The organism is Pseudomonas sp. 14P5.3.2, from assembly GCF_057799175.1.
Genome location: NZ_JBYOKU010000043.1, coordinates 1 through 48944, shown reverse-complemented (window position 1 = coordinate 48944; position 48944 = coordinate 1). Strand labels below are relative to the sequence as shown.

Here is a 48944-nt window from a genome sequence, read left to right as displayed (position 1 = left end):
GTCGAGTTCGCTCTTATTGATGATGGGACGCCCGTCGACCTCACGGCCATCGAGCAGCAGCTTGACGGTGTCGCCGATAGCCTTTTGGGCCCAGACGGGGATCAAGACAAGCAGGCCGAGGTCGATAAAAGTGAACAGCGCCGCCCGGTTGATCCCCCACTGGCCGGAAGGCAGGAGGCGCCCGGGGACCCACGGGTCCAGCAGTGAATGGGGGGCAGAGATTTTTTTCTTGGGCTGAACGAGCATGGTCGGCACTCCGTGCGAACTGTCGGGGGACAAAAGGCGTGGAGTTATTCAGCGCTGAAGATGACGGCTCTGGCTACTGTCAGAAATTACAGGTAGGCGCTGTTTTCTGACGAGTGGTAAGGCACAGCCCGACGGATAAAAAGACGCTTCCCGGCATCCCTCGGCGCCTTCTGTGCGTGTCGCCGGCAGTGTCTGCAGGGCTTCAATGAGATGGTTGCCAGCCGTACCGGCCTCTTCGCGAGCAAGCCCGCTCCCACCCTTGAGATTTACTCTCCTGTGGGAGCGGGCTTGTTCGCAGCGGCAGTTCCTGCAGATCGGGCATCATCAAGCGGCGTGGGGTGAGCCGGGCAGGGTGGCGGTATGTTCAGGCGAATACATCCAGCGCATCAGTGAATGCCGGCCGCTGATCCCCAGTTTGATCGCGGCGCGTTTGAGGTAGCTTTCCACTGTGTTGACCTTCAGTTGCAACTGTTCGGCCAGCTCCGGCGCGGTACGCCCGGCGAGCAGGCCGATGCACACTTCGGTTTCGCGATTGGACAGGCTCAGGCCCAGTTGCTGCAGACGCTCGTTGAAGCGCAGCCGCAGGTTTTCCAGGCCCTGTTGTGCGCCGTCAGCGCCGGGCGACGGGTCTTCTGTGTTGGCCTGCTGGGGTTGCAGGGCGTGAATGTGTTTTTCCAGCATCGGCAACAGCACCGGAGAAATGTCCTGCAACAAACTCTGCTCCTGAGCCGAGAATCGCTGCGACTGGTCGTTGCGATACACCGAAATCACGTAGCGGTAGCCGTCCTTGCGCCGGGTCAGGTGCAGCTGCGAGGCATCGGCGCTGGCCGAGGCTGGCGAGTCCATCGGCTCGCTCGAGCGTGCGGCAATCTGTTCGCAGAATACCGTTTCAGCCTGCTGGGCCGAGTCTTTGCCGGTTTCCGGCGGGTTGCGATGGGCGGGGCGGCCCACCGGCTCGACGCGCATCTGGCGAATGTGAGTAGCGTCCACCGCCAATTGCGTCTGGATCAGGTCATGCAGCATCCGCGGAAAGTGCCGGCTGCCGGTGCTGGCGATGACTTTACCGATATGGGGAAACAGGTGTGAGTTCATAAACATCATCCATGAGTTGCAGGTGAAACAGTCCCATTCCTGACCTGCGCCGCGCATGTTCCCTGGTCGGCGCAATGTCAGGATGTGGATCCTATCCTAGTACAACGTTTGAAAGACGGTTTAATGAAGGTGTTATTAGCTCATAACTTCATCCACAGGGTTATGCGGTGAACCCAGGAATGTCGGCCTGCCGAGATCATTGTGGGAGCGGGCTTGCTCGCGAAAGCGGTGCGTCAGCCATTTGAGATGTTGCCTGGAATGACCCCTTCGCGAGCAAGCCCGCTCCCACAGGGTTATGCGGTGAACCAGGAATGTCGGCCTGTCGAGATCCAGTGTGGGAGCGGGCTTGCTCGCGAAAGCGGTGCGTCAGTCATTTGAGATGTTGCCTGGAATGACCCCTTCGCGGGCAAGCCCGCTCCCACAGAGTTATGCGGTGAACTCAGGGATGGCGGCCTGCCGAGATCCAGTGTGGGAGCGGGCTTGCTCGCGAAAGCGGTGCGTCAGTCATTTGAGATGTTGCCTGGAATGACCCCTTCGCGAGCAAGCCCGCTCCCACAGGGTTATGGGGCACCGCCTACCCGCAAGGCCTCAACTTGATTGGCGCAACGGTGGAGAAGGTCCTGAACCGGGCGCCGTACAGTTTGATGATCGCCAAACCAATGCCCGAGCCGGATTGAGTTGGAGGCTGGCAAGTCAGTGTTATGTCGCCAGGATTGTCCGTTATGAGTTGACAGTGAAACGCTTTTCAACCGATTTATCGGCCCCGGTCGTGTCAGTAATCTGTGCCCATGTTCAACGCCACCCCAACCACCACAACCAAGAAAAGGGATTCAAACATGAGCACTGCAACCTACAACCGCCTGAACAAAGACGACGCCGTAGTCCTGCTGGTCGACCACCAGACCGGTCTGATTTCTCTGGTTCAGGACTTCTCGCCGAACGAGTTCAAGAACAACGTCCTGGCCTTGGCCGACCTGGCGAAATTCTTCAACCTGCCGACCATCCTCACCACCAGTTTCGAACAAGGCCCCAACGGCCCGCTGGTTCCGGAACTGAAAGAAATGTTCCCCGACGCGCCGTACATTGCCCGCCCGGGCCAGATCAACGCCTGGGACAACGAAGACTTCGTCAAGGCGATCAAGGCCACCGGCCGCAAACAGATCATCATTGCCGGTGTCGTGACCGACGTCTGCGTAGCGTTCCCGACCCTGTCGGCACTGGCTGAAGGCTTCGACGTATTCGTCGTCACCGACGCCTCCGGCACCTTCAACACCACCGTCCAGCAAGCCGCCTGGAACCGCATGACCCAGGCCGGCGCACAAATGATGAACTGGTTCTCGGTCGCCTGTGAGCTGCACCGCGACTGGCGCAACGACATCGAAGGGCTGGGCAATCTGCTGTCGCAGCGGATTCCGAACTACCGGAACTTGATGAACAGTTACTCGGCGTTGACCGCGCAGCAGAAGTGACTGCAGCGTTGTGAACGTGAAAGCCTGCCCTGAAAAGCAGGCTTTTGTTTTTCGGTTTCAGTCTGCTGCAGGCGTGTGGCACAACTCAAACGTGATGAAGATCCTCAGGGAAGGGGGGGGCACAACTGACGCTTACTCAATTGGCTGCGCTCTATAAGTTTTATAGAGCCGCTGAACCTCAGGATCATCCAGGCTTTCGTAGGTGATGCCCTCTTTATCCAGACCATCGAGTCCTTTTATGCCGCCAATCATTTCAGGCCACTCTTCACGGCTGGAGATGTCGATGATGAAAGGTGTCAGGTAACGATCCAGATGGCCTTGGAAAGGATCTCGAATCTCGTCGCTGAGAGCCCGCAGATAGTCATCTTTATTGGTCATTGCCCAGTTGATGGCGAATTTGGTGCGAAAGCACAGTTCCATGTACACGAGCAGGATCGTACGCCCATTGCCGTCCAGAAAAGGGTGCGCAGAAGCCAGCTGACCCATGACTTCCCCAGGCCGAGCACGGAAGCGTTTTTTGTTTGCTGCGAGTTCGAGGGCGTATTCGACGGACCGTTTGATCAGGTCGGGACGCTCAAATATCGTGTGATGAGGATCATCTTTCGATCCCTTGAAAACTGCCAGGTGGGGGACTAGCTCATTTCTGTCTTTCCCGGCCCAAGGGTAAAAGCCCGAGAAAAGTATTTCGTGCGTTTTCAGGACTGCCTTGTAGTCAATGGGCTTTTTCTTGGCGAGATAGGCGAGAGCATCGTCGATACTGGCTTCAAATGAGAGGTGCTCGGACTCTTTGACTTCAGTGGGATCTTTGAGTTTGAGCGAGTTTTGAAGATAGCCTTCAGTCTCAAAATCGCCGAAGGGGTCGAAATTCATGCGCTGAGTTGGTTTTTGCAACGCCTTTTTTCCTGCAGGTAGCGGCCTTGCAGGGCCATGATTTCTGTCTTGCTCAGAACGCCTTTTCTTTTCAGGTTGACGAGCAGTTGCTCAACACCGTCCAGTTCCACGACATCACCGGCCAGGCGCGTGATGGTCACCGCCATGCAACTGAGGTTGTCACGGTCGGCGGTAACCTTGTGGGCTTTGGCGAGCAGGCGAACTTCAGTCGCGACGCTCTCAGTGGCTGATCTGGTCATTTGGAACCCCTCGTTTTCTCTCCCGGAGCATAGCACGGCGTCGTTTCGGTGAGCGTGCCAGCTAACGTGCAGCTAGCTGGGAAGATACGCAAAGTAAGCAGGCTTATTCGTTTGCGCCGTTGCATTGACGCACGCTGCCTCGCGCGGTGAACTGAGCGCTGGCGTCTGCGGTTTTTTGATCAGACTCAGCTGGGTATTCCCTGACGTTTACGGCTAATCTGCGCAATCGCTGACGACAACAAGACAAAAACAGGAGTCACTGATGCAACCGATCCGTCTCGGTCTGGTGGGCTACGGCAAGATTGCCCAGGATCAACATGTTCCGGCGATCAACGCCAATCCCGGATTTCACCTGGTGGCGGTCGCCACGCAAGGCAAACCCTGTGTCGGGGTGGAGAACTTTCACTCGTTGAGCGAGTTGCTGGAAAACGGCCCCGAGGTGGATGCGATTGCGTTTTGTACGCCGCCGCAAGGTCGGTTCGCACTGGTGCAGCAGGCGCTGGCCGCCGGCAAACATGTGTTGGTGGAAAAACCGCCGTGCGCCACTCTGGGCGAGGCGCTGGCCCTGGTCAGTCAGGCGCAGCAACAGGGTGTCAGTGCGTTGTTCGCTTGGCATTCGCGCTACGCCCCCGGCATTGAAGCCGCCCGCGACTGGCTCGCCAGCCGTACGTTGCAAAGCGTGCAGATCGACTGGAAGGAAGACGTGCGCAAGTGGCATCCCGGTCAGACGTGGATCTGGCAACCCGGCGGTCTGGGCGTTTTCGATCCGGGCATCAATGCCTTGTCGATTGTCACCCGTTTGCTGGCGCAGCCATTGTTTGTCGAAGCCGCCGAACTGCGCGTACCGGACAACTGCCAATCGCCGATTGCCGCGTCGATCAAGATGTCCGACGCGAACCGGCTCGACGTGCAGGCCGAATTCGATTTCGACCACGGTCACGACGAACTCTGGAGCATCGAGATGCGCTGCGCCGAAGGGCTGCTGCGCCTGGACAACGGCGGGGCGCTGCTGAGCATCGACGGCGTGCGCCAGGCGGTGTCGGAAGAGGGCGAGTACACGGCGGTGTATCGACACTTTCAGCAACTGATTGGCGATCGTGCCAGCGACGTCGATCTGCAGCCGCTGCGGCTGGTGGCTGACAGTTTCTTCGTCGGCAGCCGAGTGGCAGTCGAGCCGTTTTATGACCCGGCACGCTGATCAGTTCAAGCGGGAGAGCTGTTGCGCGATGACAGCGAACCTGAGCGTCAGGCCTAAGCTAATGCAAAAAGGGTATTTGTTCGTGGTTTTTAAGATCGTTTAGTTTTGTCTCACGACGAATCAAACGCATCAAACCGATAGACCCCCGATTGCCATGACGGCACACGCTGAATCGATCAAAGGCTCTTCAGGTTTGGTTCACACGGGAGTGAATCATGCCGCATACCCTCGATATCACTACGCTGCCGACGCTGGACCTCTCATTGTTCGAAGGCACCGCGCAACAGCGTTACGCATTTCTTGAAAACCTGCGGCACGCCGCGCGTGACGTCGGCTTTTTCTATCTCACCGGCCATGGCATCGACAGCCACCTGCTCAAGCAGGTGCAGGACCACGCCCGTCAGTTCTTTGCCTTGTCCGAGCAGGAAAAGGCCGCCGTCGGCATGATCAATTCGCCGCACTTTCGCGGATACAACCGTGCCGCTTCCGAGATCACCCGTGGTCAACCCGACTGGCGAGAGCAGTTCGATCTCGGCGCCGAGCGCGAAGCGTTGCCGCTGGACGCGGACAGCCCGTTGTGGGCGCGCTTGCAGGGGCCCAACCAATGGCCGCAGGCCTTGCCGCAACTCAAGCCGTTGCTGCTCGAATGGCAACAGGCGATGACGCGCATGGCGTTGCGTCTGCTGCGGGCGTTTGCCCAGGCGCTGTCGCTGCGGGCGGACGCGTTCGATCAGTTGTACGGCGACAAGCCCAACGAACACATCAAGTTGATGCGCTATCCAGGCCAGGCTGCCAACGCGAGCCAGCAAGGCGTCGGCGCGCACAAGGATTCCGGATTCCTGAGCTTTCTGCTGCAAGACCAGCAGGCCGGTCTGCAAGTGGAGGTCGAGGAAGGGCGCTGGATCGATGCGCTGCCCCGCGACAACACGCTGGTGGTGAACATCGGCGAACTGCTGGAGCTGGCCACCAACGGTTATCTTCGCGCCACAGTGCATCGGGTGGTGTCGCCGCCCGCAGGCAGCGAGCGCTTGTCCATCGCCTTCTTCCTCGGCGCGCAACTCGATGCCGTGGTGCCGCTGTATCCGTTGCCCACCGTGCTGTTGCGCGAAGCGCGTGGCCCGGCGAGTGATCCGCTCAATCCATTGTTTCGCGATGTCGGCTGGAACTACCTCAAGGGTCGTTTGCGCTCGCACCCGGACGTCGCCCGGCGCTTCTATGCCGACGCGCTGATGCCCGCCGCACCGGCTCGCAAGACCGCCAACGCCTGATTCATCACTCGCTCAAGGACTCCGCACATGTTGAAAAAAGCAGGTTTGACCCTGGCCGTGCTCGGCGCGCTGGTGACTTCGTTCGGCGCTCGGGCACTGGAGCCGTTGCGGGTGGCCGCCGACCCGGTGCCGCACGCGCAGATTCTCGCGTACATCCAGACAATCGATCCGCAACTCAACCTCAAGGTCATCGAGATTCCCAACGGCGTGAACTCCAACGAACTGCTGGTGCATGGCGATGTCGATGCCAATTACTTCCAGCATCTGCCGTATCTGAAATCCCAGGAGCAAGCGCTGGGGCAGAAACTCGCGGTGGCCACCACGGTGCATATCGAGCCGCTGGGCATCTATTCGCGCCGGCACAAAAGCTTCGCCGACGTGCCGGAAAAAGGCACCGTGGCGGTTCCCAACAACGTCACCAACCTGAGCCGTGCGCTGTACCTATTACAGGACAACGGGTTGATCAAACTCAAGCCCGGCTTCAAGGATCCGGCAGCCGATCAGGCCACGCCCAAGGACATCGCCGAGAACCCGAAACAGCTGAAGATCCTCGAAATCGAATCGCCGCAAATCCCTCGGGCCCTGGACGATGTCGACCTTGCGGTGATCAACGGCAACTACGCACTGGAAGCCGGACTGGTGCCGGCCCAGGATGCGCTGGGGCTGGAGAAGGCCGAGCACAATCCGTATGCCAACATTCTGGTGACCACGCCGAAACTGCAGAACGATCCGCGCATTGTGCAACTGGCCAAGGACCTGACCTCGCCGCAAGTGGCGAAATACATCACCGATAACTTCAAGGGTTCGGTGATCCCTGTGGTGGATGCCAAGCCATGATCGTCGTTGAGCAGGTCAGCAAGACCTACCCGTCAGCCGCCGCGCCGGCACTGGATCAGGTGTCGCTGAGCATTCCCGATGGTGCGATCTACGGCATCCTCGGGCGCAGCGGGGCAGGCAAGTCGACCCTGTTGCGCTGTCTCAATCTGCTTGAACGCCCGGACAGCGGGCGGATCCTGATCGACGGCGTGGACCTGTTGACGCTGTCTGCCAGCGACCTGCGCCGCCAGCGTCAGCGCATCGGCATGATCTTCCAGGGCTTCAATCTGCTGCACTCGCGCACCGTGTTCGACAACATCGCCGTGCCGCTGGAAATCGCCAACGTCGGCAAACCGTGGCGCCATGTGCGGGTGCGCGAACTGCTGGAACTGGTCGGTTTGACGGACAAGGCGCAAGCCTTTCCCTCGCAGTTGTCCGGTGGGCAAAAGCAGCGGGTGGGGATTGCCCGCGCACTGGCCGCCGAGCCGGCGTATCTGCTGTCGGACGAAGCCACCAGCGCGCTGGATCCGGAAACCACCGCGTCGATTCTTGACCTGCTGCGCGATATCAATCGGCAACTGGGCGTGACCATCGTGCTGATCACCCATGAGCTGGAGGTGGTCAAGTCGATCTGCGATCACGCGGCGTTGATGGCGGACGGGCGTCTGGTCGAGTCCGGCCCGGTGCCGCGCTTGCTCGCCGATCCGCAATCGAGTCTCGGCACTTCGTTGCGTCCGACCTGCGGCCTGCCGCTGGGCCACGACATTCCCGGTCTCAGCTTCCTCAAGCAATACGGCGTACGGGCGGCGCAGCCATGAACCGCAGCATCGACTGGAATGAAATCCTGCAACTGGTGTTCAACGCCACCGGCGAAACCCTGTACATGATCTTGCTCGCCGGGCTGTTCACGCTGCTGATCGGTTTGCCGCTCGGGGTGTTGCTGTTTGTCAGTCGGCGCAACGGACTGTGGCCGCTGCCACGCCTCAATGCCGCGCTGGGTTCGCTGGTCAATCTTGGGCGCTCGCTGCCCTTTGTGGTGATGTTGATTGCGCTGATTCCGCTGACGCGTCTGCTGGTCGGCACCACGCTCGGCAGCACCGCGGCGGTGGTGCCGATCACCATTGGCGCGTTTCCGTTTTTTGCGCGAATCGTCGAGAACGCCCTGGACGAAGTCGACAAGGGCCGCATCGAAGCGATCCTCGCCATGGGTGGCGATATCCGTCATGTGATTTTCAAAGTGCTGCTGCCCGAAGCGCTGCCCGCGTTACTGGCGGGGATCACTCTGACGCTGGTGATGCTGATCGGTTTTTCTTCCATGGCCGGGGTGATTGGCGGTGGCGGCCTCGGTGATCTGGCGATCCGTTACGGCTATCAGCGTTTCAACAATGAAGTGATGGTCGCCACCGTGGTGGTGCTGGTCATTCTGGTGCAGGGCGTGCAGAGCCTGGGCGACCGGCTGGTGCGTTCGCTGGCCCATCGACGTTAAGGAATTTTATGAGTGTCGTCGTGGCCCGCGCGCCGCTGATTCAGGTGCGCGAACTAAGCAAAACTTTTGGCTCGAACCGCGCACTGGATCGCGTCAGCCTGCAGATTCATCCCGCCGAAGTGGTGGCGTTACTCGGTGCCAACGGTGCCGGCAAATCGACGCTGGTGAAGATTCTCGCCGGCAGCCAGCGCGCCGATGGCGGCGAGATTTACATCGACGGGCAGCCCCGGCAATTCAGCTCGCCGCTGTCGGCACGTCGGGTCGGGATTGTCGCGGTGCATCAGCAGATCAACGAGGGCATTGCGCCCGGTTTGAGCGTGGCGGAAAACCTGTTGCTCGATGAGTTGTGCAAGCCTGACGCGGACTTCTGGCTCAATCGCAAACGCTTGCTGGAACGCGCCGCGAGCATCGCGGGCGGGCTGGGTCTGGTGTTGCCGCTGGAGCAGCCGATTGAACACTTGGGCCAGGCCGAGCGGCAGTTGGTGGTGCTGGCGCGGGCCTTTGCCTTGCAGCCGCGTCTGCTGATTCTCGATGAGCCGACTGCCGCGTTGTCGGACGCCGAGGCGCAACGGCTGTTTGGTCTGATCGACACCCTGCGCAGCCGTGGCGTGGCGATTGTTTACATCTCCCATCGCTTGTCCGACCTGCAACGGGTGGCGGATCGCGCCATTGTCCTGCGCGATGGGCGACTGGCCGGAGAATTCAGCGCACGGCAGTTGCCCGAGGCGGTGCAGGCGATGCTCGGGCAGGCGCTGGACGGGCATGTCTACACGCCCGGCAGCGTGGGCCGAAAAGTCCTTGTTGTGCGCGGTTTGCAGATTTTGCCGCGCTCCAGGCGTTTCGATTTCGACCTGCACCAAGGCGAAGTGGTGGTGCTGACCGGGCTGCTCGGCGCCGGAAAAAGCGAGATCGCCGAAGTGCTGTTCGGCTTGCGCAAAGCCGTGGCCGGCAGCTTGCAACTCGATGGCATGGACTGGCTGCCGGGTTCGCCAAGGGCGGCGATTCGCAGCGGTGTGTTTCTCGCAGCGGAGGATCGCGCGAGTCAATCGTTGGTGCCCGACTTTTCCCTGCGCCGCACCCTGACGCTGCCGTTTCTGGAGCGCTTCACCCGTGCCGGTTTCATTCGCAACCGCGCCGAAGCCGCAGCGGTCGAGGCGCAAGTCGCGGCGCTGGGGATCAAGACCGCCGGCATCGAGGTGCCGATGAGCGCGCTGTCCGGCGGCAATCAACAGAAGGTCGTGCTTGGCCGCTGGCTGCTCGGAGAAGGGCGGGTGTTGATCCTCGACGAGCCGTTTCAGGGCGTCGACGTGCGCGCCCGCCGCGAGATCGGCCAACTGCTGCGCGACAGTGCCGGCGGCCGCGCGACCCTGGTGATTTGCGCCGATGTCGACGAAGCCCTGGAAATCGCCGACTGCATTCTGTTGGTGCGCGATCACGCGGTGGTCGCCGAATACCCGCGCGCCGGCCTTGAACGCGCGACCCTGGTCGCCGCACTGGCGGGCAGCGACGCTAGCGAAAATCCCTTTCACGCCACGCCAAGGAGCAGAGCGAGTGCCTGATTCGAGTTCATTGTTGTCTGCCGCTACGGCACCCGCCGAGCGCCTGCTGCAAGCGCTGATCCGCTACGGCCTGTTGTGGCTGCTGGCGCTGATCGTGGTGTTTTTCAGTGTCGCGGAGCCGGCGTTTTTGCGCGTCGGCAATCTGTTCAGCATCTTGCAGTCGGTGTCGATCGTCGCGCTGCTGGCCCTTGGTGTGACGCTGACCATGGCCGTCGGCGGACTTGATCTGTCGATTGGGGCGGTGGCAGCGATGAGTCTGATGATCGCCAGTTACGTGATGGTGGTGCTCGGTTGGGGCGCGGTGCCGGCGGTGCTGATCAGTCTGGCCGGTGGCGCACTGGTCGGGCTGCTCAATGGCTGGCTGATCGTCAAGCTGCGGGTGCCGGACATTCTCGCAACGCTGGGCAGCATGTTTCTGGTGATCGGCGTGCAACTGATTCCCACGGGCGGGCGCTCGATTGCGGTGGGCATGACCTTGCCCAGTGGCGTGGAAACCGAAGGCAAGTTCAGTACCGCGTTTCTCGCCCTCGGCCGCGGTCGCTTGTGGGAGGTGGTGCCGGTGCCGGTGTTGATCACTGCGTTGGTGGCGCTGGCGGTGTGGCTGTTTCTTGAGCGCACGCGCATCGGCCGATTGTTTTATGCGATTGGCGGTAACGAGCAGGCGGCACGATTGGCGGGGGCGCCAGTGCAGCGCTTCAAGCTGCTCGCGTATGTGCTCTCGGCATTGCTCGCCTCGCTCGGCGGGTTGCTGTTGGCGGCGCGCCTGGGTCGGGGTGATGTGAGCTCCGGCAACGGTCTGGTGCTGGACGCCCTCGGCGCGGCGCTGATCGGTTTTGCCGTGCTCGGCGCGAAGAAGCCCAATGCCTTCGGCACGTTGGTCGGCGCACTGTTGGTGGCGTCGCTGCTCAATGGCCTGACCATGCTCAACGCGCCGTACTACGCGCAGGATTTCGTCAAGGGACTGGTGCTGGTGCTGGCCCTGATGTTCACCTTCGGCCTCGCGCATCGGGCGCGCTGAGCCGGTTCATTTGTCGCTGCAAGGAAGATGTATGCACGGTTCAATCAAGCAGTTCGCACGCCATTGCCTCGCCGGCGCGGTGCTCTCGGCATTGGTGTTGAGTGCTCAGGCCAAGGCATTGCCAGGTGCTCCGGCGCCGTTCGATAAAGGTCAGGTGCAGATCGCGCTGGTCGGCTATCTGTTTTCCGGGGACTTTCCCGAGGCCTATCTGCGTGGCGTGGAGAAACAGACCGAGGCGCTGGGCGCCAATCTGCGGGTGTTCGATGCGCGGCAGCAGGCGGCGAGTCAGGGCGAGATGATCGATCAGGCGATCGACCTCGGCGTGGAAGGGATCATCGTGCAACTGGGCCTGGCGGAAACCCTCAAGGGACCGATTGACCGGGCGATCGCCAAAGGCATCAAGGTGGTGGCGTTCGACGTCGATCTGAACAGCCCGCAAGTGACCCAGGTCGAGCAGGATCACCATGCACTGGCGCGACTGGCGCTGGATCAGGCGGTGAAGGACAACGGCACGCGGTTCGATGCCGGTTACGTGTACATCAGCGGCTTTACGCCGATGGAGCGTCGCGACGAGATCTGGAGTCAGTTGAAAAAGGCCAATCCGGGCATCATCGAGAAGGCGCGTTTCGGCACGCTCAACCCGCCGATTGCCAACTCGGTGGCGGATCAGGCCAGCGCGGTATTGCGGGCCAATCCGGATATCAGCGTGATCTTCGCGCCGTTCGACGAGTTCGCCAAAGGCGCGAAAATCGCCGTCGACGAGGCCGGGCTGGGGCGTAAGGTGAAGATCTACAGCGCCGACATTTCCACCGCCGACATTCAGATCATGAAAGAACCGGACAGTGCCTGGGCGGCGACCGCAGCGGTCAATCCGCAAGTGGCGGGGGCGATCAGCGTGCGCAGTCTGGCGATGTTGATTGCTGGCGAAAATCCTGGGCATCAAGTGCTGGTGCCACCGACCCTGATCACCCGTCAGCAGTTGCTCGATCTGGACGTGAAAAACGTCCGCGACCTGGCGCAGAAACTCCCGGCGTTCGGTGATAGCGCCAACGTGGCGCGGGCCGAGTGGATTCCTGTGGCGAACTGAATGCAACCGTTATCACCGGGTGATGCGCTGTATGCGCGGCAGGCATCCTGACGCGCTTGGGAGTGAATATGCACAACAAAGCCATGCGCTTGCGCAACAGCCGCGCACCCAAGGCTGATCCGGCGCTCGGTCAACGTTTGCCGCCGGGGCAGGTGTTGACGGAGCGGTTCCCGATCCTCCACGAAGGCACGGTGCCGGAGTATGAATTGGCAACATGGTCACTGCGCCTGTTCGGCAAGGTCGGGCGTGTCGTCGAGTTGAGTTTTGCTGACCTGCAAAGGTTGCCGCAGCGCGAGTTGCAATGTGACATTCATTGCGTGACGCGCTGGTCGAAGTTCGACACGCAGTGGAGCGGGGTACATCTGCAGGATCTGCTGAGCGAGCTCGATATCCAGCCCGCTGCGCGTTTCGTCATGGCCCACGCCGATCACGATTACCAGACCAACCTGTTGCTGGACGACCTGCTGCACCCGGACAGCCTACTCGCCACCCATTACGCCGGCCAACCCTTGACCGCCCAGCACGGCTGGCCGCTGCGGCTGGTGGTCGCCGGGCGCTACTTCTGGAAAAGCGCCAAATGGCTGCGCGGTCTGGAGTTTGTCGACGAAGAACAACCCGGGTTTTGGGAGCGCAACGGCTTTCACCTGCACGCCGACCCGTTTGCGGAACAACGCTTCAGTGCGCAGGCCCTGGACATCGCCGCAGATGCCTGGTTGGAAAAGGAATTCGACTAAAGGTTTGCGCATGTTTGCAGTCAACATCTCGGGGGACTGGACTGGCCCATTCGCGAGCAAGCCCGCTCCCACATTGGATCTGCGGTGGATGAAAGCTATGCGTTCACCCCGTTCAACCTGTAGGAGTGAGCCTGCTCGCGATGGGGCCCGAACATTCAACTGCTTCGGTGGCTGATACACCGCTATCGCGAGCAGGCTCACTCCTACATTGGATCTGTGGTGGATGAGAAGTCAGTGTTCACCCCGATCAACCTGTAGGAGTGAGCCTGCTCGCGATGGGGCCCGAACATTCAACTGCTTCGGTGGCTGATATACCGCTATCGCGAGCAGGCTCACTCCTACATTGGAACTGTGGTGGATGAGATGTCAGCGTTTACCCCGATCAACCTGTAGGAGTGAGCCTGCTCGCGATGAGGCACGAACATTCAACTACTTCGGTGGCTGATATACCGCTATCGCGAGCAGGCTCACTCCTACAATGGAACCGTGGTGGATGAGAAGTTAGTGTTCACCCAGTCAAACCTGTGGGAGCGGGCTTGCTCGCGAAGGGGCCAGCCCAGTCGATATTTTCGGCGACTGAACGATAGTTTTCGCGAGCAAGCCCGCTCCCACAAGGGGCAGCATTCATGCTTGAGTTAGTTGCTGCTTAGTTGAGCTACTGTTGTTCTGGCAACACTTGTGTTGGACTAAATACAGTTAATCAGCCCGATCTAACCTAAGTGTTATTGGTTCTTTTACGGCAAGCCTCAGCCCGTCTAGCATCGGTGTTCAAGGGGAAACAACTAACTTCGGGGATTCTGCGCTTAATCAACTCAATACGTTTAACCAGCCTTCACCGCCTTCCTGATTTCTAAAACTACAGCAGACATTGCCGTGCATTGATTGCCGAACCCTTATTGTCGGCAACGGCCGGGTATTAGCTGCGATAAAGGAGCTGTCACATGTATCACCGTTCCCGTTCATTACTGGCCATCGCGGTTGTCGGTGCGATCTGGCAAGTTCCGGCGCAAGCCGAAGACACTTCCACGCGCGTTGACGATGACACACGGTTGGGTACCGTGCTGGTCACCGGCACCCGTGGCACTGCTCGCACGGTGCTGGATTCTCCGGTGCCGGTTGACGTGTTGACCGCCGCCGACCTCAAGTCCACCGGCGCTGCCGACGGTGAGTTGGGCCAGGCGCTGCAAACGTTGCTGCCATCGTTCAGCATGCCGCGTCAGTCCAACTCCGGTGGTGCTGACCATGTGCGCGCCGCACAGTTGCGCGGCATGAGCCCGGATCAGGTGCTGGTGCTGGTCAACGGCAAGCGCCGTCACACCTCGGCGGTGGTCAACGACTCGTCGAAAATCGGTCGCGGCACGGCGCCGGTGGACTTCAACTCGATCCCCATCAGCGCGATCAAACGCATCGAAGTGCTGCGCGATGGCGCCGGCGCGCAGTACGGTTCCGACGCGATTGCCGGGGTGATCAACATCATCCTCGACGACGCCCCCGAGGGCGGCGAAGTGTCCACCAGCTACGGCGCGTTTCACACCCATCAGGACGCCATCGGCAGAACCACCACCGACGGCCAGAACAGCGTGACCACGGCCAAGATCGGCACGCGGCTGGGCGAAGAGGGTGGGTTCATTCGTGGCGGCACCGAGTACAAAAATCGCAACCCGACCAACCGCGCCGGTTTCGATGGCTTTGCCGATACCCCCGACCAGCGCAACTATGTGATGGGCGATGGCTTGGCGCGGGACGTCAATCTGTGGTTCAACAGCGAGCTGCCGCTGGCCGGCGGCAAAGCCTACAGCTTCGGCACTTACAACCAGCGCCACACCACTGGCGCCGAGTTCTATCGCTACCCCTACGAGCAGCCGCAGTTCTATCCCAACGGCTACCTGCCGCAGTCGCTGGGCGACAACAAGGACGTCTCTGCCACCGCCGGTTTCAAAGGCATGATCGGCGAAGACTGGGACTTCGACAGCAGCGTTACCCACGGCCGTAACCGCTTCGACGGATCCACCCGCCGCACCCTCAACGTCAGCCTCGGCGAGGACTCGCCGACCAAGTTCGACACCGGCGATTACGAGCTGCGCCAGACCACCACCAACCTCGATTTCAGCCGCGAGCTGCGCTTGGGCGGACGCTCGTTCGTGCTGGCGCTGGGCGGCGAATATCGCTACGAAAACTACCTGACCTACGCGGGTGACGAGGCCTCTTACATTGGCTCCGGCGCTGATGGTGCCAACGGTCTGCGCCCCAGCGAAGAGTCGGACCTGGACCGCAACGTGTTCGCGACTTACGCCGAGTTGTCGGGCGATCTCACCGACCGCTTCTTCGTCGACGCCGCCACGCGTTGGGAACATTACGACGATGCTGGCAGCAAACTCACCGGCAAGCTCAGCGGTCGCTACAAACTGACCGAGCAGTGGGCGCTGCGCGGTGCGGTGTCGAACAACTTCCGCGCGCCGTCGCTGGCGCAGAGCGGGTTCCAGAACACCACCAGCAACTTCGGCGAAGGCGGCACGCTCACCGATATTCGCGTGCTCTCGGTGAACGACCCGATCGCGCGTGCACTGGGTGCGCAAAAGCTCGATCCGGAAACCTCGAAGAACTTCAGCCTCGGCCTGACCTTCCAGCTCAACGAACGCTTCGATGCCTCGCTCGATGTGTTCCGCATCGACGTCAAGGACCGCATCACCCTGTCGCAGCGCATCGGCAGCGACGCCATGGAGCAATACATCAACGACAACTTTGGCGTGGCCGGAGTGCATGATGTGAACTTCTTCACCAACGCCGCCGACACCAGCACCCACGGCGCCGAACTGGTGCTCAACTATCACCAGCCACTGTATGAAGGAACGTTGGGCCTCACCACCGCCTACACCTACAACCACACCAAAGTCACCAGCACCAAAGGCACGCCATCGCAACTGACGGCGTTGGGTATCGGCAACGATGCACTGGTCGGCGTTGAAGAAACCAACACCCTGACCGATGCCGCACCCAAGGATCGTTTCGTGTTTTCCGCCAACTGGGCCAGCGAACACTGGGGGCTGCTCGGGCGTCTGACTCGTCAGGGCGAGACCACTCGGGTGTTCGATTTCGGCGACTCGCAACCGGAGCAGACCTACGGCGCGGTGTGGCAACTGGACGCCGAGGTGACCTACAAATTCACCCCGAAATTCAGCGTCGCCCTGGGCGGCAACAACCTCACCGACAACTACCCGGAACGCTCCGGCTCGGCGATCAACTACGGTGGCAACCTGCCGTATGACGTGCTGTCGCCGATCGGCACCAACGGCGCGTACTACTACGCCAGCGCCACCTACGGCTTCTGAGCCGATCCGCCACGGATGGCGGACTTTTTGCGGAACTCTCCATGAATCACTCCAACGGCCCCAAGCGCCATCTGCCGGTGCTGCAGGCGTTGCTGATCACACTGGGCATGGTGATCACCACCGACATCCTGAAAACCGCGCCGACCGTGGCGCTGAACGTCGGGCCGGAATATTTCTATTGGGTCTGGGTGCTCGGCGGTCTCGCGTCGATGAGCGGGGCCTTGTGCTTCGCCGAAATGGCCAGCGCATTTCCGCACCCGGGCGGCGACTATCACTTTCTGCGCACGGCCTATGGCGAGCGCATGGGTTTCCTGTTTGCCTGGTCGCGCTTCTCGGTGATGCATACCGGCTGGATCGCCTTGTCGGCGTTCATGTTTGCCGATTACGTCAATGCCGTGGTACCGCTCGGTCGATACGGCTCGGGGCTGTTTGCCGGCGGGGTGATCGCCGCGCTGGTGCTGCTCAATCTCACCGGCAAGCACATCGGTTTCATCACCCAGACCTTATTGGTGGGTTTGCTGGCGCTGGGCTTTCTGAGCATCGCCAGCGCCGGTGTGTGGCTGGCGTGGCAGGGGATTGAAGCTCCGCCCCCGAGCGTTTCGGTCACGCCGGAAAACACCGGTATGGCCGGATTTTCCGCAGCGATGATTTTCGTGTTTCTGGCGTTCGGCGGCTGGAGCGATGCGGCAACCTTGTCGGCGGAAGTGCGCGATGGACGACGCGGAATCTTCATCGCCATGCTCGGCGCGCTGACGGTGCTGATGGCGATTTATCTGGCGCTGAACTGGGCGTTCGTTCGAGGTCTGGGATTCGACGGACTGGCGGCGAGCAACGCACCGGCCGTGGAACTGTTGAACCGTGCATTCGGTGCGCCGGGGGTGCTGCTGATTCTGCTGATGGTCGGCATCGCGGCCATCGCCACCATCAACTCGACCTTGCTGGTCGGCGCCCGCACCACTTATGCCGCTGCTCGCGATGTACCGCAGTTGCGTCGTTTCGGCGAGTGGGACGAGCGCGACGGCGTGCCGCGCAAGGCCTTGCTGGCGGAGGGCGCGGTGGCATTGTTGCTGGTGCTGTTCGGCAGTTTCACCCAGAGCGGCTTCAACACCATGGTCGAGTACCTGACCCCGGTGTACTGGCTGTTTCTGAGCTTCAGCAGCCTGGCGTTGATCATCCTGCGCCGGCGCTTTCCCAAGGTGCCGCGGCCGGTCAGGGTGCCGTTGTATCCGCTGTTGCCGCTGCTGTTTTTCGGGCTGTGCCTGTACATGCTCTATTCGAGCGTGACGGTGGTGGGGTGGGGCGCGTTTTTGGGGATTGGTGTGTTGCTGGTCGGCGCGCTGCTGCTGGCGGGATCGAGCCGCCTGGCGTCGACGCCTCGGCAAGCTCTCGGACAGATGAACGATTAGAACGATACGTCGGCCGGTTGCGACAGGCGCAGCACCGACAGATCCCCGGTAATGCGTTTGTACGCCAGACGAATCGCCTCGATGTTGCCGGCGTTCTGCGGACTGTTCTCGTGCAGGATCACGATCACCTTGGTGCTCAGCCGCTCAGGCTCTTTCGCCCCATGATCACGCCATTGCCCATAGGCATCGAACACGGTGAAACCGTCGGGAAACCGCGACGTCACTTCCTTGTCGAGAAACTCGCGCCAGCGCGCCGGGCTGACCGCGCCTTCCTTGCCATCCACGGTGCCCACCGAGAAGTACAGCTCGGTGCGGATCCACTGTGCCTGCGCCGGACGCGTGGCATCACCTTGCAGGGTCGAACTGGCGGGATCTTTGGTATGCACCGAAACAGCAGGAGGACTGGCGCACCCGGCGACAGCGACAAACAGTGCAGCCAGTAACAGGCGTCTTTGCATGGAACATCCCTTTTTATGAGTTAAGTGCAGACGCGCAATTATAGGGGGCATGATTAATAGCGATAAAAGATTAAAAAGTGGTTTTCTGGTTGATTAATCGAATAAAAAACGAACGGCCCAGGATGCTGAATGTACCTACGCCTTCGCGGGCAAGCCCGCTCCCACAGGTTTTGTGGCGTGCACCAATCCCGTGATCGACACATCTCCCCTGTGGGAGCGGGCTTGCCCGCGAAAGCGCCGGTTCAGTCAATGAAGATGTTGGGTGTACCAACGCCATCGCTGGCAAGCCAGCTCCCACAGGTTTTTGCGGTGTGCACAGATCCGTTGATCGACACAATCCACTGTGGGAGCGGGCTTGCCCGCGAAAGCGCCGGTTCAGTCAACAAAGATGTTGGATCTACCAACGCCATCGCTGGCAGGCCAGCTCCCACAGGTTTTTGCGCTGTGCACAGATCCGTTGATCGACACCATCCACTGTGGGAGCGGGCTTGCCCGCGAAAGCGCCGGTTCAGTCAACGAAGATGTTGGATGTACCAACGCCATCGCTGGCAAGCCAGCTCCCACAGGTTTTTGCGGTGTGCACAAATCCGCTGATCGACACCATCCACTGTGGGAGCGGGCTTGCCCGCGAAAGCGCCGGTTCAGTCAACGAAGATGTTGGATATACCAACGCCATCGCGGGCAAGCCCGGCTCCCACAGGTTTTTGCGGTTACACAGATCCGCTGACCGACACCATCCACTGTGGGAGCGGGCTTGCCCGCGAAAGCGCCGGGTCAGTCAATGAAGATGTTGGATGTACCAACGTCATCGCTGGCAAGCCAGCTCCCACAGGTTTTTCGGTGTGCACTGATCCCTTGATCGACTCTGAAAAACGCGCCATCAAGGCATAAATAAATATGCCGCTCAGCGCCCTTCATGCTGCTTGCGATAAGCCCCCGGTTGCACCCCCACCGACTTGGCAAACGCTCGGGTAAACGCGGCGATCGACTGATAGCCCACCGCCGCGCACACCTGCTCCACCGTGTGATTGGCCCGCAGCAACTGGCAGGCATGCCGAATGCGCAACGCCAGCAGCACTTGCCCCGGCGACTGCCCGGCCAGCTCATTGAAGCGTTTGAAAAACGCCGAGCGTGACAGGCCGATACTCGCCGCCATGCTCTCCAGCGACCACGGCAATTGCGGTTGTTCGATCAACTGATCCAGCAACGGCGCGAACTGCGGATTGCGCGCCAATGCCACCAGGCCGCCGAGGCTCTGGTTGTCGGCCATCTGCTGGCGCAACACGTACAAAAACAGCAGGTGACTCAGGCGTTCGAGCAGCGCCGAGGAGGGCGCCGGCAGGCGTTCGCACTCTTGCAGGATCAACTCGAACAAGGCTCGCGCCGCGCTCGAAGAAGGATCGCCCGCGCGCAGGATGATCCAGTCCGGCAAGCCTTCGATGATCAGCGATGACAATCCCGACTTGAAATGAAAGAACCCGCAAACCAGCCCGACACCGTCCTGCGCCTGGCTGTCGAGCACGGTCATGGCTATGCGCGGCAGCGTCTGGGCGATCCTCGCCTCTTCGGCGCTGGAGAGGCGGTAATTCAGATCCCGCAGCAGGAACACTGCATCCCCGGTGTTCAGCGGAATTGGCTGCTCCTGCCCGTTGATGTGCAGCCAGCAACGCCCCTGCACGATCAAGTGGAAACTTGCGCGCGCCAGCCCTTGGGTGCTGGCGTGCCAACCACCGCAATAGCGGCCGACGTGAAATAGGCTCGCATCGAGCTCGAGGCTTTCTAATAACCAATCAACCAGTGGGCTGGACGAAATCATCTAATGGAAACACTCAGGAGCAAGTAATCGCTACTTTAGAATATGGATCGAAATTTTTATAACCAACAGACTGGCCGGACACTCAACAGTAGGAGTCCACTCCATGTCGCGTCTTACTCTACACACCGTGCAAAGCGCTCCCGAAGCCGCCAAACCATTTCTGGAAAATGCGCAGAAAAACTCCGGATTCATTCCGAACCTGCTGGCCGTGCTGGCCAATGCCCCGGCCGCGCTGGAAACCTACGTTACGGTATCGGCGCTCAATGGCAAGTCCGAACTCAGCCTCGCCGAGCGCGAAGTGGTGCAACTGATTGCGGCGACCAACCATGGTTGCGATTTCTGTGTCGCAGGTCATACCGCCGTCGCGCTGAATAAGGCCAAACTGCCGCCGGAAGTCGTCAGTGCGCTGCGTGAAAAAGCCACTGTCCCCGTGGAAAAACTGGAAACCCTGGCCGCGTTTGCCCGCGAAGTGATTGCCACACGGGGCAAGGTCAGCGATCAGACCTTCAACCAGTTCAAGGCCGCGGGCTACACGGAAGGCAATGCGCTGGAAGTGATTCTCGGCATCAGCCTGGCGACCCTGTGCAACTTTGCCAATGTGTTCGCCGACACGCCGCTCAACCCCGAACTGGCCCCGTATCGCGCGTGATCGGCCAGCGGTTCCGGCAGCGTCGTCTATGGTTGATGCGGCTGCGTAAAAAGGAGGAAAAACGACATGCTCAATCCGGCATTGATTCAATGGCTGGAACACAACGCCCAGGCACTGGATGCGGGCGACGGCGATCCGCAGCAGGTGCTGACGCAACTGGCGCAAGCCGAGGTGCTGCGCGTCGGCATCAACCCGGCGTTGGGCGGCAGCGGCGGTCACGTCAGTGATGCCGTGGAAACCCTGGCCGCTGTCGCCAGCCATTCACTGGCGGCAGCATTCGTGTTCTGGGGCCAACGGGCCTTTATCGAATACCTGCTGCACAGTCCCAACGCTGCGCTGAGGGAAAAACTGCTGCCGTCACTGCTCAGTGGAGAGCTGGCCGGAGCCACCGGTTTGTCCAACGCGATGAAGTACCTGTCCGGCATCGAGGCATTGCAAGTGCGCGCCGCCCACACCGCAGACGGCTGGACCTTGAACGGGCGCCTGCACTGGGTTACCAATCTGCGCAAAAGCGGTTTTGTGGTGGCGGCGGCGATCGAGCACGAGGAGGGCGGTTCGCCCTTCGTGCTGGCGATTGCGGATGACGCTGCCGGTGTGCAACGTTCCGCCGACCTGCAACTGATGGGACTGCAATCGAGTAACACGGCCGCCATCGATTTCGCCCAAGTGGCGGTCGCTCGCGAATGGTTGCTGCATGAAGATGCACGCAAGTTTCTGCCGGCAGTACGCCCGGCGTTTCTTGGTCTGCAATGCGGTATGGCGATCGGTCTGGCGCGACGGGCACTGGCCGAGGTCGAAGGACATTTGCAGGACGGGCGCTCGATCCTGCTGGAGCCGTTGCAGGAACAACGCGAGCAACTGGCGCAGACCGTCGACGCGCTCAAGCAGGGCCTGCACGACGGACGTTTCCTGAGCCAGCCGGGCGCGTTGTTCCAGATCCGCATCGCGCTGGCCGAATCCGCTGCCAATGCGGTGCAACTGGAATTGCAATCCAGCGGCGGCAAGGCCTATCTGACTGAGCACGGCAGTGGTTTCGCCCGGCGCTGGCGTGAGTCGGCGTTCGTGCCGATCGTCACCCCGAGCCTGGTGCAATTGCGCGCCGAATTGCAGCGGCAAAAACGGGAAGCGACGGCATGACGGCGCCGGTGCTGGAGGCGCAGGGCATCAGCCTCGGCTACCCGCGAGAGCAGGGCTGGCACACCGTGCTGGAGCACTTCGACCTGCAATTGCAGCCCGGTGAAGTGGTGACCATTCTCGGCCCCAGCGGTGTCGGCAAATCCAGTCTGCTGCGAGTGCTGGCGGGTTTGCAGGCGCCGCAACAGGGCCGGGTGAGCCTGCTTGGCGAGCCACTGACCGGTGCGCATCCACGGGTGGCGGTGGCGTTTCAGGACCCGAGCCTGTTGCCGTGGCTGACTCTGGAAAAGAACGTCGCCTTCGGCCTCGACTTCGCCCGCCAGCCGCACCTGACGGCCGAGCAGCGCAAGGCGCGGATCGACCACGCCATCGCTGCGGTCGGCCTAGAACATGCACGTCAGCAGCACCCGGCGCAGTTGTCCGGCGGCATGGCCCAGCGCACTGCTTTGGCGCGGTGTCTGGCACGCCAACCGCAGGTGCTGTTGCTCGATGAACCGTTCGGCGCGCTGGATGAAATCACCCGCGCCGACATGCAGCAGTTGCTCCTGCAATTGATCGCCGAGCACCACACCGCTGCCGTGTTGATCACCCACGACATCGACGAAGCCCTGCTGCTTTCCGAGCGGATTCTGCTACTGGGTAACAGCCCGGCGCACATCCTCGGCGAGTGGCGCATCGACCTGCCTCAGCCGCGTGCCGAGCTGGTCGAGGAACTGGGTGCGCTGCGCATCGACATCCTCAAAACCCTTCGGCGGGCGAGCCGCAACCCCCTCACTCAACCTGTGCCCGCTACGTCGGAGATTGACCATGTGCCTGGACGACTTCACTCACACACGTCGTGACTTCCTCAAACTCAGCGCGCTGCTGACTGCCGGCGGTGCGTTGCCGCTGCTCAACAGCCTCAGCGCGCGCGCCGCTGCCGAGCCGAACGCGCCAGTGCGCATCGGTTATCTGCCGATCACCGACGCCACGCCGTTGCTGGTCGCACACAACAATGGCCTGTTCGAGGCCGAAGGTATTCAGGCTGAACGCCCGGTGCTGCTGCGCAGTTGGGCGCAGGTGATCGAGGCGTTCATTTCCGGACAGGTCAACGTGATTCACCTGCTGTCGCCGATGACCGTGTGGGCGCGCTACGGCAGCAAGGTGCCGGCGAAAGTCGTGGCATGGAACCACGTCGGCGGCTCGGGTCTGACCGTGGCGCCGGGCATCACCGAGGTCAAGCAACTGGGCGGGCAATCGGTGGCGATTCCGTTCTGGTATTCGATTCATAACGTGGTGGTGCAGCAACTGTTCCGCGACCACGGACTGGTGCCGGTGAGCAAGTCGGCGAGCGCCGCGCTGGCGCCGAACGAAGTCAATCTGCTGGTGCTGCCGCCGTCGGATATGCCGCCGGCCCTGGCGAGCAAACGCATCGCCGGCTACATCGTCGCCGAGCCGTTCAACGCCCTGGCCGAGGAGCTCAAGGTCGGCCGGGTGCAGCGCTTTACCGGCGACGTCTGGCGCAATCACGCCTGCTGCGTGGTGTTCATGCATGAGCAGGATCTGAACAACCGTCCCGAGTGGTCGCAGAAAGTGGTCAACGCGATCGTCAAGGCGCAGGTCTGGACCCGCGACAACCGCGCCGAGGCGGCGAAACTACTGTCCAAGGACGGCGCCAATCGCTACACCCCGCACGCGCAACCGGTGCTCGACCGGGTGCTGTCGCCGGCCACCAGCGACCGCGAGCAATACCTGGCCAGCGGCGCGATCCAGCACAGCCAGTGGGACGAGCAGCGCATCGACTTTCAGCCGTACCCGTTCCCCAGCTACACCGAAGAGCTGGTCAAGCGTCTGAAGGACACCTTGATCGAGGGTGATAAAGGCTTTCTCGCCAGCCTCGATCCGCAGCAAACCGCTAAAGATCTGGTGGACGACCGCTTTGTGCGCAACGCCATTGCGGCGGTGGGTGGCATGCAGACCTTCGGCCTGCCGGAAAGCTTCGAACGCAGCGAGGAGTTCAGCCTCTGATGCATCAACGATCTTCATCGACCGTGCACGGTTTGTTGGGCGTAGCAGGGCTGTTGTGCCTGTTGCTGCTGTGGTGGCTGGGCGTGCATCTGCTTGGTGGCAACGACAGCCTGGCGTTGCGCTTTTCACCCGAGGCGACGCTGGCCAGCCTCGGCGAACTGCTGCTGCGCCCGGAGCTGTACGAGCATGTGCTGGTCAGCCTGAAACGGATTGTGGTCGGCCTGTTGCTGGCGCTGCTGATCGGCGTGCCGCTGGGCCTGATGATCGGCAGCTACCGGCATCTGGAAGCGGCGACCACGCCGGCGTTTCAGTTTCTGCGGATGATCTCACCGTTGTCGTGGATGCCGGTGGTGGTGATGCTGCTGGGCGTTGGCGATCAGCCGATCTACTTCCTGCTGACCTTCGCCGCCGTGTGGCCGATCCTGCTCAACACCGTGGCCGGCGTGCGCCAGCTCGACCCGCGCTGGCTGCAACTCAGTCGCAGCCTCAGTGCCACTCGTTGGGAAACCCTGCGCAAAGTGATCCTGCCCGGCGTACTCGGCCATGTGCTGACCGGGGTGCGGCTCTCGATCGGCATTCTGTGGATCGTGCTGGTGCCGTGCGAAATGCTCGGCGTCAGCGCCGGGCTGGGCTACTTCATTCTCGATACGCGAGATAGGCTGGCGTATTCGGAACTGATGGCGATGGTGCTGCTGATCGGTGTGCTGGGCTTTGCGCTGGATGCGTTTGCGCGGTGGCTACATCGGCGCTGGGCGCCGGCCTGAGGCGCTGAATGCAGCGAGCAAATAGTCACGCACGTAAAGCAGGCTCGGGCTTTTCATCACGCTTTTGCTCCACACCAGATAGAGCACATTGACCGGTGCCTCGCTGGGCGGTGTCGGTGAAATCAGCCGACCGTCAGCGATGGCGTCGGCGCACTGGTAGTCCGGCAGCACGCTCCAGCCGTGGCCGCCGAGCACCAGCTCCTTGATGATCCGCAGGTCGGGAATCGTCAGCGCCGCTTGCAGTTGCGGAGCGACCTGAAACATTGAAGTCCACAGTGGCCGAACCAGCGCCAGATCCTCATCGAAAGCGATCAGCGGGACTTGCTTGAGTTGTGCTTTATTCGGGTCTTTGCCGAGGCGATCCAGGAGGCTCGGTGCATACACCAGCAACAGGCGTTCGGTGAGCAAATGGGCGTAACCGTGGGATTGTTCGTTGGGCATGGAGGCCGTGATCGCGAAGTCGGTCTGCTTCGCTTCGAGCATCTCGTAAATGCGCTTTTTGGCACCGGTGTGAAAACGCAGGGTGAAGCCTTCGTCCATCAGCGGTGCCAGGCGAGCGGCGACTAGCGCATGGAGGAAGTCGGAGGGGCCGACCAGATGCACTGTGCCGCCCTTGATCAGGCCCGGACGCAGCGACGCGATCTTGTTTTCCAGCCCATCGAGAAACGGTGCCACCGAACGCGCCAGTTCATCCGCCGCTTCGGTGGGTTCCACCCCCCGAGGCAAGCGCTGAAACAGCGGTTTGCCGACCAGCGCCTCCAGCGCCTGCACATGCATCGACGCCGCCGGTTGGGTGATGCCCAAATGGTCCGCCGCCCTGGAGAACGACTTGGTGCGGTACGCTTCGAGGAATGTGCGCAGGTGGGTGAGGTGGCTCATGGTGCTTTGGCGCCCGTGAAAATGTAGGTTGGCTTACAGATTATCAGCCGTGCGATAGCGCGGCGTAGCGAACATTTGACTTAACACCAGCAGCAGCCCCAGCGCCGAGACTGCCGCACCTGTCAGCCCGACATGACTGAGGCCCACCTGGCTGATCGTCACGCCACCTAGCACCGAACCCAGCGCGATCCCCGAGTTGAACCCGGCAATGTTCAGCCCGGCCGCAACGCCATGTGCGTGCGGCGCATGTCGTTCGGCGATTCCCAGAAGCCGGGCCTGCAAGGCCGGCACTGCAGCAAAGCTGAACATCCCCAACAAGCCGACGAGCAAGCCCATCATCCACGGCGAACCGGAAAAGCCCCACATGCCCGCTGTCGCCCCTACGATCCCGGCAATCAACGCGGCGCTGGCGCGATCCACTCCCCAAGCATCGGTCAGTTTGCCGCCCAGTACATTGCCGATGGCTGCCATCGCGCCGTACAACAGCATGAACACGCCGACAGTGGCGGCCGTGGTATGAGTGACTTCAGTCAGCATTGGCGCGATGTAGGTGTAGGCGACGAACGAACCGGCGTAGCCGAGCACAGTGACCAAGGCGCCGGCCAGCAACTTGCCGTTGAGCAGCGCTTTAAGGCTGTGCAACGCCGAGCTGCCGTCGGAAGCAGTCGGTAGCGGATCGCGCATGCCGAACAGCAAGCCGAAGAAACCTATCGCTCCGAACACGGCAATCGCCGCCAGCACCAGGCGCCACGACATTACGCCACCCAGATAGGTGCTGACAGGCACGCCAATCGCCATCGCCAGGGTAAACCCGCCAAACACCACTGCCACTGCGCTCCCTGCGCGACCCGGCCCGGCCAGACGCGCCGCGGTGCTTGAAGCCACCGCCAGGAACAGGCCATGTCCCATGCCGGCGATGAATCGCGCTACCAGCATCAAGGTCAGCGAGGTTGCAAACGCCGCGGCGAGACTGCCGACGCTGAATACCAGAGCGGTCACCAGCATTACGTTCTTGCGCGACCAACTTGCGGTCAATGCACTGAAGACCGGTGCTGAGAAAGTGGCGCCCAAGGCATACGCAGTGATGGTTGCCCCGGTCGCCTCGACGTCGACGCCGAGACTGCGAGCCATGACGTCGGTGAGGCCGATCGGAACGAATTCCGCCAGACCCAAGGCAAAGGCGCTGAGGGTAAAGATGTAGATGACAAAGGGCATGGGAGCCTCGCTCAAGAAGGAATTTGGCGAGAGGCTAGGGATTGGTGACGCATAAGTGAAATTGGCGATTTCGCGTACTGGCATAAATAAATTCATACCTTGCCAGAATCCATACGCGGCACAAAAGCCTGCAGGCTCAGTCGATTGCAACGAGGCTGTGATCTTTTGATGTCTGGATTTCAAGATCGACAGATCGCAGCGTGCCGCAACTCTTGCAAGGAGAATTACGTCGCTGGCGGTTTGGCCAGCGCGATGCCCTCGGCGCTCAGCCGCTTGAGAATCTCGAACAGCAGATCACTCTTGGTCCCGCCGACAATCCGCGGGCTGCCGACGTAGCCGGTCACCGTCAAGGTGATGCCATCCGGCGAGAGTTTGCTGAAGCGTACGTACGACGCTGGTTTGTCGAGGATGTTTTCGTTTTCGCGGTAGGTGTTCAGCAGCAGTTCCTTGACCTGTTCGGGGTCGATGTCCAGCGGGAACATCAGCTCCAGGCTCGCCACCCCTTGGGCGCTGCCGCCGAGGGTGACGTTGCGCAGGTTCTGCGAGATCAGCTGTGAGTTGGGCACGATGACGATGGAGCGGTCGCTGAGCTGGATTTCCGTGGCGCGCACGTTGATTCGGCGGATATCGCCCTCGACGCCGCTGATGCTGATCAGGTCGCCGACCTTCACCGGGCGCTCGGTGAGCAGGATCAGCCCGGAGACGAAGTTCTTGACGATCTCCTGCAGGCCGAAGCCGATCCCCACCGACAGCGCACTGACGATCCACGCCAGATTGGTCCAGCGCACGCCCAGCGACGACAGCGTCAGGAGGATGACCGTGGCATAACCGATGTTGGAAAACAGCGTACTCAGCGACGCGCACATGCCCGGGTCCATGTCGGTCTTGGGCAGGAACTCGTTGTCGAGCCAGCGGCGCAGGGCGCGGATCAGGTAGATGCCGATCAGCAGTGCCAGCACGGCATTGATCAAATGCGCGGGGACGATGTTCAGCTTGCGCAACCCGGCGCCGCCAAGGATGCCGAGGACATTGCTGGTCAACTGCCCGAACGTGGTGCCGATGCCGCCGACGAAGAGGGTAATCACCGCCAGCAACAGCAGCCCGGCGCGGCTGGCACCGGACAGCACAATCGAAATCTGCTCCAGCCGCCGGTCACCCATGCCCAGGGTCTGTTTGATGGTCTTGCCGGCCGAGTAGCGCGGCGAGAACAGGTATTCGCAGGCGTCCTTGACCACCTGGATCAGCAGATAAAACCCGGACAACACGATATAGCCCCACACCAGTTCAAAGGTGATGAATCGGGCCAGCGACACGTAGCCGGTGAGCAAGGCCAGCGCCGACAAGCAAATGGACACTGCGGCAATGGTGTAGATCACCCCGGCAAACGTGTTGCCGGCGGTAGGGTCATTGGTGGTGAGCAACGCCTTGCGTACTTTGCCGATGCGCAAGAGCATTGGCACCAGAATCGCGATCACCATGATTGCGACCACCCCGCGCAGGGCTGTCACGATCTGGCTGGTCATGCCGGTGGCATTGCTGACCTGCACCAGCGTCACCAGCACCAGCAGGATGGTCGCGAGAATCCTTGGATAGGGTCTCAGGGCCAGCGCCACCGAGTCGGCAATCGCCGGCAGCCGCCATGAGGGATGTTTGGTCGACAGCAGTGCGCGGCTCAACGCGGTGATCAGGACGCAGGCGTAAACGGCTTTTTCGAATTCCTCGGAAAAAGTCTGTAACACCGGCGTCAGCGGTTCGTGGCGGGTGCAGGCGTAGAACAGCAGGTGCAGGGCGATGGCCGTGGTGCCAAGGGTCGCCAGCGCCGAGGCGAACGCCAGCGCGCTGCGGCGCAGGCGCCCCTCCGGCATGCGGTGGATGCAAACCCAGGTCAGGCCGCGCTCGGCGAGTCGCCGGCCGAGCGTCCAGAAAGCCAGCGCCAGCAGCACCAGCACACAGGTGAAAAACCGCTGGCCGGGCGCCCAGACCGTGGCCCAGGTGAGGTTCACCTGATTGATGAAAAAATTCAGGCGCTGGCGGTCATCCGGCTCTGGCGACACCAATGGCGACCAGAAGTCAGGGCTCAGGACGCTGTCGGTGCGCAGGGTCAATTCGCTTTCAAGCAGCGTGCGGCGGATGCCGGCGATTTGCGTGATCAGATCAGCCGCGCTTTGTTTGAGCGCGGCAAGGCTTTTGAGCGTGGCGTCGACCTTGTTTTTCTGTTCGCTGAGCATCGCCCGTTGTGCGGCGATTTCCGCTTGTTCGGCGGCGATCTGCGTATCCGGCGCTGCGCCGAGCACCCCCAGTTGCACCGTCAATTGAGCTTGCTGCGGCAACAACGCCGCCGATAACCGATCGATGTCCAGAATGAACGTCTGTACCCGGTCTTGCGGGCCTTCGAGCTGGTTGTAGTTGTTGGCGGCGGAAATCTGCTGCTTCAGCCCGTCGAGGCGCATTTGCAGGGCTTGCAGATCACTTTGTGAGACTTCCACCAGCGGTGCCGCAGTGGTCGCTGTGGGCGCCGGTAAATCCGCCGCCCACAGCGCCGAACCGCTTGGAACAAGCACGGTCAGCGCGACAAAAAACAATGACTTCAATGTGTTGCGCATGAGAGGGGCCGGTTCTCGTTGATCACACAATCTATGAGGTTAGGTGATCGAACCGGGCACGGCGGAAAATTTCAGGTGAGCAGGGTGGGCTCGCAGAGTGGCTTGCGTGTTTCGCTGTGGTTGTCCTCATAATGCCGCCCATCTCCAATTACCCATCCAAGTTCGACAGCCATGCCTGAAGAGTTCGAAGTCCCCAGCCCCCACGAGCAACATATCGAGCACACCACCCATCATGCCCATGCACTGGGCGATCGCTTTGCCAGCAAGATTGCGGTGATGACGGCGATCATGGCGACCGTCGGCGCCCTGATGAGTTATCAGGCCGGTTCGACGGAAAGTGAAGCGGCCATGGACAAAAACAACGCCGCTATCCAGAAGACCGAAGCCGCCAACGAATGGAACTACTACCAGGCCAAGTCCAGTCGGCAGAACCTGTCGGATCTGGCCAGCCATCTGCCGGGGCTGGATTCTGCCCACTATGCTGCCGAGGCGCGACGCTACGGGGAGCAGAAAGAGGAGGCGCGCAAGAAGGCCGAAGTGCTTGAGCAACAGGCGCGCGAGTGGGAGGAAAAATCTGAGCAGGTGCTGCACCAGCATCACCGCTGGGCCCAGGCCATGACGGCGATTCAAATCGCCATTTCACTGGCAGCCATTACCTTGCTGACGCGCAAGGAATGGCTGCGGCGCGTCTCGTTTGGCGCCGCCGGTGTCGGCGTCATGCTGGGATCGCTGGCCTGGCTGCACATTTGAGCGCCTTGGACTCCGGCGCGGGGTTGTGTTTATCGCGGGATTAATCGCCCCGGATTCCATGCTTCATCAAAAAACCACCCGGCCGGAAATACAGTGCTGAACGGCTCCGCCCACCCAGACGGTGCCGTCAACGCTTTCGATGTGCAGTCGGCCGCGGCGGCCCAGGGTGGTGCCCTGGCTGACGGTGTAGCGCTCGCTGAGGATGCCTGCGCCGATCAGCCACTGACCCAGGCTCGCATTGAGGCTACCGGTGACGGCGTCTTCGGTGCATTCCTCGCCGATGAAGGCTCTGACTTCCACGTCCGTTTCAGCTTCTGCCCCTGCCCACGGCGCCATAACGCCGACATTCAGCCCCTGCAGCGCCGCGTAATCAGGCTTGATCGCCAGTACTTCTTCGCGACTCGCCAGCAACACGCCCGCCCAACCCGGGCCGTTGTCTACCCATTGGCTCGCGCGGATCTGCCCGGCGGCGAGGCCAAGCCCTTGTTCGATCAGGCGTAATGTCACTGCCTCCAGCGGTCCGCTGCGCACCAGCGGTGGCGCGGAGAAAGCCAGTTGCGGGCCTTGCTTGCGTACCCGAATCAAACCTGCCGAGCACTCCTGAATAATCTCGACATGCTCAGGGTTGTCGTTGTGGGCCAGCCACACTTTGCAGCTGCCCAGGGTGGGGTGGCCAGCGAAGGGCAGTTCTCGCAGCGGTGTAAAAATGCGTACGCGGTAATGCGCTCCCGGCGTTTCGGGCTTCAGCAGAAAAGTAGTCTCACTGAGTTGCGTCCAGCGGGCAAACGCTTGCATCTGCTCGGTTGTCAGCTCATCGGCATTCACCACCACTGCCAGTGCATTGCCTTCGTAGGGTTGATTGGCGAATACATCGACTTGTTCGAATTGCAGAGCGCGTGGCATTGAATGTCCTTATAGGTTGAATCAGGGAAGATCTTTTTCACGGATGGATTCGGATCACGGCTGCTGTTGTCAGATGCCCGATTTCTCATAGAGCTTCTGCGCCAAAGTATTCGTGCGAAAAGCGCCCAATTGCAAGGGCACCTGGCGGGCAGCGGCTTGCAGCTGGAGCTTCTTTAGAATGCGCGAGCCGATGCCCTTGCTTTGGAGGATTACCTGGTCACTATCCGTGGCGGGGCGTACGGTCATGCTGGTCTCTGATTTGTGCTTTTGGCTTGGTGAGGCTAGTGGCTGCAACAATAAACGGCAATTCGGATCGATATGGCCCGCAGCATCTGACGGCCCCAAATACACTCAAAGCTCGACCCGCTGCAGAAACTTCCTGACCTCCAGCGAATACGCCGCCGGATGCGAAAACCTGAACATATGCCCGGTTCTCGGCATGACGACTTCCTGCGCTGCCTTTATGCCCTTCAGCAGAATCGCTGCAGCCTCTTTGCCGATCAGCTTGTCTTCCTCGGGCTTCAGGATCAGCGTCGGCACCTGCGCCGCACGACCGACGTGCCTTTCCGCCCAAAGCGCCTCAAGCACCACCAGAAGATTGAGGTCGAAACGCGTCAGATCCAGCGGCTTCATGGAGGGTTGGCCTTTTCATTATTCGATGCAGGTAACTGTCCTACAGGCATTGGCTGAAAGCTACAGCGCCCCTCGGCTACAGCTGAAAATGTAGCCATGACAATTTTTTGATTGTCGTGATTCTCTTTTTTGATTGTCGTGATTCTCTGCTCTTACGATGCAGCATCGTCCATCAAGCTCGAGGCTCATCATGCACATCGCCATCCTGACCTTTGAAGGTTTCAACGAGCTGGATTCGCTGATCGCGTTCAGCATTCTCAACCGGGTCCAACACCCCGGTTGGCGCGTGTCTGTCGCCAGTCCCACGGACAAGGTGCGCTCGATGAATGGCCTGGTGATTGAGGCACAGGCGTCACTGGAGGAGGCAAGCGACGCGGACGCGGTGTTGGTGGGAAGCGGGCGGATGACCCGGGACGTGGTGGCGAATGCCGAATTGATGTCGCGTCTGCAGCTTGATCCGGCTCGCCAATTGTTGGGTGCCCAGTGTTCCGGCACGTTGATTCTGGCGAAGCTCGGCCTGCTGAGCGAGGTACCGGCCTGTACGGATCTGATCAGCAAACCCTGGGTGGAAGAGGCTGGCGTTGCCGTGCTCAACCAGCCGTTCGTGGCCAATGGCAATGTCGCCACCGCAGGCGGGTGCTTATCTTCGCAGTACCTGGCGGCCTGGTTCATTGCCCGTCTTGCTGGTGTGGAGGCCGCACGCAGCGCGCTTCACTATGTGGCACCGGTTGGCGAGAAAGAACTCTACGTCACGCGGGCAATGAGCAATATTTCAGCGTTTTTATAAAGCGTTTTCGCCGGTCTCAACCGGTTCTGCCGCCGCTTCAGCAGCCATTTTCGCGCGGTCAGCCTTGCTGATGTACTTGGGCTTTTTCGGCGCGAGTTTGGCGCTGGCTTTTTTGGCCTTTTCCTTGAACAACTGCTGCAGTTTCTTTTGGCGGTTCATGTTTCTACTCGGTGAAGGGGAGCCGGGCATATGCCCATCAAGCGCGCATTAAAACCGGCTCGGAGCGATTTGGCGAGTCGCTTGCAGCGATGCAGGATCAAACGGCTGACCGGATCATGGCTTCGACGTCGCCAGAAAGTCGCTGATCAGCGCCACCACCTGCTTCTGGATCACTTCACGCGGTCGCGCATTGTCGCGTTCCTGGCAAATGACGCCATCGCCCGGTGCGTCTTCCTCGAGCATCTCGATCGCGCCCGGTTTGCAGATCGACGTGAAGCTGAAGTGGGTGGCGTCGTTGATCTCGACATAACGCGTGGTAGCCGCTGGCAGGCGCTTGGCCAGATCGGCGGACTCCAGTTGCGCCGGAAGATCTTCGGAAGGTGCGCCGGCGGCAATCACCAGTGCCGGTACGGGGAGCGCCGCGAGGCTTGCGTCGGTCAAGCCGCGTGACAGGCCCAGGTCCAGCGAAACGATGGCGCTGACCGGTTTGTAGCGCCGGTCGGCCGCCAGGTCGGCTTTGCCTTGCGCGGTGCTGGCGGGATTCATCTGCCGGTAGACGCTGCAACTGGCGAGCTGCGCATGGGCTTTGCAGTCCTCGGCAAAGCGCTCGGGGTCGAAGCGTGCGCCGGCGATTTCCAGAGCCGTCCAGCCACCGAGCGAATGACCGACGACGGCAATCCGCTGCGGCGCCACTGCGCCAAATTTTCCCGGCTGCGCCACAACGGCTTCGATGACCCGCCGCAGATCAACTGGCCGCTGCCACAACTGCGCCGCTGCTTGCGGACTGCGATCATGGGTGGTGCTGCCGGGATGGTTGACCGCCGCGACGATGTAACCTTGATCCGCCAAGGCACTGGCCAGCCACATCTGGTTGCTCCAGTTGCCCCGATAACCATGGGAAAGCACCACCAGCGGGTGCTCGCCGGCAGTCGGCGGCGCATCGCGCACGGCAGAGGCACTGACGAACACCGGACTGTCGTCGATCACTTGTGCGGTTGCATGGGTTGTCGCCGGGTACCAGACAACCATTTCCAGCGGCCGCTGCGGGTCTGGCAGGGTTGTGCTGTGGAAGCCGATGGGGTGGGAATCCGCGAGTGCGCTGGTGGAGAGGCCAATCAGAAGCAGGGCGCCGAGAGCTGTTTTCAAGGTTGATGTCTTCCATGAATGCGTTTGTTGTTTTGAGGTACGGCTGCGCGCAGGTTAGTAGACCGGTTGCAAAGAAGATAGCGGATGTCTTGCCCGTGCTATAACAGGCCGAATCCGAACAAGACCGCGCTTGCCCGCATTTGAAATACCCAGCATTGCCCGCTACAGTCGCGCCCCTTGTCCGGCCAGCAGCGCCGGCGATGGCTGGGGAAGAGGGCGGCAGTTGAACGAACACACATTGTCCATGCGTCTGGAGCGGGTGGCGGCGCATGTACCGGACGGCGCGCGGTTGGCGGATATCGGCTCGGATCACGGCTATCTGCCGGTGGCCCTGATGCGCCGTGGCGCCATCGTTGCGGCGGTGGCCGGTGAAGTGGCGTTGACGCCGTTCCATGCCGCGGTGCGCACGGTGCGCGACAACGATCTTCAGCAGCACATCAGCGTGCGTCTGGCCAGCGGTCTGGCGGCGATCGAGCCGTCCGACGGGATTACCGCGATCAGCCTCTGCGGTATGGGCGGCGAGACGATTCGCGACATCCTCGACAGCGGCAAGGCGCGCATGAGCGGGCACGAACGGCTGATCCTGCAACCCAACGGCGGCGAACAACCTCTGCGCCAATGGCTGATGGACAACGGCTACCGCATCCTCGACGAGGAAGTGCTGCAGGAAAACCGCTTCTTTTACGAAATCATCGTCGCCGAGCGCTGCGGACCGCTGAGCTATAGCGCCGAACAGTTGTACTTCGGCCCGTTGCAGATGCAGGCGCGCAGCCCGGCATTCCTCGCCAAATGGCAGCGCTCGTTAAGGCAGAAACAGAAAACCCTGAACAGCTTCAAACAGGCGCGCCAGGCTGTGCCCGAGGAGAAGCTGGAAGAGGTTGCGCGACAGGTGCAGTGGATGACTGAGCTGTTGGCTTGATCTGCCGTGTTGGCTTTTACACCCCTTCAGGTTTAAAGTCAGCTTCAAGGTTAACGTTCTTGCGGAGTCGGACATGAGAATCGGTGAACTGGCGAAAATCAGCGGGCTGGCGCCGTCGCGTATCCGTTTTTACGAGGCGAGCGGGTTGATCACTTCGGTCGCGCGCAAAGCCAACGGCTATCGCGATTACGCTCCCGACACCCAATGGGTATTGCAGATCATCACTGGTGCGCAGGCGGCGGGTTTCTCCCTGGAGGAAATCCGTCAGTTGATGCCGATGAATGCCAGCGGTTGGCAGCACGACCAGTTGCTCAGTGGCTTGAAGCAAAAGGTCGATGAAATCGAAGTGCTGCAGCAGCGCCTGGCGCAGAACAAAGCGCAACTTCAGCTCGTCATCCAGGGCATTGAAGACAAACCCATGGGCGTGGCGTGTGCGGACAATGCGCAAATGCTGATAAATCGTCTGCGCGAACAAGGTCTGGTGAGCGCAGCAGAGCGTCGCGATGTAGCGCTTTGAAGCGCGAATCAGCTAAAAAAGGCTATTGACCTTAAAGTTGACTTCAATCTTATGGTGGCCTCATCTCCAGTTGAGGACTACCCCATGAATGTGTTCGACCCCCTGACCTTACCCAACGGTTCGACCATCAAGAACCGCATCGCCAAAGCCGCCATGGAAGAAAACATGGCGGACGCCGACCAGGCGCCCTCCGCCGAACTGATGCGTCTGTATCAAGCGTGGGCCGACGGTGGTGCCGGGCTGATCATCACCGGCAACGTGATGGTCGACGACCGCGCCATGACCGGCCCGGGGGGCGTGGTGTTGCAGGATGATCAGCAACTGGACAAGTTCAAGCGCTGGGCGCGGATTGGCCGTTCTGCCGGTGCGCAGTTCTGGTTGCAGATAAATCATCCGGGGCGCCAGATGCAGTCCAACCTCGGGCAGAAAACCTGGGCTCCATCCGCCGTGGCGCTGGAGTTGGGCAAACTGTCCAAGCGTTTCGCCACGCCCCACGCCATGACCGCCAGTGTGATCAAGGACGTCATCCAGCGCTTTGCGCGCACCGCACGCCTGGGTGAACAGGCCGGCTTCACTGGCGTGGAAATCCACGCCGCCCACGGCTATCTGTTGAGCCAGTTTCTCTCGCCACTGACCAATCAAAGGACGGACGAGTGGGGTGGCTCACTGGAGAACCGCGCGCGGTTGTTGGTCGAGGTCGTCAAGGCAGTCAGGGCGGTGGTTTCTGCAGAGTTTGCCGTAGCGGTGAAACTTAATTCCGCCGATTTCCAGCGCGGCGGATTCACCGCTGACGATGCGAAAAAGGTCGTTGAACTGCTCAACGGTCTGGGCGTGGATCTGGTGGAACTGTCCGGCGGCAGCTACGAAGTCCCGGCCATGCAGGGTGAGGCGCGCGATGGTCGCACGTTGGCTCGCGAGGCCTATTTCGTCGAATTTGCTCGGGATATTCAGACCGTTGCGAAAATGCCGGTGATGGTCACCGGCGGCATCCGCCGTCGTCCGGTTGCCGAAAGCGTCGTGCAGAGTGGGGTGGACATGGTCGGCATCGGTACCGCGTTGGCTATCGATCCGCACCTGCCGCGCGACTGGCAGCAGGGTAAGGACAACGCCCCGCAATTGCCGCCGATCACCTGGAAAAACAAGGCCATCGCCGCGCTGGCGAACATGGCGGTGGTGAAGTTTCAGCTGGGTAAACTGAGTCGGGCGCAAAAGCCTGATCCGAGCGTGTCACCGTTGCGGGCGCTGATTTTGCAGCAGATCGCCATGGCGTTTCGCACCCGGCAATATCGGCGCTGGGTGGAAAAACGTTCGGCGTGAGTCGGTAGTTCTTTCAATCGTGACTTTGGCGGGACTCTTTGATGAGTACCCGCCAAGTCAGCCAGTCAATTCGGCATCAGCACCGTATCGACCACGTGAATCACGCCATTGGATTGCATGACGTCAGCGATGGTAACGGCAGCTTTGCCGCCCTTGGCGTCCTGCACCCATAGCTTGCCGTCGTGCAGCATCACGGTCAGCGATTCGCCCTGGACGGTTTTCAGCATCACTTTGCCGCCGTGCATTTTGGCGTCGTCCATCAGCTGTTTGGCCGTGTGAGTGCCGGCGACGACGTGGTAAGTCAGGATCTTGGTCAGATCCGCCTTGTGTTCAGGCTTGACCAATGTATCGACTGTGCCGGCGGGCAGTTTTGCGAAGGCTTCGTTGGTGGGGGCGAAGACGGTGAACGGTCCCTTGCTGTTGAGCGTATCCACCAGCCCGGCGGCCTTGACCGCAGCGACCAGTGTCGTGTGATCCTTGGAGTTGACTGCGTTTTCGACGATGGTCTTGGTCGGATACATGGCCGCGCCGCCAACCATCACGGTATCGGCGGCAAAGCTGGATCCGGCGCCGAGGCAGAGCAGGGTGAAGCAAGCGACAGCAAGGCGTTTGATGAGCATGTGCATGGTGCGTCTCCTTGATTCTTCGACCCTTCGAATGAGGGTGTTGAATGTACGGAGCAGGGAGTGAAACGGATGCAGAGCAGAGCGGAAAATTTTTTGCGGTGCACATATAAGGAATACGGCTGGTTGCGCAGGATGGCTTCACCTGTGCGCGGATTGGTCAGGGTCACATTCTCCAGTGCTCGGATGCGCCAAGCCGCCATGTCGTAAGCGTTCCAGGCTGCCTGGAATGCGCGGGGGGGGGCGTCCTCGGTTCTTTTTTTATCTGAGTCATGGCCGGGCGCTAGCAGAGAGTTAGAATGCGCTTTTGAACATAAGAAACTCAGTATGGATGTACAAACGCTCGAAAGTAGCGACGTTTTATCGTTCACGTTGGATCAGGCGCATCGCTGTTTCGAAATGGTCGTCAGCCTGAATGACGGCTGTCGATGCAAACTGACGGCGTGGAATGTCGATGGCGCCGAGTTGACCATCAGACTCGGTGCTCTGCACATTCAAAATTCTCGCGTTCTCGGAGAGCTGGAAGGGGTCAGCTTTGTTGAAAACGTTCTATCTCTAGAGGGCGACTTTGGCGATATGACTATTGAGGCGAACACGGTTTTGGTCGAAAAGCTGAGTTAGGCTATGAGCGCAAAGGGAAGAATCGCCATATCGATAGACTGTTCCATTCAAATCGCTGTCAACGCGTGGCGCAATACATTCTGTGAGTAACCGGAGGTTCTGCCGGCGCGCTTGTTTCTAAACCTGATGCCAGCGTCTGATCAATTGTTTTTCCAAGGAGATTCCCATGACAACAGGGCAGTGTCTTTGCGCCGCAGTACGCTTTTCCCTTACCGTGGAACCGCGCTTTTTCTATCGCTGCCATTGCTCTCTGTGCCGTAAGCAAACCGGTGTCGGGTTCAACCTCGCCACGCTGGTCAACGCTCGGGATTTTTGCTGGGAGGCAGGGCAGGACGCGATCAGCATTTGGGTCAAACCCAGCGGCTACAGGAACGACTTCTGCGCACAATGCGGTTCGACCGTGCCGAATCCACTTCGCGAATCGCCTTACGTGTGGATTCCGCTCGGACTGCTCGATGAGGATCTGAACGTGGAATGTGTGGGTGATTTCTGTGTGGACGATGCGATGTCATGGGATACGCAGCGCTCGGCGCAGAGTCATCACGGTGCGGTGGAGTCACTGGAATTTCTTCTGCAAGAGCTCCGGGTCAACCCTGATTGACCCCGAAGCCTGACCTGCAATCACTTCCGCAGATAAGCAAACATGTGCTGCACATAATCCGCCTTGCCCAGCGGCACGCCATTGTGGCGCAGGATGTTGTACGCCGTGATCAGGTGGAAGTAGAACTGTGGCATTGCCCAGTCCACGGCGAATTCGCTGCCGCTCATGTCGAAGGCGATGCCGTTGGGCAACTCGATTGAGATCTGTCGCTCAGCGCTTGCGTCAATCTGCGCCGGATCCGCAGCCGCCAGCATCTCCAGTGTTCTTTCGATCAACGCCTTCGCCGCTGCCATGTTTGCGGGCGGTGTGAGCTTGGTCAGCGGTTGTTGCGTCAGCCGTTGCACGGTGTCCTGTGCCTGGGTGCAGGTGTATTGAACCTGCGTGGCGAGATTGTGCATGTCCGGCGCCAGACGTGCTTCGAGCAGAACCTGCGGGTCATAGCCGCGCTCAACGGCGCAGGCCTCGCCTTTGGACAGGATCGCTGTCAGGGAGCGCAGCATTTGGGTGAAACGAGGGAGGGTCATTGCGTAGATCGACATGGTTATGCCCTTTAGTAGTCATTCGAGCGTGAGGCTTCAGTGGCGAAGGGTAGTCGATTCGCTATCGAAAAGGCCGCGACATCACACTTTCCGAATGAGCCTCCCCACGGGATTTACCGTTCGGTAAACTGCCTCGACTCGCCCGCAAGGCGACCCAGACAATAAAAACGCCGAGGCCCCCCATGATCGATCTTTCCGTAGCACTCCTGTTCGCCGGCGCCTGCTTCGCGCTGGCCCTGACCCCCGGCCCGGACATGCTGCTGATCGCCTCCCGAAGCCTGAGCCAGGGCCGCGCATCGGGCTTCGTCTCCCTCGCCGGCATTCAGGCCGGCACCTACTGCCACGCACTGGCAGCCGCCCTCGGGTTGTCGCAACTGGTCGCCACCGTGCCCGCCGCCTACGACATCATCCGCTTCGCCGGCGCCGCGTACCTGGCATTCCTGGCGTGGAAAGCCTTCACCAGCGACGTATCACCCTTGGCCACAACCGAAACCCTGCCAGCCACCCCGTTGCTGCGTATCTTCCGCCAAGGATTGGTGACCAATCTGCTCAATCCGAAAATGGCGCTGTTTGTGCTGGCGTTGTTTCCGCAGTTCATTGATCCGGGGAAAGGCTCGCTGGTGCTGCAGATGTTGGTGTTTGCGACAATCCTGAATGTGATCGGATTGCTGGTGAATGGGGCGGTGATTGTTTTGGCCAGCAAGGTTGGGAACAAGCTGGCGAGTAATGCGCGGATCGCGCGGCGGTTGAATCAGGTGTTGGGGGCGGTGTTTTTTGGCTTGGCTTGTCGGTTGGCGCTGTTTTCCGGGCGGTAGGGTGGGGCTGCTTCAGGTCTAAAGCGGACGTCCAAGGCTAACTTTTTTCAACCCAAAGCGGTCATCATCATGTTCCAGTATTATTGCGCCGATGCTCGGACTGCTCATAGGTAGGTTGATGTATGGCCAGAAGCGTTAGGCTTCAACAGAAACTTCATTCAAAGTATCTCGTTGAGGTAGCCGGAGAGGTGGTGCTTGATGATTGCCTTGTTGAAAAGCTATGGGCGCTCAACAGAGGTGACAGGTTTGAGTTGAATTCACGCTCCTTCAGTTTTGGACCTGTTCAAAAATACCGCTTGGAATACGTGATAAGGAGAGGACCGATTTCTGGGCATTGGCTTTACAAAGAATTTGACCCAAAGGAACTGACATTATTTTTTACGGCAAAAGACTTTGCCGGCATTTGCCATGGCTGGACCTTGTTTGACGAGTGACCACTCAGCGTTAGCTTTCTGGGAGGCTGCTTCTGGCCGTCAGCGGTCGGGTGCGAACGTCCGCTTCTGGCCGAAATCCGCCGTTCGTAAACGTCCGTGACGAAAATGTCCCGCCACGGACCAGTCACCTACTTCACCAACTCAACCCTATCTAGCGCCCGATTCACCGCTAACTCCCCAAGCATCACCACCTGCGCAATCCCCAACAGCGTTTTGCGCATCGGTCCTGCCACCAGTGCAGCCACATCCCCGAGCATCACCGTCGCCGAGGCGAGTGATTCGCAGGCGTTGGCGAGAAGGGATTCGGTGTCGGTGTCGGGATTGACGAGAAACATGCTGTTGGTTTGGTAAGGGGTTGCCATGATCGCGGCGGAAGGGCTGAGGTAGTGGTCGAGGGCGCGTTCGGCGGCTTCGTGGAGTTTCTTTGAATCGAGAGATTCGTAGGGGGAGGCCGGATCGATGTCTGGCGGGTTTGGCGTTACTTTGACCATGTTCTTCTTTTTCCTGTTTGTTGGCGGCCACTCCGAGCTACTAAACAGGGGGTGGCAGCTGTGCGCAGGTTAGTAGACCGGGGAAAAGAAGAAAGCCGGCGCGCCCGAGGGCGCCCTACACACAGCCGCCATCAAGTGCAGGTAGGAAATACCTGTCTGACGGACGCGCATGCGCTTTCATTTACCACGGGCTACTAAACCCGATCACTGAGAATCAGTGACCGACCCAAGTTACCGATGGCTCTCCAGGCGCACAAGCCGGCGGATTCTGGCGTAGTCGTAGGCAACGGCGCAAGGCGTTGTAGCCTTCAGGGCGTAACGCGGGGTGTCTGTTAAACGCCAGGCAAAAACCGTTAAACGCAGGATGGTGGGAAGTCGGCCCGCGCATGACGCTGACGTTGTGATTGAGTGCGTACAGGCACGTGAAGAATGGGAGGCCAGAACGCATTGCCAGCCATCCACCGCGCTTTAGTTGAAAACTCGGTCGCCACGCCAGAAGCGGCGCCTCACACTTGAATCCCCCTTTCATTCATTGAGTTATGAGGTTTGGCCCGGTCTGACTTCTTCGCTTTTCACTCTGGGAACTCAAAGGGCTGATTACGTATTCAGCCTTTTCTCAAGTTCCTGATCAAATATCACGGCACCCGAATTCTTTTCGCCCAGCGAATCCTGTGGATTGAGTAGCGGGCATTCACCCATGGTCAGACAACCGCAGCCAATGCAGCCCTCCAGACTGGTCGACAGCTTTGTCAGTTGTTCGATGCGGCGCTTCAGGGAGGATGCCCAGTCTTTCGACACCGTCTCCCATTCCTTGGCTGAAGCCTTCCGGTCATGGGGGATGGGTTCAAGGGCAGTCTTGATTTCCGCCAGCGAAATCCCGCTGGCTTGCGCGATTCGAATGATCGCGATCCGGCGAAGCGTGCCACGCGCATAAACCCGATGATTGCCGGCTGTGCGCTGAGACGCCAACAAGCCTTTCGACTCATAAAAATGAAGCGTGGAGACAGAGAGACCGCTTCGTTTTGCGACCTGGCCCACACTCAGGTTTTGATGGTCAGTAATTCTTTCCTGCATGGCTATTGACCTCAAGCATTCTTGAGGTTTTAGAGTGTAACCACCGCAGAGAAAAAAACAACTTCAGCCAAGTGGTCACCCGCCTGGCGGTTTCTCTGTGACTTACTCAGCATGGAGATTAGTTAGATGGTCAGTTGGGCATTTATTTTTGAAGCACCGGAAACCAACCCCGAAACCGATCGATTCGTCATCGACCGCGCGGGCCGGCGTAATACGATCGTCGCTGTACCCGAGCAACACGACGCTGTTCAAGTTGCCGTAGATTTGGTCAAGGATGGCGTTCAGTTCATAGAACTGTGCGGTGGCTTCGAGCCTGTCTGGGTAGGGAAAATCATTGAAGCGACGGGAGGAACCATTCCCGTCGGCAACGTGGGTTTTTCGGGCGGAGCATCGGTTGCCAGGCTTGTTGAAATCTTTGCTGAAGAAAAATAGTTGTGAACTGAAATCACGGTGGGGACTGTTTTCTTGCTCGAAATCAGTCTGTCTAATCGATTTTTAATCTTGCATAAAGACACCCACCGTTAATTCAGCAAAGCTACATCGCTTGTGCTCCGGTAAACTGAAAGGCACCGGCAATCAATCAGCTGGAGCCTGTCCTTCCAGAATCTCAAAAGCGTCGTCGAGGGGCGCGTACCCAATGGCTTTTCTGGTCTTATCAATCGAAAGGCGTTTGTAGCGGTTATCTGAAACCCCATGGACAATGTGGAATCCGATCAGATCGGCCTCAACGCAACGCCCAAGCAACGCGACGACATCCCGATAGCTGATAAATGCAGCTACGTCCCGAGGGCTGTGGGTTTCCCCAGGGTGAAATTCGGCTACGTTTGCAATACGGACTGCGATTGTTGTTATTTGCCCATCGTTGGCATACATCGAAGCCAGTGCCTCGCCAAACGCCTTGCTGACCCCGTAAAGGTTGCCGGGTCTGGGGGCCATCCATTCATGTACCTGGACATCCTTTGGATAACCTTCAATCGCCTGCGCACTGCTCGCAAATATGAAGCGTTTGCAGCCTTGAGTTTTTGCGGCAAACAGCATGTTGTAGGTGCCGACAATATTTACAGGCAGCAGTGAAGACGTGAATTCAGCGTCTGCGTTCGGATCAGCAGCGAGATGAATCACTGTGTCTATGCCTTCGCAGGCTTCAAGGCAACTGGCTTGATCCCTGATGTCGAGAGAGAAACGTTGGACCGAGTCAGGAAGTTTTGATACGTCTAAATCGGCCAGGCGCAGATCTGATTTATCGTCTCGCGCTATCCAAAAAGCTCTGCCGATATGGCCAGCAGCCCCAGTAACCAAAATTTTTTGCTTGCTCATTTCCGTATGTCCTTATGGTAAACGACACTCTAGCCTCTCAGCCTTGTGACCGATTCACAACTTCCATGAAGGGTGAAACGCTTGAATGCCAAATACTGGCAGACAAGAAGCAGCAATCACAGGCAGCAAGTAAGTTGATGGGCCGCTTCCGGCCAAAAGCGGACGCTGGAGAATGATCGCTCTCGACCCATAGCAGGCGCTCACGACAGAAGCCAGTTGGCTAAAAGCAGTCAGTCGCTCTAGTCTACGATATCGGCAACTACCTGTTCGCCAGCAGAAAAAGCAGCCCCTTCAATGTGGTAGACCCTCGGTTCTTCCGAAAAATATTCCTCCAGGCCCATCATGAATATCCGATGGTCTTCACTCTCTTCGAAGCCCGGCGTGTGATCTTCAAGTGAAGCCCAGCGCACTATCAGGTTGAACCGCTCGGGGCTTTCAATCCCTTTCGCCAGCAAGTGGCCGCCGTAACCCTTTGCACGGGTGAGCAGGGGAGCGACCTCGGCAAATGCACTTCTGAAATTTTCAATGCGTTCTTTGTGGACGGGGAGCAGAGCGATTTCATAAATCATGGAGTTCCTCTCATATAACTCGAACGGTTAAAAGTAAGCACTTACGAAATGAGCGATGGCTCGACTGCAATCGCGATTTTTCCTTGAATGCCGTTGTTGGGGCTTTCCAACCGGGCATGGGCGATCGCCATGTCGGCGAGCGAATAGACAGCGCCAACGTGTGGCCGTAGCTGACCCCGCTCTACCAATGCGCTCAGCTCATCAAGTTTGCCCCGGTTCTGTCTGGTGAAAACGAAGTGATAACTCGCGTTCTTGCCCCAGGCCTGAACGAGGTTCTGCGGCTGGGCAATGTCCACAATCGAGACCACGCGGCCGAGTTGAGCGAGCACGTCGGGGCTTCGCGCCAACGTATTGCCGCCGATGGTGTCGAACACCACATCAACTCCGCGGCCATCCGTTTCCCGATTGATGACGTCGACGTAATCCTCCTTTTCATAGTCGATGACCACATCAGCCCCCATGCCTCGTGCAAACTCGGAGTTCGCTTCGCGCACGGTCGTGAAGACCCGCGCTCCAATGGCCTTAGCCACCTGGATCGCGACATGACCTACGCCTCCCGCGCCGCCGTGGATCAGGATGCTTTCTCCCACTCTGAGCGCTGCACGCCCGGTCAGTGCTTCCCACACCGTACCGCCAACCAGGGTCAGACTTGCTGCTTCGAGATGGCTCAGCGATGGCGGCTTCTTCCCGATAATGCTTTCGGCCGCAACGTGGTATTCGGCATAACTGCCTGGCCCTTCAAATATCTGCGGGGTGTACCAGACATTGTCTCCCGGAGCGAAGGATGTCACCCCCGGCCCGACTTCTTCGACAACCCCCGAGACGTCGTGTCCGGTAATGGCCGGCAGTTGCACCAGGTCGGAATAGTCGCCACGTCGAACCTGATAATCCAAGGGGTTGATGGAGGTTGCGTGTACCCGCACCAGGACTTGTCCCGCACCCGGCACTGGCTTGGGCACGTCGCAGAGTTCGAACGATTCCGGGCCGCCAAATGATTTAAGCATCAATGCTTTCATTGTGAATCCTTGTATCGATAAAAAGGAATATCGAGATATCTCGATATTGTGCGGTAAAAAATTAGAGATCTGTCCCTATGATCTCGGCAAGCGCACTGATAGTGGCTTCATTGCGTTTGTAGTAAGTCCATTGACCGATGCGCTTGACCTCGACCAAGCCCACTCGTTGCAGCGTTGCAAGATAACCAGACACCGTTGACTGCGACAGCCCGATGCCTTCCTGAATACTACTTACGCAGACCCCCACCGTGAGAACGTCTCCTTCATCCTGCGGAGGGAAGTTCTTAACGGGGTCCTTCAGGCCTTTCAAGATTTCAAGGCGCGTAGGGTTGGAGAGGGCTTTGAATATTTCGAGTAATTCCATGAGCCGAGAATATCGAGATTTATCGATATGTCAATACGAGCGTCAAAAGAGGAAGAAATAGGCAAGGTTATGATTTACCTCACATCTGAAAAACACCACGGCTACTAAATTCGATCACTGCGAATCAGTGACCGACCCAAGTTACCGACAGCCCTCCAGGCGCAGAAGCCGGCGGATTCTGGCGTAGTCGTAGGCAACGGCGCAAGGCGTTGTAGCCTTCAGTACGTAACTCAGGGTGTCGGTTAAACACCAGGCAAAAAATCTTTAAACGCAGGATGGCTTGAAGTGGGCCCGCGCTTGACGCTGACGTTATGATTGAGTGCGCGTAGGCACGTGAAGAGGGCAGAACGCATGCTGTGCTTCAGATGAAAACGCGGTCGCCACCGCCGCATGTCATCACGGCTGAATCACTCAAGCCGGTGACCGGAATCGTTCTGGCCGACAGGGCGCCAACGCAGTCGCAAAGCGGCCATCGACGATCTCCTCGGCCACCAGTCGCCCCACGACCGCCGCCAATGTCACGCCCGGATGCATCACGCAAAGATATACACCACTGATGTTCGGTAGATAGCCAATGAGCGGAATGCCATCGACAGGCATTGGTCTGAGGCCGACGCACGCCAGTTCCGGCTCGATGGATATCACCCCGTGCAGTTCGTGCTGAATGGCTTTGGCTGTTCTCAGCGCGATGGCTTGCGCGCTGTTTTGCGGCGCCTCATCTATATAGTCTTCCGCCGCCAGCAGCGTATCGTCGGCGTCTTGCCTGATTTCCATTTGAGGGCTGGAGATGATCGTGTTCACTCGCTGAGGCTGGGTTTTGTAGCGGATGAATATTGCGGGTGAGGCTTCGATGGGCAAGTTGACGCTTAGCTGTTCTGCCAACTGCGGGGTCGCGGTTCCCGCTGCCAGCACGACAATGTCGGCATCGAGCTCACTTGTTGCAGTGATCACGCCGGTGACCAGACCGTTGAAAATCTGGAAGCCAACCACCGGAGTTTGTGTGAGAACCGTCGCGCCATGGTCTTGGGCACCGGCGATCAAGACGTGCGTTGCCTGCACGGCATCCAGCGCGCCTTCTTCGGCGGCAAGGAACGCGCGTTCTGGAGGATGTTTGAGATTGGGTTCAAGGTCGAGAATCTGCGCGCTATGTATAGAAGGTGCTTGAAACCAGCCATCGCCGTAAGACAGAGCACCGGTCCAGCGCACCTTCAGCCCCGGCAGTTCGGATTCGAGTCGGCGGTATTCTGCGATGGCCGCTGCGCGCAGCGGCGCAACAGAGTCCGGACCGCCGAGCGAAGTGTTGATCCAGGCGAAGGAGCGGCCCGTCGCACCGGAGGCAATCTCACCGGCCTCGATCACAGCCACTTTTGCACCTTTCGCGGCAAGGTGATAGGCCAGTGACGCGCCGACGATTCCCGCGCCGATGACGATGATTCGTTTGCTCATATCAACCTCCGTTGTCGATGCGCTGACGTTACTACATCGCTGCTCATGGGCGCAGACTTGCCTGGCCCAGAGATATCAGGGAAGCTGCGCCGAACCCGGTTATGGGTCAGTAGTTGAATTGTTCAGGGAAGCGTTGATGGTACTCAGGGTGTTGGTGGTTGGCGGGTATGGAAACTTTGGCAGTATTGTTTGTCTGCATCTGATCGACACACCGGGCATCGAACTGGCGATCTCGGGGCGCGATCCCCAGAAGCTGGCGCGTAAGGTCGCTGAGTTGGGCGCGACCTGCGAGAGCTGGTGCGGCGATGCCATGGGTGCCGGGTTCGTCCCAGCTCTGCGCGCGATGAACATTCAGTGGGTGATTCACACCGGCGGCCCGTTTCAGGGGCAATCCTATGCGGTGGCGGAGAGTTGCATCGAGGCGGGCGTCAACTATTGCGATCTGGCGGATTGCCGGACATTCGTCAATGGCATCGGCGTGCTCGATGCCCGGGCCCGGCAGGCGGGTGTCGCCCTCCTCAGTGGCTGCAGTTCGGTGCCGACGCTGTCGTCGGCGATCATCGATGAGCAGCGCTATCGGTTCAAACGCATCGACTCCATCGAACACGGTATTTCCTCGTCAGCGAAGATGCCGGGGTTGTCGACGATCGAGGGTGTGCTCGCGTATGCGGGCAAACCGATTCGCCAGCTCAGAAATGGTCGTGTACATGAAGTGATGGGGTGGGAGGATCTGACCCTGCGCAAGCTGCAAAATCTTGGTACGCGTGCGTTGGCCAATGTTGATGTGCCGGACATGGATATTTTCGCCAGCCGGTTTGGTGCGCACACTTTGAGCTTCAAGGCCGGGGCTGGTCTGAAGCTCGGCGGCGTGGCCAATTATCTGTTTGCTCTGGCGATGAGGAAGGGGCTGGTGCGTGACCACATGGCGTGGGCCGCCCGGTTGCATCGCTGGGGGACGTGGTTCGAACGTTTCGGCGATGGCAAAAGTGCGATGTATATAGATGTGCAGGGTGTCGACCTGAATGACCAGCCGTTGTCGATGACGGCGCAATTGACCGCGCTGAATGACAAGGGGCCGGAGATCCCGAGCTGCGCCGCAGTCGCCCTGGCCGTGAAGATCGCCCGAGGTTACTTGCCCGAACCGGGTGCCCGTCCTTGCGTTGGCGAGATCAACGTCGACGAATACATGGCCGCGATCAACGATCCGCAAAACCTGAGCCTGGCGGTGCACTTTTCTGATGGGCAGCCCTGAGCATGCTCTATCTGTGCCTGAAGTACGTGCATGTCATTGCCGCGATTTTCCTGTTCGGTTTCGGCATGGGTTCCTATCTGTACCTGATCGCCGCCAGTCGCACGGCCAATCCGCAGGTGATTGCGCATGTGGCGCGAATGGTGGTGCGCTACGATGCCTGGATCACAACACCGGCCGGTTTTATCCAGATTGCGACAGGTTATTGGCTGACAAGGCTCACCGGGTTGCCCTTGACCGCGGATTGGGTGCTGATGTCGCTGATCCTCTTCTTTATAGTGGGCTCGCTTTGGCTGCCAGTGCTGGTGCTGCAGAAGCGCCTACAGCGGATGGCTGAGAGTGCGGTCGTGTGTGGTACTCGTCTGGCGGACGAGTACCGGGCCGGTTATCGCCAGTGGTTCTGGATGGGCGTTTGCGGTTTTCTCGGTATGTTCGTGATTGTCTTGATGATGGTGACGAAGATGACGCCGGGGCAGTGGCTGCAACTGATGTTGTAGCGGGGCATTCACATTGGCGATTTGAGAAAGCGGCGTTCGTGATCGGGATTGGGCAACAGGCAGGTGTCGTACTTGCCGAAGATCCGGTAGCGGTTCAGTGCCACGCGGTCGTAGGCCCAATCCCTGAGTGCTCGCGGGAAAATTCGCAGAAGTCTGACCGGCCACCAGCGGGCAGGCAATTGCGCGACGACTTCGAAGAATGCCTCCGAGCGTACCGAGTAATGCTGGTCGCGAATCACCGCCATGGTGTCGAACTGATCCACCGGCAGACCGGCCCATGCCAGCAATGCCTGACCTTCCGGCGATTGCACCGCCGCCAGGCGCACCCGGTGCCGGTTGTCGTGGCGAATCAGGAAGCGCGCCCAGCCGTTGCACAGCTTGCAGACACCGTCGAACAGAACCACGGTCTCGCCTGGATTGAGCAGGGGGGCTGGGGAAGGGCGAATTCGGGAGCCAGGCATGGAGGATGATCTAAGAAGTGGGTCAGTCATTGCGAGGCATCATCCTTAGGTAAGAGGCGTTGTTGGGCAACATGCTGCGCATTCGCTGACACTGCGTCTATATATAAGCAGGCTTTTTCATGGACTCAACAGAAAACTGAAATTAACGGTTGACGGCAGATTCTGGAGGTCTATAATTCGCCCCACTTCCGGCGCAGTCGAAACGGAAAACTCCTTGAGATTCAATGAGTTACGCAGTTTTCGACAGCGGCTTGCTTCAGTTCATCGAGGCCTGGAAGGAGTTGAAAGGGCAGTGATGTTTGGCTCTTTTGACGGTTCGATCTTCTCGGTCGG

Annotated in this window: 53 protein-coding genes; 29 read left to right on the top strand and 24 right to left on the bottom strand. The window is 59.8% G+C overall.

Going from position 1 to position 48944, the window contains the following annotated elements; genetic code table 11:
* Positions 1–246, bottom strand: a 246-nt coding sequence (locus tag AC27VU_RS25535; RefSeq protein WP_488725183.1) for a hypothetical protein, incomplete at its 3' end; no start/stop codon positions are given.
* Between the two features lie 324 nt (positions 247–570).
* A complete protein-coding gene (locus tag AC27VU_RS25530) occupies positions 571–1338 on the bottom strand; it encodes a helix-turn-helix transcriptional regulator (RefSeq protein ID WP_488725182.1) in 768 nt (255 codons plus the stop codon).
* A gap of 836 nt (positions 1339–2174) precedes the next feature.
* Here AC27VU_RS25530 and ycaC point away from each other — a divergent pair.
* A complete protein-coding gene (ycaC, locus tag AC27VU_RS25525; RefSeq protein ID WP_041074995.1) occupies positions 2175–2807 on the top strand; it encodes an isochorismate family cysteine hydrolase YcaC in 633 nt (210 codons plus the stop codon).
* Between the two features lie 132 nt (positions 2808–2939).
* On the opposite strand, the gene AC27VU_RS25520 is transcribed toward ycaC, so the two are convergent.
* Entirely contained in the window at positions 2940–3677 is a 738-nt protein-coding gene (locus tag AC27VU_RS25520; RefSeq protein ID WP_488725184.1) for a Fic family protein, read from the bottom strand.
* Complete coding sequence (locus AC27VU_RS25515) at positions 3674–3937, bottom strand: hypothetical protein (protein ID WP_488725181.1); 264 nt, start codon at positions 3935–3937, stop codon at positions 3674–3676. Before AC27VU_RS25515 ends, AC27VU_RS25520 begins: the two co-directional genes overlap by 4 nt.
* 262 nt (positions 3938–4199) lie before the next feature.
* Between AC27VU_RS25515 and AC27VU_RS25510 the strand changes: the two genes are divergently transcribed.
* From AC27VU_RS25510 to AC27VU_RS25460, 11 genes are all read left to right on the top strand, one after another.
* Complete coding sequence (locus AC27VU_RS25510; RefSeq protein ID WP_488725180.1) at positions 4200–5135, top strand: Gfo/Idh/MocA family protein; 936 nt, start codon at positions 4200–4202, stop codon at positions 5133–5135.
* 215 nt (positions 5136–5350) lie between these two features.
* Entirely contained in the window at positions 5351–6403 is a 1053-nt protein-coding gene (locus AC27VU_RS25505; protein WP_488725179.1) for an isopenicillin N synthase family dioxygenase, read from the top strand.
* Positions 6404–6430: 27 nt separating this feature from the next.
* Entirely contained in the window at positions 6431–7240 is an 810-nt protein-coding gene (locus AC27VU_RS25500; RefSeq protein ID WP_488725178.1) for a MetQ/NlpA family ABC transporter substrate-binding protein, read from the top strand.
* Positions 7237–8037, top strand: a complete 801-nt coding sequence (locus tag AC27VU_RS25495; protein WP_488725177.1) for a methionine ABC transporter ATP-binding protein — start codon at positions 7237–7239, stop codon at positions 8035–8037. The genes AC27VU_RS25500 and AC27VU_RS25495 overlap by 4 nt, the downstream gene beginning before the upstream one ends.
* Complete coding sequence (locus AC27VU_RS25490) at positions 8034–8705, top strand: methionine ABC transporter permease (RefSeq protein WP_003224244.1); 672 nt, start codon at positions 8034–8036, stop codon at positions 8703–8705. Before AC27VU_RS25495 ends, AC27VU_RS25490 begins: the two co-directional genes overlap by 4 nt.
* An 8-nt stretch (positions 8706–8713) precedes the next feature.
* Positions 8714–10264 carry a sugar ABC transporter ATP-binding protein gene (locus tag AC27VU_RS25485; RefSeq protein WP_488725176.1) on the top strand — a complete coding sequence of 517 codons (1551 nt, stop codon included), beginning with the start codon at positions 8714–8716 and terminating at the stop codon, positions 10262–10264.
* Entirely contained in the window at positions 10257–11282 is a 1026-nt protein-coding gene (locus AC27VU_RS25480; protein ID WP_488725175.1) for an ABC transporter permease, read from the top strand. The genes AC27VU_RS25485 and AC27VU_RS25480 overlap by 8 nt, the downstream gene beginning before the upstream one ends.
* Before the next feature lie 31 nt (positions 11283–11313).
* Entirely contained in the window at positions 11314–12369 is a 1056-nt protein-coding gene (locus AC27VU_RS25475) for a substrate-binding domain-containing protein (protein ID WP_488725174.1), read from the top strand.
* Positions 12370–12437: 68 nt separating this feature from the next.
* The gene (locus AC27VU_RS25470; protein ID WP_488725173.1) at positions 12438–13103 is read left to right on the top strand and encodes a sulfite oxidase-like oxidoreductase; all 666 of its coding nucleotides are present in this window, start codon (positions 12438–12440) and stop codon (positions 13101–13103) included.
* Positions 13104–14044: 941 nt separating this feature from the next.
* Positions 14045–16432 (top strand): TonB-dependent receptor plug domain-containing protein, encoded by a 2388-nt coding sequence (locus AC27VU_RS25465; RefSeq protein WP_201137877.1) that lies wholly within the window; start codon positions 14045–14047, stop codon positions 16430–16432.
* 41 nt (positions 16433–16473) lie between these two features.
* Complete coding sequence (locus AC27VU_RS25460) at positions 16474–17838, top strand: APC family permease (RefSeq protein WP_488725172.1); 1365 nt, start codon at positions 16474–16476, stop codon at positions 17836–17838.
* Here the strand turns inward: AC27VU_RS25460 and AC27VU_RS25455 are convergent.
* Together AC27VU_RS25455 and AC27VU_RS25450 are read right to left on the bottom strand one after the other, a co-directional pair.
* Positions 17835–18296, bottom strand: coding sequence for a DUF3574 domain-containing protein (locus tag AC27VU_RS25455; protein WP_103486633.1), 462 nt, complete (start codon positions 18294–18296; stop codon positions 17835–17837). The genes AC27VU_RS25460 and AC27VU_RS25455 overlap by 4 nt on opposite strands.
* Positions 18297–19200: 904 nt before the next feature.
* Positions 19201–20112, bottom strand: coding sequence for a cupin domain-containing protein (locus AC27VU_RS25450; RefSeq protein WP_488725171.1), 912 nt, complete (start codon positions 20110–20112; stop codon positions 19201–19203).
* A gap of 103 nt (positions 20113–20215) precedes the next feature.
* Between AC27VU_RS25450 and AC27VU_RS25445 the strand changes: the two genes are divergently transcribed.
* From AC27VU_RS25445 to AC27VU_RS25425, 5 genes are all read left to right on the top strand, one after another.
* Positions 20216–20761 carry a carboxymuconolactone decarboxylase family protein gene (locus AC27VU_RS25445; protein ID WP_027614171.1) on the top strand — a complete coding sequence of 182 codons (546 nt, stop codon included), beginning with the start codon at positions 20216–20218 and terminating at the stop codon, positions 20759–20761.
* Positions 20762–20827: 66 nt separating this feature from the next.
* Positions 20828–21898 carry an acyl-CoA dehydrogenase family protein gene (locus AC27VU_RS25440; RefSeq protein ID WP_488725170.1) on the top strand — a complete coding sequence of 357 codons (1071 nt, stop codon included), beginning with the start codon at positions 20828–20830 and terminating at the stop codon, positions 21896–21898.
* Entirely contained in the window at positions 21895–22737 is an 843-nt protein-coding gene (locus AC27VU_RS25435) for an ABC transporter ATP-binding protein (protein ID WP_480405128.1), read from the top strand. The genes AC27VU_RS25440 and AC27VU_RS25435 overlap by 4 nt, the downstream gene beginning before the upstream one ends.
* Positions 22703–23902, top strand: coding sequence for an ABC transporter substrate-binding protein (locus AC27VU_RS25430; RefSeq protein ID WP_003224269.1), 1200 nt, complete (start codon positions 22703–22705; stop codon positions 23900–23902). Before AC27VU_RS25435 ends, AC27VU_RS25430 begins: the two co-directional genes overlap by 35 nt.
* Positions 23902–24666: an ABC transporter permease gene (locus tag AC27VU_RS25425; RefSeq protein WP_488725169.1), complete on the top strand. Its 765-nt coding sequence runs from the start codon at positions 23902–23904 to the stop codon at positions 24664–24666. The genes AC27VU_RS25430 and AC27VU_RS25425 overlap by 1 nt, the downstream gene beginning before the upstream one ends.
* On the opposite strand, the gene AC27VU_RS25420 is transcribed toward AC27VU_RS25425, so the two are convergent.
* From AC27VU_RS25420 to AC27VU_RS25410, 3 genes are all read right to left on the bottom strand, one after another.
* Entirely contained in the window at positions 24640–25545 is a 906-nt protein-coding gene (locus AC27VU_RS25420) for a LysR family transcriptional regulator (protein ID WP_262143204.1), read from the bottom strand. The genes AC27VU_RS25425 and AC27VU_RS25420 overlap by 27 nt on opposite strands.
* Before the next feature lie 33 nt (positions 25546–25578).
* Positions 25579–26760, bottom strand: coding sequence for an MFS transporter (locus AC27VU_RS25415; RefSeq protein ID WP_488725168.1), 1182 nt, complete (start codon positions 26758–26760; stop codon positions 25579–25581).
* A 224-nt stretch (positions 26761–26984) separates the two neighbouring features.
* Positions 26985–29363, bottom strand: coding sequence for a DUF3772 domain-containing protein (locus AC27VU_RS25410; RefSeq protein WP_488725167.1), 2379 nt, complete (start codon positions 29361–29363; stop codon positions 26985–26987).
* A 171-nt stretch (positions 29364–29534) separates the two neighbouring features.
* Between AC27VU_RS25410 and AC27VU_RS25405 the strand changes: the two genes are divergently transcribed.
* Positions 29535–30113, top strand: coding sequence for a DUF4337 domain-containing protein (locus AC27VU_RS25405; protein ID WP_473019459.1), 579 nt, complete (start codon positions 29535–29537; stop codon positions 30111–30113).
* 66 nt (positions 30114–30179) lie between these two features.
* On the opposite strand, the gene AC27VU_RS25400 is transcribed toward AC27VU_RS25405, so the two are convergent.
* The 3 genes from AC27VU_RS25400 to AC27VU_RS25390 all read right to left on the bottom strand — a co-directional run bounded on the left by AC27VU_RS25400 (position 30180) and on the right by AC27VU_RS25390 (position 31649).
* On the bottom strand, positions 30180–31016 hold the full coding sequence (locus AC27VU_RS25400) for a PhzF family phenazine biosynthesis protein (protein ID WP_488725166.1): 837 nt from the start codon (positions 31014–31016) through the stop codon (positions 30180–30182).
* Between the two features lie 69 nt (positions 31017–31085).
* Positions 31086–31262, bottom strand: a complete 177-nt coding sequence (locus AC27VU_RS25395) for an N-acetyltransferase (protein ID WP_262143199.1) — start codon at positions 31260–31262, stop codon at positions 31086–31088.
* Between the two features lie 105 nt (positions 31263–31367).
* Positions 31368–31649, bottom strand: coding sequence for an alpha/beta fold hydrolase (locus AC27VU_RS25390; RefSeq protein ID WP_488725165.1), 282 nt, complete (start codon positions 31647–31649; stop codon positions 31368–31370).
* A gap of 190 nt (positions 31650–31839) precedes the next feature.
* Between AC27VU_RS25390 and AC27VU_RS25385 the strand changes: the two genes are divergently transcribed.
* The gene (locus AC27VU_RS25385; protein WP_488725164.1) at positions 31840–32436 is read left to right on the top strand and encodes a DJ-1/PfpI family protein; all 597 of its coding nucleotides are present in this window, start codon (positions 31840–31842) and stop codon (positions 32434–32436) included.
* Here AC27VU_RS25385 and AC27VU_RS25380 read toward each other — a convergent pair.
* Entirely contained in the window at positions 32431–32595 is a 165-nt protein-coding gene (locus AC27VU_RS25380) for a DUF2986 domain-containing protein (protein ID WP_103520754.1), read from the bottom strand. The genes AC27VU_RS25385 and AC27VU_RS25380 overlap by 6 nt on opposite strands.
* A gap of 114 nt (positions 32596–32709) precedes the next feature.
* Positions 32710–33741 (bottom strand): alpha/beta hydrolase family protein, encoded by a 1032-nt coding sequence (locus tag AC27VU_RS25375; RefSeq protein WP_488725163.1) that lies wholly within the window; start codon positions 33739–33741, stop codon positions 32710–32712.
* Between the two features lie 223 nt (positions 33742–33964).
* Here AC27VU_RS25375 and AC27VU_RS25370 point away from each other — a divergent pair, with 223 nt between their 5' ends.
* The 3 genes from AC27VU_RS25370 (at position 33965) to AC27VU_RS25360 (ending at position 36494) form a co-directional block, all read left to right on the top strand.
* Complete coding sequence (locus tag AC27VU_RS25370) at positions 33965–34660, top strand: tRNA (adenine(22)-N(1))-methyltransferase (RefSeq protein WP_488725162.1); 696 nt, start codon at positions 33965–33967, stop codon at positions 34658–34660.
* Positions 34661–34733: 73 nt separating this feature from the next.
* Positions 34734–35177, top strand: a complete 444-nt coding sequence (locus AC27VU_RS25365) for a MerR family transcriptional regulator (protein ID WP_488725161.1) — start codon at positions 34734–34736, stop codon at positions 35175–35177.
* A gap of 84 nt (positions 35178–35261) precedes the next feature.
* Positions 35262–36494: an NADH:flavin oxidoreductase/NADH oxidase family protein gene (locus tag AC27VU_RS25360; protein ID WP_488725160.1), complete on the top strand. Its 1233-nt coding sequence runs from the start codon at positions 35262–35264 to the stop codon at positions 36492–36494.
* Positions 36495–36559: 65 nt separating this feature from the next.
* On the opposite strand, the gene AC27VU_RS25355 is transcribed toward AC27VU_RS25360, so the two are convergent.
* The gene (locus tag AC27VU_RS25355; RefSeq protein WP_003224301.1) at positions 36560–37120 is read right to left on the bottom strand and encodes a fasciclin domain-containing protein; all 561 of its coding nucleotides are present in this window, start codon (positions 37118–37120) and stop codon (positions 36560–36562) included.
* Positions 37121–37444: 324 nt separating this feature from the next.
* Here AC27VU_RS25355 and AC27VU_RS25350 point away from each other — a divergent pair, with 324 nt between their 5' ends.
* Together AC27VU_RS25350 and AC27VU_RS25345 are read left to right on the top strand one after the other, a co-directional pair.
* On the top strand, positions 37445–37738 hold the full coding sequence (locus tag AC27VU_RS25350; RefSeq protein ID WP_003224302.1) for a hypothetical protein: 294 nt from the start codon (positions 37445–37447) through the stop codon (positions 37736–37738).
* A 166-nt stretch (positions 37739–37904) separates the two neighbouring features.
* The gene (locus tag AC27VU_RS25345) at positions 37905–38339 is read left to right on the top strand and encodes a GFA family protein (RefSeq protein WP_400496490.1); all 435 of its coding nucleotides are present in this window, start codon (positions 37905–37907) and stop codon (positions 38337–38339) included.
* A 20-nt stretch (positions 38340–38359) separates the two neighbouring features.
* Here the strand turns inward: AC27VU_RS25345 and AC27VU_RS25340 are convergent, their stop codons facing one another.
* On the bottom strand, positions 38360–38878 hold the full coding sequence (locus tag AC27VU_RS25340) for a DUF1993 domain-containing protein (protein ID WP_400496491.1): 519 nt from the start codon (positions 38876–38878) through the stop codon (positions 38360–38362).
* 182 nt (positions 38879–39060) lie between these two features.
* Between AC27VU_RS25340 and AC27VU_RS25335 the strand changes: the two genes are divergently transcribed.
* Together AC27VU_RS25335 and AC27VU_RS25330 are read left to right on the top strand one after the other, a co-directional pair.
* Positions 39061–39693, top strand: coding sequence for a LysE family translocator (locus tag AC27VU_RS25335; RefSeq protein ID WP_400496492.1), 633 nt, complete (start codon positions 39061–39063; stop codon positions 39691–39693).
* A gap of 122 nt (positions 39694–39815) precedes the next feature.
* A complete protein-coding gene (locus AC27VU_RS25330; RefSeq protein ID WP_488725159.1) occupies positions 39816–40127 on the top strand; it encodes a hypothetical protein in 312 nt (103 codons plus the stop codon).
* A gap of 128 nt (positions 40128–40255) precedes the next feature.
* On the opposite strand, the gene AC27VU_RS25325 is transcribed toward AC27VU_RS25330, so the two are convergent.
* Together AC27VU_RS25325 and soxR are read right to left on the bottom strand one after the other, a co-directional pair.
* The gene (locus AC27VU_RS25325) at positions 40256–40618 is read right to left on the bottom strand and encodes a DUF6124 family protein (protein WP_488725158.1); all 363 of its coding nucleotides are present in this window, start codon (positions 40616–40618) and stop codon (positions 40256–40258) included.
* 597 nt (positions 40619–41215) lie between these two features.
* Positions 41216–41692 carry a redox-sensitive transcriptional activator SoxR gene (soxR, locus tag AC27VU_RS25320; protein ID WP_103486166.1) on the bottom strand — a complete coding sequence of 159 codons (477 nt, stop codon included), beginning with the start codon at positions 41690–41692 and terminating at the stop codon, positions 41216–41218.
* Between the two features lie 126 nt (positions 41693–41818).
* Between soxR and AC27VU_RS25315 the strand changes: the two genes are divergently transcribed.
* Positions 41819–42124 carry a DUF6506 family protein gene (locus AC27VU_RS25315; protein WP_003224312.1) on the top strand — a complete coding sequence of 102 codons (306 nt, stop codon included), beginning with the start codon at positions 41819–41821 and terminating at the stop codon, positions 42122–42124.
* A gap of 144 nt (positions 42125–42268) precedes the next feature.
* Here the strand turns inward: AC27VU_RS25315 and AC27VU_RS25310 are convergent, their stop codons facing one another.
* From AC27VU_RS25310 to AC27VU_RS25290, 5 genes are all read right to left on the bottom strand, one after another.
* Positions 42269–43009, bottom strand: coding sequence for an NAD-dependent epimerase/dehydratase family protein (locus AC27VU_RS25310; protein WP_488725157.1), 741 nt, complete (start codon positions 43007–43009; stop codon positions 42269–42271).
* 239 nt (positions 43010–43248) lie between these two features.
* Entirely contained in the window at positions 43249–43578 is a 330-nt protein-coding gene (locus tag AC27VU_RS25305) for an antibiotic biosynthesis monooxygenase family protein (RefSeq protein ID WP_003224317.1), read from the bottom strand.
* A 41-nt stretch (positions 43579–43619) separates the two neighbouring features.
* Positions 43620–44594, bottom strand: a complete 975-nt coding sequence (locus tag AC27VU_RS25300) for a zinc-dependent alcohol dehydrogenase family protein (protein ID WP_488725156.1) — start codon at positions 44592–44594, stop codon at positions 43620–43622.
* 61 nt (positions 44595–44655) lie between these two features.
* A complete protein-coding gene (locus AC27VU_RS25295) occupies positions 44656–44958 on the bottom strand; it encodes an ArsR/SmtB family transcription factor (protein ID WP_003224321.1) in 303 nt (100 codons plus the stop codon).
* Positions 44959–45369: 411 nt separating this feature from the next.
* Positions 45370–46404 (bottom strand): NAD(P)/FAD-dependent oxidoreductase, encoded by a 1035-nt coding sequence (locus AC27VU_RS25290; protein WP_488725155.1) that lies wholly within the window; start codon positions 46402–46404, stop codon positions 45370–45372.
* A gap of 136 nt (positions 46405–46540) precedes the next feature.
* Here AC27VU_RS25290 and AC27VU_RS25285 point away from each other — a divergent pair, with 136 nt between their 5' ends.
* Together AC27VU_RS25285 and AC27VU_RS25280 are read left to right on the top strand one after the other, a co-directional pair.
* Complete coding sequence (locus AC27VU_RS25285) at positions 46541–47656, top strand: saccharopine dehydrogenase family protein (RefSeq protein WP_488725154.1); 1116 nt, start codon at positions 46541–46543, stop codon at positions 47654–47656.
* A 2-nt stretch (positions 47657–47658) separates the two neighbouring features.
* Positions 47659–48150, top strand: a complete 492-nt coding sequence (locus AC27VU_RS25280; protein WP_488725153.1) for a DUF2269 family protein — start codon at positions 47659–47661, stop codon at positions 48148–48150.
* An 8-nt stretch (positions 48151–48158) separates the two neighbouring features.
* Here the strand turns inward: AC27VU_RS25280 and AC27VU_RS25275 are convergent, their stop codons facing one another.
* Complete coding sequence (locus tag AC27VU_RS25275) at positions 48159–48611, bottom strand: thiol-disulfide oxidoreductase DCC family protein (protein ID WP_488725152.1); 453 nt, start codon at positions 48609–48611, stop codon at positions 48159–48161.
* Positions 48612–48944 lie beyond the last annotated feature (333 nt).

Bases quoted from the DNA above. Each gene is read 5' to 3' on its own strand.
- AC27VU_RS25275 (WP_488725152.1), bottom strand. From the start codon at position 48,611: ATGCCTGGCTCCCGAATTCGCCCTTCCCCAGCCCCCCTGCTCAATCCA.
- AC27VU_RS25490 (WP_003224244.1), top strand. From the start codon at position 8,034: ATGAACCGCAGCATCGACTGGAATGAAATCCTGCAACTGGTGTTCAAC.
- ycaC (WP_041074995.1), top strand. From the start codon at position 2,175: ATGAGCACTGCAACCTACAACCGCCTGAACAAAGACGACGCCGTAGTC.
- AC27VU_RS25425 (WP_488725169.1), top strand. From the start codon at position 23,902: ATGCATCAACGATCTTCATCGACCGTGCACGGTTTGTTGGGCGTAGCA.
- AC27VU_RS25290 (WP_488725155.1), bottom strand. From the start codon at position 46,404: ATGAGCAAACGAATCATCGTCATCGGCGCGGGAATCGTCGGCGCGTCA.
- AC27VU_RS25300 (WP_488725156.1), bottom strand. From the start codon at position 44,594: ATGAAAGCATTGATGCTTAAATCATTTGGCGGCCCGGAATCGTTCGAA.
- AC27VU_RS25530 (WP_488725182.1), bottom strand. From the start codon at position 1,338: ATGAACTCACACCTGTTTCCCCATATCGGTAAAGTCATCGCCAGCACC.
- AC27VU_RS25410 (WP_488725167.1), bottom strand. From the start codon at position 29,363: ATGCGCAACACATTGAAGTCATTGTTTTTTGTCGCGCTGACCGTGCTT.
- AC27VU_RS25310 (WP_488725157.1), bottom strand. From the start codon at position 43,009: ATGAGCAAGCAAAAAATTTTGGTTACTGGGGCTGCTGGCCATATCGGC.
- AC27VU_RS25415 (WP_488725168.1), bottom strand. From the start codon at position 26,760: ATGCCCTTTGTCATCTACATCTTTACCCTCAGCGCCTTTGCCTTGGGT.
- AC27VU_RS25440 (WP_488725170.1), top strand. From the start codon at position 20,828: ATGCTCAATCCGGCATTGATTCAATGGCTGGAACACAACGCCCAGGCA.
- AC27VU_RS25445 (WP_027614171.1), top strand. From the start codon at position 20,216: ATGTCGCGTCTTACTCTACACACCGTGCAAAGCGCTCCCGAAGCCGCC.
- AC27VU_RS25280 (WP_488725153.1), top strand. From the start codon at position 47,659: ATGCTCTATCTGTGCCTGAAGTACGTGCATGTCATTGCCGCGATTTTC.
- AC27VU_RS25360 (WP_488725160.1), top strand. From the start codon at position 35,262: ATGAATGTGTTCGACCCCCTGACCTTACCCAACGGTTCGACCATCAAG.
- AC27VU_RS25455 (WP_103486633.1), bottom strand. From the start codon at position 18,296: ATGCAAAGACGCCTGTTACTGGCTGCACTGTTTGTCGCTGTCGCCGGG.
- AC27VU_RS25465 (WP_201137877.1), top strand. From the start codon at position 14,045: ATGTATCACCGTTCCCGTTCATTACTGGCCATCGCGGTTGTCGGTGCG.
- AC27VU_RS25500 (WP_488725178.1), top strand. From the start codon at position 6,431: ATGTTGAAAAAAGCAGGTTTGACCCTGGCCGTGCTCGGCGCGCTGGTG.
- AC27VU_RS25400 (WP_488725166.1), bottom strand. From the start codon at position 31,016: ATGCCACGCGCTCTGCAATTCGAACAAGTCGATGTATTCGCCAATCAA.
- AC27VU_RS25295 (WP_003224321.1), bottom strand. From the start codon at position 44,958: ATGGAATTACTCGAAATATTCAAAGCCCTCTCCAACCCTACGCGCCTT.
- AC27VU_RS25430 (WP_003224269.1), top strand. From the start codon at position 22,703: ATGTGCCTGGACGACTTCACTCACACACGTCGTGACTTCCTCAAACTC.
- AC27VU_RS25285 (WP_488725154.1), top strand. From the start codon at position 46,541: ATGGTACTCAGGGTGTTGGTGGTTGGCGGGTATGGAAACTTTGGCAGT.
- AC27VU_RS25405 (WP_473019459.1), top strand. From the start codon at position 29,535: ATGCCTGAAGAGTTCGAAGTCCCCAGCCCCCACGAGCAACATATCGAG.
- AC27VU_RS25385 (WP_488725164.1), top strand. From the start codon at position 31,840: ATGCACATCGCCATCCTGACCTTTGAAGGTTTCAACGAGCTGGATTCG.
- AC27VU_RS25315 (WP_003224312.1), top strand. From the start codon at position 41,819: ATGGTCAGTTGGGCATTTATTTTTGAAGCACCGGAAACCAACCCCGAA.
- AC27VU_RS25340 (WP_400496491.1), bottom strand. From the start codon at position 38,878: ATGTCGATCTACGCAATGACCCTCCCTCGTTTCACCCAAATGCTGCGC.
- AC27VU_RS25380 (WP_103520754.1), bottom strand. From the start codon at position 32,595: ATGAACCGCCAAAAGAAACTGCAGCAGTTGTTCAAGGAAAAGGCCAAA.
- AC27VU_RS25475 (WP_488725174.1), top strand. From the start codon at position 11,314: ATGCACGGTTCAATCAAGCAGTTCGCACGCCATTGCCTCGCCGGCGCG.
- AC27VU_RS25420 (WP_262143204.1), bottom strand. From the start codon at position 25,545: ATGAGCCACCTCACCCACCTGCGCACATTCCTCGAAGCGTACCGCACC.
- AC27VU_RS25395 (WP_262143199.1), bottom strand. From the start codon at position 31,262: ATGACCGTACGCCCCGCCACGGATAGTGACCAGGTAATCCTCCAAAGC.
- AC27VU_RS25495 (WP_488725177.1), top strand. From the start codon at position 7,237: ATGATCGTCGTTGAGCAGGTCAGCAAGACCTACCCGTCAGCCGCCGCG.
- AC27VU_RS25505 (WP_488725179.1), top strand. From the start codon at position 5,351: ATGCCGCATACCCTCGATATCACTACGCTGCCGACGCTGGACCTCTCA.
- AC27VU_RS25515 (WP_488725181.1), bottom strand. From the start codon at position 3,937: ATGACCAGATCAGCCACTGAGAGCGTCGCGACTGAAGTTCGCCTGCTC.
- AC27VU_RS25510 (WP_488725180.1), top strand. From the start codon at position 4,200: ATGCAACCGATCCGTCTCGGTCTGGTGGGCTACGGCAAGATTGCCCAG.
- AC27VU_RS25450 (WP_488725171.1), bottom strand. From the start codon at position 20,112: ATGATTTCGTCCAGCCCACTGGTTGATTGGTTATTAGAAAGCCTCGAG.
- AC27VU_RS25520 (WP_488725184.1), bottom strand. From the start codon at position 3,677: ATGAATTTCGACCCCTTCGGCGATTTTGAGACTGAAGGCTATCTTCAA.
- AC27VU_RS25365 (WP_488725161.1), top strand. From the start codon at position 34,734: ATGAGAATCGGTGAACTGGCGAAAATCAGCGGGCTGGCGCCGTCGCGT.
- AC27VU_RS25485 (WP_488725176.1), top strand. From the start codon at position 8,714: ATGAGTGTCGTCGTGGCCCGCGCGCCGCTGATTCAGGTGCGCGAACTA.
- AC27VU_RS25355 (WP_003224301.1), bottom strand. From the start codon at position 37,120: ATGCACATGCTCATCAAACGCCTTGCTGTCGCTTGCTTCACCCTGCTC.
- AC27VU_RS25390 (WP_488725165.1), bottom strand. From the start codon at position 31,649: ATGAAGCCGCTGGATCTGACGCGTTTCGACCTCAATCTTCTGGTGGTG.
- AC27VU_RS25435 (WP_480405128.1), top strand. From the start codon at position 21,895: ATGACGGCGCCGGTGCTGGAGGCGCAGGGCATCAGCCTCGGCTACCCG.
- AC27VU_RS25470 (WP_488725173.1), top strand. From the start codon at position 12,438: ATGCACAACAAAGCCATGCGCTTGCGCAACAGCCGCGCACCCAAGGCT.
- AC27VU_RS25305 (WP_003224317.1), bottom strand. From the start codon at position 43,578: ATGATTTATGAAATCGCTCTGCTCCCCGTCCACAAAGAACGCATTGAA.
- AC27VU_RS25325 (WP_488725158.1), bottom strand. From the start codon at position 40,618: ATGGTCAAAGTAACGCCAAACCCGCCAGACATCGATCCGGCCTCCCCC.
- soxR (WP_103486166.1), bottom strand. From the start codon at position 41,692: ATGCAGGAAAGAATTACTGACCATCAAAACCTGAGTGTGGGCCAGGTC.
- AC27VU_RS25335 (WP_400496492.1), top strand. From the start codon at position 39,061: ATGATCGATCTTTCCGTAGCACTCCTGTTCGCCGGCGCCTGCTTCGCG.
- AC27VU_RS25460 (WP_488725172.1), top strand. From the start codon at position 16,474: ATGAATCACTCCAACGGCCCCAAGCGCCATCTGCCGGTGCTGCAGGCG.
- AC27VU_RS25350 (WP_003224302.1), top strand. From the start codon at position 37,445: ATGGATGTACAAACGCTCGAAAGTAGCGACGTTTTATCGTTCACGTTG.
- AC27VU_RS25330 (WP_488725159.1), top strand. From the start codon at position 39,816: ATGGCCAGAAGCGTTAGGCTTCAACAGAAACTTCATTCAAAGTATCTC.
- AC27VU_RS25345 (WP_400496490.1), top strand. From the start codon at position 37,905: ATGACAACAGGGCAGTGTCTTTGCGCCGCAGTACGCTTTTCCCTTACC.